The organism is Streptomyces sp. NPDC047981 (genome assembly GCF_040653315.1).
In the GTDB taxonomy this organism is placed as follows: domain Bacteria; phylum Actinomycetota; class Actinomycetes; order Streptomycetales; family Streptomycetaceae; genus Streptomyces.
This window is the reverse complement of record NZ_JBEZNQ010000020.1, coordinates 54,474-109,838: the sequence shown is the minus strand read 5'-3', so window position 1 is coordinate 109,838 and position 55,365 is coordinate 54,474. Positions and strand designations below refer to the sequence as shown.

Sequence of the window (55,365 nt, the reverse complement as noted above, 5' to 3'; positions counted from 1 at the left end):
CGGCGCAACACCGAGGCGCTACGGTGGCGCACAGGGCCTCGAGGGAGCATCCGGAGGCCCGTACCGACGGAGAACCGACGGAAGGCGCTGATCTTGGGCAAGGTCGTGCTCGTCACCGGTGCGGCCCGGCATCTCGGAGGCCGTTTCGTACGGCGCCTCCAGCGGGATCCCGACGTGGAGCGGGTGATCGCGGTCGACGCGGTCGCGCCGCCGCACGATCTCGGTGGGGCCACCTTCGTACGGGCGGACATCCGGCAGCCGGCCATCGCCAAGGTGCTCGCGGAGCACGAGGTGGACACGGTGGTCCACATGGACGTCACGGGGACGGCGCTGGGCGCCGGCGGCCGGACGTCCATCAAGGAGACCAACGTCATCGGCACCATGCAGCTGCTCGGCGCGTGCCAGAAGTCGCCGCGGATCGGGCGGCTGGTGATCAAGTCCAGTACGAGCGTCTACGGCTCCGCGCCCCGGGACCCGGCCGTGTTCACCGAGACCACCCCGGCGAAGTCGCTGCCGAGCGGTGGCTTCGCCAAGGACGCCGTCGAGGTCGAGGGGTACGTCCGGGGCTTCGCGCGGCGCCGGCCGGACGTGGCCGTGTGCGTGCTGCGGTTCGCGAACATCCTGGGGCCGCGGGTGGACTCCCCGCTCGGGGAGTACCTGTCGCTGCCGGTCATGCCGACCGTCTTCGGCTACGACCCGAGGCTGCAGTTCGTCCACGAGGACGACGTGGTCGACGTGCTGCACCTGGCGGCGGGTGAGCCGCGCCGGGCGACGCTGAACAGCGGCACCTTCAATGTGGCCGGGGACGGGGTGCTGCTGCTGTCGCAGTGCGCGCGGCGGCTGGGGCGGCCGACGGTGCCGGTGCTGCTGCCGGCGGTCACCTGGGTGGGTTCGGCGCTGCGTACGGTCGGGGTGACCGACTTCTCGCCTGAGCAGATCCGGCTCCTCACCCATGGCCGGGTGGTCTCCACGGTCCAGATGCGCGAGACGCTCGGATTCGACCCCCGGTACACGACGGCCGAGACGTTCGCGGACTTCGTCCGCAGCAGGGGGCCGGGGTTGCTGCCGCCGGAGAAGCTCGCGGGGGCCGTGGACCGGGTCGCTGCCCGGCTGGATCAGAAGGAGCCCAGGTAACGATGGCGGACGCCAAGGTCATTCCGTTCGACGACGACCGGTCCCGGACGCGCCGGGGACGGCTGGGCAGGGCAGCCACCGGGGACGCCGCCGTGCGGGCTCTGCCGGGGCAGCACGGGCCGGAGGAGAGCCCCGCTCGGGCCGTGGGCCCGGTGGAGCCCCTTCAGGCCGCCGACGAGGGTGGCAGCGGTGCCACGGCCGGCGCTGTTGGGGACTCCTCGGATTCCGTGGGGCGCCGGGACGCGTGGGAGCGGCGGCTCGCGGGCGGGCTCGCGTTTCTGCGGCGGCGGGTGACGGGTGAGTACGAGGTCGACGAGTTCGGCTACGACAAGGAGCTCACCGACCAGGTCCTGATGTCGCTCGTGCGGCCGCTCGCGGAGAAGTACTTCCGGGTGGATGTGAAGGGCGTGGAGAACATCCCCGCCGAGGGCGGCGCCCTGGTGGTGGCGAACCACTCGGGGACGTTGCCGCTGGACGGCCTGATGATGCAGGTCGCCGTGCACGACAACCATCCGGCGGGCCGTCATCTGCGGCTGCTCGCGGCGGACCTGGTCTTCATGCTGCCGGTCGTCAACGAGCTGGCCCGCAAGGCCGGGCACACGCTGGCGTGCGCGGAGGACGCGGAGCGGCTGCTGCGGGCCGGGGAGATCGTCGGCGTCATGCCGGAGGGCTTCAAGGGGATCGGGAAGCCGTTCAGCGAGCGGTACAAGCTCCAGCGCTTCGGCCGGGGCGGGTTCGTGTCGACGGCGCTGCGGGCCGGGGTGCCGATCGTGCCGTGCTCGATCGTGGGCGCGGAGGAGATCTACCCGATGCTCGGCAACGCCAAGACGCTGGCGCGTGTGCTCGGCTTCCCGTACTTCCCGATCACGCCGACGTTCCCCTGGCTGGGGCCGCTGGGTGCGCTGCCGCTGCCGACGAAGTGGACGATCCAGTTCGGCGAGCCGATCATGACGGACGGCTATCCGCCGGAGGCGGCGGAGGATCCGATGCTGATGTTCAACCTGACCGATCAGGTCCGGGAGCAGATCCAGCACACGCTGTACAAGCTGCTGGTGCAGCGGAGGTCCGTCTTCTTCTGAGACGCGACACGGCGGGTGCCCCCTTCCGGTGAAGGGGGCACCCGCCGTGTTCTAGCGGGCGTCCTCGCTGTCGATGCCGAGGCCGGGGAGCAGGCCCGGCAGCAGCGGCGGCAGGGTGACGTCCGGCATCGGGGGCGTCGACTGGCTGCCCGAGGGGGTCGGCTGTGTGCCGCCCGTCGGTGCCTGGTCGAGGAGCCCACCGGTGTTTCCGCCGAGCAGGCCGTCGTTCTCCGGCGAGCTCGTGCCCGGGCCGCTGCCCGAGGGCTGGGGCCGCGTGGACCCTTCGCCGCCTGCGGTGGGGGCGGCGGGGGAGGACGGCGGGCGCTGGGTGTGCGTCCGCGGGGTGTCCTGCGGGGTGGCGGCGCCTCCGCTGTCGACGGCGCCCTTCTCCGGGGTGCGCGGGAGCATGCCCTGGAGCGGCTCGACCTCTTCGTCTATGGCGACGAAGACGTCGTTGACCTCGTTGCCGACGTCGGTGAGCTGGACCGGCAGGCGGTCGCGCAGGCCGATCCAGGTGGAGCGATGGGCCTGGGCGAAGGAGTTGAGCCGGGCCATCGGGCCGATCTCGCCGTCCCGTTGGTACGCCTGGCGCAGCAGCCGGTGGCCCTCGGAGGCGTCGTGCTTCATGCCGCCGAGAACGCGCCGGATCTCGCTGAGCGACTCGTGGTCGAGGTCGCCGGCGCGGCCGCGCTCCATGAGCCTGCGGGCCTCGCTGAGCCGGGTCGATGCCTGGTCCAGGTAGATCCCGCCCCGGTCGGCGTCGTCGTCCGCCATCCCGAGCTTGATGTCTTCCATGCCACGCTTCAGCCCGTAGAGCGAGTCACCGGGGAGGGCGTCGGAACTCGCAGCGGCCACACCGCTGAAAGCGCCCGCGGCCACACCGACCGTGAGCCCGCCCGCGGCGATCCCCTTCGACCAGCGGGAGCGGGGGCGCAATTTCCGGAGCGGGGAGGCCCTGTGGGCACCCCGCCCGCTCGACGTCCGCTGCTCCGGCACCGTAGGGCCCGCGGCTGCGCTCCCCTCCGCGAGCATCGCTTCCATGGCGGCGACGAGCTGCGCCCGTTGCACCACCTTGACCTCGGGGTCCAGTTCCGGCTTCGGCAGCTCGCCGAGTCCGTTCGCCAGGGCCAACAGCCGCCCTTGTTCGGCCGGTTCGGCCGAGACCTCGGGCTGCTCGGCCGTCGCGTCCTCGGGCGTCCGATCGTCCAGGGCCTGGGCGAAGGCGTTCGCCCGCCGGTGCGCCGATACGTTCGCGATCACTGGCGGCACCTCCTCTCGTCATGACGGTCGACTCCCCGGGGTGTCCGGAAGGTTGCACACCTTGAACACATCCACACGAAAGAGTGAGTGGCTGTGGGCATGGCGTGACCACAGGGAGCCTGCATCCCGCACAACGAGCGGCGCGGCACTTGGGTTACGCGCGAAAGATGATCGGACCAGTGCGTCATCGAGGCGTCACCGACTGTGAGTTGGGCGGGGGTAGGGGGGACGTGGGGGGAGGGTGGAGAAAAGGGGCGTGGGAGGGTGGGGTGGGGGCGCGACGCGGTCGGTGGGGGGGCGCGTGCGGGGGCGCGGAACGGGTCTCAGCGGGCGTCGTCCGGGAGCAGGCGTGCCAGGGTGCGCACGGCCCGGTACTGGAGGGTCTTGATCGCACCCTCGTTCTTGCCCATGACCCGGGCGGTCTCGGCGACCGAGAGGCCCTGCAGGAAGCGCAGGGTCACGCACTCCTGCTGCTGGGGGTTGAGCCGGCGGACGGCGTCGAGGAGCGCGGCGTTGGAGAGGGACTCCAGGACCGAGTCCTCGGGGCTGCGCTCGACCTCGTTGGCGTCGAGCATCTCGCCGGTGGTCACTTCGAGGCGGAAGCGGCTCGACTTGAAGTGGTCGGCGACCAGGTTGCGGGCGATGGTCACCAGCCAGGCGCCGAAGTCGCGGCCCTGCCAGGTGAAGGTGGAGATCCGGCGCAGGGCGCGCAGGAACGTCTCGCTGGTGAGGTCCTCCGCCGTCGCCTTGCCGCCGACGCGGTAGTAGATGTAGCGGTAGACGGTGTCGCTGTACTGGTCGTACAGCCGGCCGAAGGCCTCGGCCTCACCGGCCTGGGCGCGCTCGACGAGGTCCATCATGCGCGCGCTGTCGCTGTCGGCGGTGGGGCGGCGGGCGGCGGTCGAGGTTCCGGTGCCGCCGCGGCTGCCCCTTCTGCCGACAGCGGCTCCGCTCTCGGCGAGGGCATAGCAGGGACCGGCGGGTGCCGGTGCGGCGAAGGCAAAGGCGGGGACAGGGACGGCGTACGCGGTGGGGACGAAGCCGCGCAACTGGTCGAGGACCGTTGCGCGCAGCGTAGCCAGGCCCGAGGCGTCAACCCCGACGTGTGGGTACACGGGACTCCCAGAGGCAGAGCTTCCATCACGTGCAGTGCGGGACCGTTCACTCGTCGTGGCGACGTGTGGGTTCCGTTGTGCGTCTGAGGAGAATAACGCTTCGTACAGGCAGCGCTACACCCAGTTGCTCAAATCATCGATTCCGTCGCATTGGTTACTGCTTGTGGGCGGGATCGATCGCGCTTCGTGACCGATTGTTGATCGTATTGCTTCCGAGTGTGACTGCGCGCACGCTCTGTTGTGCTCAAGTGCTAAGGCGGGGAGTGATCCGCGCCGCTGCGGGGTAAGGAGCCGCGAATGCGCGGGAGTCGACCTGTGCGGTCGTGTTCGACCACGCACGGGTGAGGGGTGTTGGTCCCGGGTTGTCGGAGATGATCGCAGCCGAAACGTATCGGCAGCAGCCCGTCACGCCGTGCGGGCCGCTGCCTTCCCGTGGGGTGGACCCTGCCTCAGCGGCGCCGGCGGTGCAGGGCGACCGCGGCGGCCGTGCCGCCCGCGAGCGCGCCGACTCCCGCCGCGGCGGGGATGCCGACCTTGGCGGCCTTGCGGCCGGTCCGGTAGTCCCGCAGCCGCCAGTCGCGGGCCTTGGCGTGCTTGCGCAGCTTGGTGTCCGGGTTGATGGCGTACGGGTGCCCGACCAGGGAGAGCATCGGGATGTCGTTGTGCGAGTCGCTGTACGCCGCGCAGCGGTTGAGGTCCAGGCCCTCGGCGGCGGCCAGCGCGCGCACGGCCTCCGCCTTGGCGGGTCCGTGCAGCGGTTCGCCGACGAGCTTGCCGGTGTAGACGCCGTCGACGGACTCGGCGACCGTGCCGAGCGCGCCGGTCAGGCCGAGGCGCCGGGCGATGATCGTGGCCGTCTCGACGGGCGCGGCGGTGACGAGCCAGACCTTCTGGCCGGCGTCGAGGTGGGCCTGGGCGAGCGCGCGGGTGCCGGGCCAGATGCGGTCGGCCATGTACTCGTCGTAGATCTCCTCGCCGATGGACATCAGCTCGGAGACGCGGTGGCCCTTGACGATGGACAGCGCGCTGTCGCGGGCGTCCTGCATGTGCTCGGGGTCCTCGACGCCGGCCAGCCGGAACCACGCCTGCTGCCAGGCGAACCGGGCCAGTTCGCGGCGCTGGAAGAACTTCCGCTTGTACAGGCCGCGGCCGAAGTGGAAGATCGCGGCGCCCTGCATCACGGTGTTGTCGAGGTCGAAGAAGGCGGCTGCCTCGGCGTCCCCCGCCACGGGGAACTCGGGCTCGGCGGGCTTCGGCGGCTTCTCGGCCGCGCGCGCCGTCTCCCGTTCCGCTTCGAGCTGTTGCGAGGTCTTGCGCGCCGCCTCGGCGGCGGCCTCGCCTGCCAGAACGCTGCGCGCGGTGGCGGAGCGCCTACGGGGGGTGAGCCATCCCATTGCGGCCATGTCGTGAGCATAGCCAGTCTGTTCGGTACTTCCCGACCTCCCGGGATGCCGAGGCGTGAACACTCCGCGACTCTCCTGTTAAACGGACAATGGGGGCAAGCTGGAGACAGGGGTCCCGGCCGTGGAGGCCGGGGGTCGCGCCGGGCGCGGCGCAGAATGGGCGGCATGTTTGGACGAGCGAAGAAGAACACCCCCGCCGCCGACGCCGCCGTGCGGACGGTGACGCTGATCGGGAAGCCGGGCTGCCATCTCTGCGACGACGCCCGGGCCGTGATCGAGGCCGTCTGCGCCGAGACGGGGGCGCGCTGGGAGGAGAAGGACATCACCCAGGACGAGGAGCTGTACCGGGCGTACTGGGAGCAGATTCCGGTGGTCCTGGTCGACGGCGAGCAGCACACCTTCTGGCGTGTGGACGCCGGGCGGCTCCGCCGTGAACTGGGTGGCTGACGCGAAGACGGCTACCATCGTGGACGTTTTGTTGGGCTTTGGGGGCGTGGTCGTGAGGAGAGTGTGCGGTTTTGCGCCCTTCGGGTACTCAACGGGCTGACGCGCTCCGCGGTTCCGTCCTGGCGCGATCCTGTCGCGTGACCCCGGTCACTTTGGCCGGACAAAACGGACACCATCTTTGTGCACGCGTTCACAAAGACATAGCCTGCATTCGACGGGGCGGTCTTGGGACACACGGCCGCCTGCAGCCCCGCTCATCCCGCAGGAGCACCGTGGCAACTGGCCGAACTCACCGACCGGCGACCCGTAGCCGAGGAATTCCCGAGGCCACCGTCGCCCGGCTTCCGCTGTATCTGCGTGCGCTCACCGCACTGTCGGAGCGCTCCGTACCCACGGTCTCCTCCGAGGAGCTCGCCGCCGCCGCGGGCGTCAACTCCGCGAAGCTGCGCAAGGACTTCAGCTACCTCGGCTCGTACGGGACGCGCGGCGTCGGCTACGACGTCGAGTACCTCGTGTACCAGATCTCGCGTGAGCTCGGCCTGACGCAGGACTGGCCCGTCGTCATCGTCGGTATCGGTAACCTCGGTGCCGCGCTCGCCGGCTACGGCGGCTTCGCCTCCCGCGGCTTCCGCGTCGCCGCGCTGATCGACGCCGACCCCGCGATGACCGGCAAGCCCGTCGCCGGGATCCCCGTCCAGCACAGCGACGACCTCGAGAAGATCATCGAGGAGGACGGCGTCTCCATCGGTGTCATCGCGACCCCCGCGGGCGTCGCCCAGCAGGTCTGCGACCGGCTGGTGGCCGCCGGAGTCACCTCCATCCTGAACTTCGCCCCGACCGTGCTCTCCGTGCCCGACGGCGTGGACGTGCGCAAGGTCGACCTCTCCATCGAGCTGCAGATCCTCGCCTTCCACGAGCAGCGCAAGGCCGGCGAGGAGGCGGAGGCCGAGGCCACCGCCGCACCGGCGCCGCCCGTGCCGCTGCCCACGGCGGCCGAGAGCCAGCCCCGGAACACCGGTCGCAAGGGACCCGACGGGGACGTCCCCGCGGTGATGCCCGCATGAGCCTCCTCGTCGTCGGCCTCAGCCACCGCAGCGCACCCGTCTCCGTCCTGGAGCGGGCCTCGCTCGCCGCGGACACCCAGGCCAAGCTGCTGCAGGACACCCTCGCCGCCGAACCGGCCGCCGAGGGCGCCGTCCTCGCCACCTGCAACCGCATCGAGCTCTACGCCGACGTGGACAAGTTCCACGCGGGCGTCGCCGAGCTGTCCACGCTCCTCTCCCAGCACAGCGGCGTCGGACTGGAAGAGCTCACCCCCTACCTGTACGTGCACTACGAGGACCGGGCCGTCCACCACCTCTTCTCGGTGGCCTGCGGGCTCGACTCCATGGTCGTCGGCGAGGGCCAGATCCTCGGCCAGATCAAGGACGCCCTCGCCCTCGGCCAGGACCTGCACACCGCGGGCCGGCTCCTCAACGACCTGTTCCAGCAGGCGCTGCGGGTCGGCAAGCGCGCCCACAGCGAGACCGGGATCGACCGGGCCGGGCAGTCGCTCGTCACCTTCGGCCTGGAGCAGCTGGCCGGCGGACCGGACGTCGACAGCTGGGCCAAGGGCAAGCGGGCGCTGGTCATCGGCGCCGGTTCGATGTCCTCCCTCGCCGCCGCCACCCTCGCGCGCGTCGGCGTCTCCGAGATCGTGATCGCCAACCGCACGGCCGCCCGCGCCGAACGGCTCGTCCAGATCCTCACCGAGCCCGGATCCACGGGCGTCGCCGCCCGGGCGGTCGAGATGGTTGCCGTCGGCGACGAACTGACACGTGCCGACATCGTCGTCTCCTGCACCGGAGCCACCGGGCTGGTCCTGACCGGCGACGCCGTCGAGACCGCCATGGCGGGCCGTACGGCCCCGCTCGCCCTGCTCGACCTCGCCATGCCCCGCGACATCGACGCCGCCGCCCACCGCATGCCGGGCGTCCGGCTCGTCGACATCGAATCGCTCGCCGAGGCCTCCGCCGACGCGCCGATGGCCGCCGACGTCGACCAGGTCCGCTCCATCGTCTCCGACGAGGTGGCCGCCTTCGGCGCCGCCCAGCGCGCCGCGCACATCACCCCGACCGTCGTCGCGCTGCGGACCATGGCCGCCGACGTCGTCGCCGGTGAGGTCGCCCGCCTCGAAGGGCGCCTGCCCGACCTCGACGACAAGCAGCGCGCCGAGATCACCCAGACCGTGCGCCGCGTGGTCGACAAGCTCCTGCACGCGCCGACCGTGCGGGTCAAGCAGCTGGCGAGCGAGCCCGGCGGCGCCGGGTACGCCGACGCGCTGCGGACACTCTTCGACCTCGACCCGGAGACGGTCGCCTCCGTCTCCCGGGCCGACCTGAATGACGCCGACGTCAAGAACCGAGGGCGAGTATGACCGAGAGGGCACTGAGGCTCGGGACCAGGCGCAGCAAGCTCGCCATGGCCCAGTCCGGGCAGGTGGCCGACGCCGTCCGGCGCGCGACCGGCCGGTCCGTCGAGCTCGTGGAGATCACGACGTACGGGGACGTCTCCCGTGAGCACCTCGCGCAGATCGGCGGCACCGGCGTGTTCGTCGCCGCCCTGCGCGACGCGCTCCTGGCCGGCGAGGTGGACTTCGCCGTCCACTCCCTGAAGGACCTTCCGACGGCCCAGCACCCCGACCTGGTGCTGGCCGCCATCCCCGAGCGTGAGGACCCGCGCGACGTGCTCGTCGCCTGCGCCGGCCGCACGCTCGACACGCTGCCCGAGGGCGCCCGGATCGGCACCGGTTCGCCGCGCCGGACCGCCCAGCTCAACGCGTACGCGCGCAGCCACGGGCTGACCATCGAGACCGTGCCGATCCGCGGGAACATCGACACCCGCGTCGGATACGTACGCGGTGGGGAACTGGACGCGGTGGTTCTCGCCGCGGCCGGCCTCAACCGCATCGGCGGGACGGCGGAGCTCACCGGCTCCCTGTCGCTCGACCACCTGTCGGTCGACTCCGTCCTGCCCGCCCCCGGCCAGGGGGCCCTCGCGATCGAGTGCCCGGCGTCCGACGCCGACCTCGTCGCCGCGCTCGCCGTGCTCGACGACCCGCTCACCCGGGCCGCCGTGACCGCCGAGCGTTCCCTGCTCGCCGCCCTGGAGGCCGGCTGCTCCGCACCCGTGGGTGCGCTGGCCGACCTGCTGGCCGAGGATTCCGGCCGCGGGCAGATTGTCACCGAAATGCGCCTGCGCGGCGTCGTCGGCACCACCGACGGCTCGACGCTGGTGCAGCTGTCCACCACCGGTCCCGTACCCGCGTCGCACGACGAGGCGATGGCGCTCGGACGCGAACTCGCGGACGAGATGCTCGCCAAGGGTGCGGCCGGTCTTATGGGGGAGCGAGCACTTTGAGCCCCACCAGCCCGACCACCAGCCCCGCGCCCGCGGCCGTCTTCGGACACGGGAGCGTCACCTTCCTCGGCGCCGGACCCGGCGACCCCGGACTGCTGACACTCCGGGCCGTCGAAGCCCTCGCCGGCGCGGACGTACTGATCGCCGAGCCCGAGGTGCTCGAAGTCGTCCGGTGCCATGCACGCGCGGGGGTGAGCACGCCTGAGCTGACAGTTGTTGACGAGGCGTCAACAGCCGCCGGAGTCCCCGTGTTGAGGGATGCGACCAATCTTGTCATGGAGGCCGCACGCGGCGGCAAGCGGGTCGTCCGTGCGGTGACCGGCGACCCCGGCCTCGACGGAAACGCAGGTCAGGAGATGCTCGCCTGCGCCTCCGAGGGCATCCCCTTCGAGGTCGTCCCCGGCGTCGCCACGGCCGTCGGCGTCCCCGCTTACGCCGGTGTCCCGCTGCGCGACGCGCAGGGCACCGACGTGCGCTTCGTGGACGCCCGTACCGCCGACGACCGCTGCTGGACCGAGGTCGGCGCCTCGGACGGCACCGTCGTCGTCTCCACGACGCTCGACGCGGTGGCCGCTGCGGCCGGTGAACTGGTGGCGGCTGGCCGTAAGCCGGACACCCCGCTCACCGTGACCATCGGCGGCACCACCACCCGGCAGCGGACCTGGACCGCGACGCTCGGCACCATCGCCCAGGTCTTCAAGCAGGGCAAGGTGCTCCCCTCGCCCGAGGGCCACCGGCCGGTGATAGCCGTGGTCGGCGAGCGCAGCGCCCCGGCGCAGCGGGACCAGCTGGCCTGGTTCGAGTCCAAGCCGCTCTTCGGCTGGCGGGTGCTCGTGCCGCGCACGAAGGAGCAGGCCGCGTCGCTCTCCGACCAGCTGCGCAGCTACGGCGCGGTGCCGCACGAGGTGCCGACCATCGCCGTCGAGCCGCCGCGGACCCCGCAGCAGATGGAGCGGGCCGTCAAGGGGCTCGTGACCGGTCGCTACGAGTGGATCGCGTTCACCTCCGTCAACGCCGTCAAGGCCGTACGGGAGAAGTTCGAGGAGTACGGGCTCGACGCCCGGGCCTTCGCCGGGATCAAGGTCGCGGCGGTGGGCGAGCAGACGGCCGCGGCGCTCGTCGACTTCGGTGTGAAGCCGGACCTGGTGCCCAGCGGTGAGCAGTCCGCCGCCGGGCTCCTGGAGGACTGGCCGCCGTACGACCCCGTCTTCGACCCGATCGACCGGGTGTTCCTGCCGCGGGCCGACATCGCCACCGAGACCCTGGTCGCCGGGCTCATCGAGCTCGGCTGGGAGGTCGACGACGTCACCGCCTACCGGACCGTGCGCGCCTCGCCGCCGCCGGCGGACACCCGTGAGGCGATCAAGGGCGGTGGCTTCGACGCCGTGCTCTTCACCTCGTCCTCGACCGTGCGCAACCTCGTCGGCATCGCCGGCAAGCCGCACAACGTGACCGTCATCGCCTGCATCGGGCCCGCCACCGCGAAGACCGCGGAGGAGCACGGGCTGCGGGTCGACGTCCTGTCGCCCGAGCCGTCGGTGCACAAGCTCGCCGAGGCCCTCGCCGACTTCGGTCTGCGGCGGCGCGCCGCGGCCCTGGAGGCCGGCGACCCGGTGACCCGCCCGTCGGAGCGGCGGCCGGGCGCGCGGAGGCGTCGGACGACGTAACAGCTCGTACACGCAGGGGGTGCGGGACCTTTCGGGGTCCCGCACCCCCTGCGTATGCGGGCGGATGCCCACAAGGGGTCGGCAAAAGCGGTCCATGCGCGGGCGTAGCCTCGGGCGTATGAACTCGTACGGAACCTTTCCCGGGGCGCGGCCGCGGCGGCTGCGGACGACTCCCGCCATGCGCCGGATGGTGGCCGAGACGCGACTGAGCCCGGCCGACCTGATCCTGCCCGCCTTCGTGCGCGAGGGGATCACCGAGCCGCGGCCGATCACCGCGATGCCCGGCGTCGTCCAGCACACGCGGGACACCCTGCGCAAGGCGGCCGTGGAGGCGCTGGCGGCCGGGGTCTCCGGGATCATGCTCTTCGGCGTGCCCGAGGACGAGAAGAAGGACGGCGCCGGGACGGCGGGCACCGACCCGGACGGGATTCTGCAGGTCGCCATCAGGGACGTGAAGGCCGAGGTCGGCGACGACCTGGTGATCATGTCCGACCTCTGCCTGGACGAGTACACCGACCACGGGCACTGCGGTGTCCTGGACGAGCACGGCCGCGTCGACAACGACGCCACGCTGGAACGTTACGCCGAGATGGCCCAGGTCCAGGCCGACGCCGGCGTCCACGTCGTCGGACCGTCCGGGATGATGGACGGCCAGGTCGGAGTCATCCGCGACGCGCTGGACACCATCGGCAAGGAGGACGTGTCGATCCTCGCGTACACCGCGAAGTACTCCTCCGCCTTCTACGGCCCCTTCCGCGAGGCCGTCGGGTCCTCCCTCCAGGGCGACCGCAAGACCTACCAGCAGGACCCGGCCAACCTCCGGGAGTCGCTGCGCGAACTCGCGCTCGACCTGGAGGAAGGGGCCGACATGGTGATGGTGAAGCCCGCCGGCCCCTACCTCGACGTGCTCGCCAAGGTCGCCGAGGCCGTGGACGTACCGGTCGCCGCCTACCAGATCAGCGGCGAGTACGCGATGGTCGAGGCCGCCGCCGAGAAGGGCTGGATCGACCGCGACAAGGCCATCCTGGAGACCCTCACCGGCATCCGCCGGGCCGGAGCGCAGATGATCCTCACCTACTGGGCCACCGAGGTCGCCCAGAAGCTCGGCCGCCCTTTCACCGCTTGATCAGCAGCTCCACCATGCGCGACGCGCCGTCCCCGGCGTAGCCCTCCTCGACCGCGCGGTCCAGGAGGGCCTGGAAGGGCTCGAACAGCTCGGTGCTGACCCCCTGGGCCCTGAACGTCGAGAGGAAGTTCGGGAACGCCGCCTGGCTCACGGCCAGGCTGGACACGTCCGTGAGGTGGCTTCCGGAGTCGACGGCCCTGGCGATCTCGGGAACCCCGCCGAGCATCGCCGTCATCCACGGGACGAGCAGCTCGGCGTACTCCTCGGCGCCGATGTTCTCCGTACGGACCAGGGCGAGCGCCTGCACGACACCCGTGAACATGCCGTACATGCCCGTGAGCAGACCGAGGTCGTACAGGGCGGCGAGGCCCGGGTCCGTACCCGTCCACCGGGTGCCGCCCAGCACGGCCAGGGTCGACCGATGGGTCTCGTACGCCTCCTCGTCACCGCTGTAGAGGACGTACGCCGCCGGGCTCGCGATCATCTGCGGGACCGCCATGATGCCGCCGTCGACGTACCGCGCGCCGAGCGCCGTGGCCCGGGCGGACAGCGCGCGGGCCTGCTCCGGGGTCCCGTTGGTGAGGTTGACCAGGGTCTTTCCGGCGACCGCGCCGCCGTCGAGGCCGTCGAGGACCTCGTCCACGTTGTCGTTCGTCAGCAGGCACAGGACCACGAGCGGACTCGCCGCCACCGCGTCCGCGGGCGTCGCCGCAGGCAGCGCGCCCTGGGCGACCAGCGGGCCCGTCTTCGCGGGCGAGCGGTTCCAGACGGTCACCGGATGGCCGGCCCGCAGGAAGGCCGAGGCGAGGGCCGAGCCCATCATTCCCAGGCCGAGGACGGAGACGGGGGTGGGAGCCGGAGCGGGAGCGGGGGAGGACGGCCGTGCGGGCATGGGTGTGCTCCAGGGCTGGGAAACGGAGGGGCGAGCCGTTCCTCGGCTCGCATTCGATCCTTCTCCCGGGCGATCGGCCCCACAAGTACCGACTTTTTCGTCAGCTACGCACCGGTTGGTAAGGGAGGGCCGGGCGGCGCACCCTGGAAGTACTCAGGAGGTGGTCCTCATGATGCACACGCTCGTGGGATGGCACGTCGAGATGGAGTTCAAGGAAGAAGGCGACCGGACGAGGGCGGCCGCCATGGTGCGGCTGGGCGACGGCACGGAGTTCCGCGCCCACGGCAACGCCATGCGGCACCCGTCCGACCCGGAGCAGCTGAGGGTCGGCGAGGAGATCGCGGGCGCCCGCGCGCTCATGGATCTCGCCTCGCAACTGCTCCAGAAGGCCCACATGGAGATCGACGAGGTGTCCGGACGGACGTCCCGCCCGATCCGGTGAGGGGCTGAGGGGCGACTCGTGACGGGCGGCCCGCCCCCGTGGCTGTCTTCGGGGCGGGCCGCTCGCACGGGGTTCATCCAGGGTTGTCCATCGACGGTTGTCCCTCGATGGTTCGCCATCGGTGGTGGATCGACGACGGTGGTTCGGCGGCGGTGATCATTGACGGCTGAGGAGGGCGATGACGATCGCCGTACAGGCGATCAGCACCGCCAGGGCCACGGTGTCCGTGATGCGGTCGGTCGGCATGGCTCCCACCTTGCTGACCCCGTCGGCGCGCCCGCAACGGGCACGGGACAATAGGGGAAGCCGGAACGCCTGCACCTGCTGTGACCTGGGATTACACGCTCTCCCTGGAACGCGTTCCTGGGACGGCGATACGAGGGGGATGGGGCGGGTGGCAACGGAGACCGAGGGATTCGCGGAGTTCGTACGCGGGCTGAAGGAGCGATCCGGGCTCAGTTACGGGGTGTTGGCCAAGAAGCTCCACACGAGTACGTCGACACTGCACCGGTACTGCAACGGGGACGCCGTCCCCGCGGAGTTCGCGCCGGTGGAGCGGCTCGGGCGGCTGTGCGGGGCCACGCGCCCCGAGCTGATCGAGCTCCACCGCCTCTGGATCCTGGCCGACGAGGCGAGGCGGCGGCGGGCTTCCCTGCCGGCTGCGGACGCTCCGGATGCCGCTGCGGGAGCCGCTGCGGGAGCCGCTTCGGGCGCGTCCGAGGCGGGGGAGACCGTGGCCCCGGAGGTGGGCGAGGTCGAGATGGCTGCCGAGGCCGAGGCCGAGGCGGTCGTGGTCGGGCCCCGCGAACACGGAGAATCCGGCGAGGCCGTACGGGCCCGGTCCCGCAAGCGGCTTCGCGTGGTCCTCGCCGCGGCCGCCGTCGTGGCGCTCGCCGTGCCCGTCGCCTACGGGATCGGCCGGTCGGTGACCGGTGACGACGGCGCCGGGCGGAACGCGGCCGGGCCCTCCGACGTGCCGGGAGGGAGCGTCGTGTCGAGCGGGGGACCGTCGGCGGCCACCTCGGCGCCCACCACAGCCTCGGCCTCCCCCTCCGCCACCGCCTCGCGCCTCTCCTCCGCCTCCGCCACGGCCTCGCGTGCCCCCGTGGCCCCGACCCGGGTGAGCGCCGCCGACGCGCCCCTGAGCGTCGGCATCAGCTCCTACAACTGGGCCGGACCCTGTCAGCAGCACTACCTGATCGGCCGGCCCCCCGAGCAGGTCCCGCCGCCGCCCCCGCCGCAGGACGCCCGGCGCTGGGCGACCGCGCTCGGCGGCGTCGACGGCGGCCACATGAACCTGGAACTCACGGCGACCGGCCGCACCGACGCGGCGGTCGTCATCAACGCGCTGCACGTGCGCGTGGTCGAGCGCGCCGAACCGCTCGCCGGGAACGCCTACTTCATGGGCGACGGCTGTGGCGGCGGCGTCACGCCCCAGACCTTCGACATCGACCTCGACGAATCGGCGCCGTACGCGAAGCCCGTCGCGGGCCTCGACGGCGAACGCCGGGTGCCCGCCAAGGACTTCCCGTACAAGGTGTCCACCACCGACCCCCAGGTCCTGAACCTCGACGTGCACACCGAGAGCCACGTCGCCGCCTGGTACCTGGAACTCGACTGGAGCAGCGGCGAACAGCACGGCACCATCCGCGTCGACGACGGCGGGAAGCCCTTCCGTACCACCGCCGTCGAGGGCCGGACGACCTACGACTACCGGCACGACCCGGGCCAGTGGGCCACGGGCTGAGCCACCGGCGTACCGCACACAGCCACCGGCGTACCCCACACAGAGGAAGGCCCCGGCACGGGTGACCGTGCCGGGGCCTTCCTTCGACTCCTCAGGCCGACTTCCTCAGCCGGCCCTCCCGCGCCCTCGCGATCAGAGGCGCTCGGGCGTCCGGATGCCCAGCAGAGCCATGCCCTGGTGGAGCGTGCGCGCCGTCAGGTCGCAGATGAACAGACGGTTCTCCGCGACCTCCTTCGGCGGCTCCGGCTTGATGACCGGGCACTGGTCGTAGAACGTCGTGTACAGCGACGCCAGCTGGTACAGGTACGCGGCCAGCTTGTGCGGGGCGTACTCGGCGGCGGCCTCGGCCACCGTCTCGCCGAACTGGTCCAGGTGCAGACCGAGCGCGCGCTCCGCCGGGGCCAGCTCCAGCTCGGGGTGGGCCACCGGCGTACGGTCGCCGGCCTTGCCGAAGATCGACTTGATCCGCGCGTACGCGTACTGGAGGTACACCGACGTGTCGCCGTTCAGCGACACCATCTGGTCCAGGTCGAACTTGTAGTCCCGGGCCGCCGACGTCGACAGGTCCGCGTACTTGACCGCGCCGATGCCCACCTGGGCGCCCCGCTCGGCGATCTCTTCCTCGGTCAGGTCCCGAGCCTTCTCCCGGACCACGGACGCGGCCCGGTCGATCGCCTCGTCCAGCAGGTCCACCAGCCGGACCGTCTCGCCCTCACGGGTCTTGAACGGCTTGCCGTCCTTGCCGAGCACCGTGCCGAAGGCCAGCTGGACCGCCTTCACGTCCTCGTTCAGCCAGCCGGCCCGGCGGGCCGTCTCGAAGACCATCTTGAAGTGCAGGGACTGCCGGGCGTCGACCACGTACAGCAGGGTCGTCGCTTTCAGGTTCCCCACCCGGTCACGGATCGCCGACAGGTCCGTCGCCGCGTAGCCGAAACCGCCGTCGGACTTCTGGACGATCAGCGGCGTCGGGTTGCCGTCCGGGCCCTTGACGTCGTCGAAGAACACGCACAGCGCGCCGTTGGAGCGGACGGCGACGCCCGACTCCTCCAGGATGCGGCAGGTCTCCGTCAGCATGTCGTTGTAACCCGACTCGCCGACGATGTCGGGGTCCCGGATGTCCATGTCCAGCTTCTCGAAGACGGAGAAGAAGTAGATCTTCGACTCGTCGACGAACTTCTGCCACATGGCGAGCGTCTGCGGGTCCCCGGCCTGCAGGTCGACCACCCGGCGGCGCGCCCGGGTCTTGAACTCCTCGTCGGAGTCGAAGAACTTCCGCGCGGCCTTGTAGAGGCGGTCCAGGTTCGACATCGCCTCTTCGCCGGACACCTCGGCGTCCTTGTGGTCCAGCTCGTGCGGGTGCTCCTCCAGGTACTGGATGAGCATGCCGAACTGGGTGCCCCAGTCGCCGATGTGGTGGCGCCGGACCACCTTCTCGCCCGTGAACTCCAGGATCTCCACCATCGCGGCGCCGATCACGGCCGACCGGAGGTGGCCGACGTGCATCTCCTTGGCCACGTTCGGCTGCGCGTAGTCGATCACCGTCGTGCCCGCGTCCGCCGCGAACGGCACACCGAGCCGGTCGTCGAGGGCACGCGCGGCGAGGGTCCTGACGATCGCCTCGTCGGTGACCGTGATGTTCAGGAAGCCGGGGCCCGAGACCTCGATCTCCTTCAGCACGTCGTTCGCCGGGATCCCCTCGACGACCTTCGTCGCCAGCTCACGCGGGTTGCCCTTGAGCTGCTTCGCGAGCGCCAGGATGCCGTTGGCCTGGAAGTCGGCCCGGTCGCTACGTCGCAGCAGCGGGTCGGCGGAACCGGCCTCCGGCAGGGCTGCCGAGAGACCTTCCGCGAGACGCTGCTGCACGGTCGAAGCGAGGGAAGGGACCGAGGCCATGAGCTTCCGTTCCTGTCGGTGGTTCGGGTGGGCTATTTCGCTTGTCAAGTGTCCCATGGGTGGGCAACGTGTTTTCTCCACCTGTGGACAAACCTCAGGACTGTGGACAACCTCGGAGCGCCCTCTTCCGTCTGGGAGAATGGCTGACGTAAGGCTGCAAGGCGTTCGAGGGAATCAAGGAAGAAGGACGTACCGACCGTGGCTCAGAGCAGCACCGAGACCGACTGGGTCTCCCGTTTCGCGGACGAGGTCATCGCCGAGTCGGAGCGACGTGCGCCTGGCAAACCGGTCGTCGTCGCCTCCGGACTCTCCCCCTCCGGCCCCATCCACCTCGGCAACCTCCGCGAGGTCATGACCCCGCACCTGGTCGCCGACGAGATCCGCCGCCGCGGCCACGAGGTCCGGCACCTGATCTCCTGGGACGACTACGACCGCTACCGCAAGGTGCCGAACGGCGTCGAGGGCGTCGACGCGTCCTGGGCCGAGCACATCGGCAAGCCGCTGACCTCCGTGCCCGCCCCGGCCGGCTCCGCGTACGCGAACTGGGCCGAGCACTTCAAGGCCGCCATGGTCGAGTCGCTCGCCGAACTGGGCGTCGAGTACGACCCGATCAGCCAGACGGAGCAGTACACCGCGGGCACCTACCGCGAGCAGATCCTGCACGCCATGAAGCACCGCGGCGACATCGACGCCATCCTCGACCAGTACCGGACGAAGAAGGCCCCGAAGAAGCAGTCGCAGAAGCCCGTCGACGCCGCCGAGCTGGAGGCCGAGGAAGGCTCCGGCGCGGCCGACGAGGACGACGGCTCCGGCGGCACCGGCGGGTACTACCCGTACAAGCCGTACTGCGGCCGCTGCGAGAAGGACCTGACGGCCGTCACGTCGTACGACGACGAGACCACCGAACTCGCCTACACCTGCACCGCGTGCGGCTTCGCCGAGACCGTCAAGCTCAGCGAGTTCAACCGCGGCAAGCTGGTCTGGAAGGTCGACTGGCCCATGCGCTGGGCCTTCGAGGGCGTCATCTTCGAGCCCTCCGGCGTCGACCACTCCTCCCCCGGCTCCTCGTTCGTCGTCGGCGGCCAGATCGTCCGCGACATCTTCGACGGCGTCCAGCCGATCGGCCCCATGTACGCCTTCGTCGGCATCAGCGGCATGGCCAAGATGTCCTCCTCGAAGGGCGGCGTGCCCACCCCGGCCGACGCACTGAAGATCATGGAAGCGCCGCTGCTGCGCTGGCTCTACGCCCGCCGCAAGCCCAACCAGTCCTTCAAGATCGCCTTCGACCAGGAGATCCAGCGGCTCTACGACGAGTGGGACAAGCTGGAGGCCAAGGTCGCCGACGGCACCGTGCTCCCCGCCGACGCCGCCGCGCACGCCCGGGCCGCCCGCACCGCCGCCGGCGAGCTGCGGCGCACCCCGCGCCCGCTGCCCTACCGCACGCTCGCCTCGGTCATGGACATCACCGCAGGACACGACGAGCAGACCCTCCGGATCCTCACCGAGCTGGACCCGGAGCAGCCGGTGACCTCCCTCGACGAGGTCCGCCCGCGCCTGGACCGCGCCGAGAACTGGATCACCACCCAGGTCCCCGCCGACCAGCGCACCATCGTCCGCGACGAGCCCGACACCGAGCTGCTCGGCTCCCTCGACGACGAAGGCCGCGAGTCCCTGCGCCTCCTCCTGGAGGGCCTGGACACGCACTGGTCCCTCGACGGCCTCACCACGCTCGTCTACGGCGTCCCGAAGGTCATGGCCGGCCTCGACCCCGAGGCCAAGCCGACCCCCGAGCTGAAGGTCGCCCAGCGCTCCTTCTTCGCCCTGCTCTACAAGCTCCTCGTCAGCCGCGAGACCGGACCCCGCCTGCCCACGCTCCTCCTCGCCGTCGGCGCGGGGCGCGTGCGCAAGCTCCTCGGCGCGTAGCCGTACGACCGCCGCGAAGGGCCGCCACCGGGATCGTTCCGGTGGCGGCCCTTCGCCGTACCGATGCCCGCAGCCGTCACCTGCGACTTTCGGACCAGCCCCGCATCCGACGTGCGCACGACGAAAACCGGCGGCCCGCACGAGACCGTGAAGACATGAAGAACGAAGCCATCGCCATCATCGGCTGGATCACCCTCGTCCAAGGCGGACTCGGCGCCGGCGGCCAGATCTTCGGCGACCGGGCCTGGGGCCTGCTCCCGAAGTGGTGGGACATCCCCACCGCGGGCTACATCGCCCTGGCCGTCGTCGGCCTCGCGCTCGCCCTCTGGGGCGAGACCACGAAAAAGCGGGCCAAGGCATGAACCCCGGCCCGCCAACCACCACCCGTCACGGAATGTGGTTCTCCGCCATCTCCCGCTCGATGCGCTGACGGATCTGCGGAGTCAGCTCCCGCAGGATCGACGCACTCCGCGGATGCTGCACCCCGTACATGTCACTGAGCCATATGTCGAGCTGCTCGGCGTTGGGGAAGTCCTGCCGCTCCTCGACGTAGTCCCACATCGCCTTGTACGCCGCCTCCGCGAACTCGTCCGGATGCGGCTCCGGCTCCACGTACTCCGGATACTCCTCGAACTGCTCCGCACCCTGCTCCTGGCGCGGACCAGGCACCGGAAGCTCCTCCGGACCGTACGGCACCGCCACCGGCGTCGGCTCCAGACCCTCGACGATCTGAGGCGCGTACGCCCCCTCGTACGCCTCCGGGGCCATCTGCTGCGCCTGGAACCACGGGCTGTCGTGGTTCGGCTCCGACTGCTCCTCCTGCTGCAGCAGCAGGTCCTGCGGACCCTGCAGCTCCTGCTGAGGGCCCTGCCCCTGCTTCCGCAGCCCGCCACCGGCCGCCGGACCCTGCTCGAGCTCCGGCGCCGGCGGGGCCGGCACCGCCACCGCGAGCGGCTCGGCCTGCGCCACCACCGGCTGCGGCGGCAACAACACCGGCTCCACACCCGCCGCCGCGAGACCGGCCGCAGCCGTCTCCGCCAACGGCACCCCGTACTTCGCAAGACGCAACGGCATCAACGCCTCCACCGGCGCCTTCCGCCGCCACGCCCGCCCGAACCGGGCCTGCAGCCGCGCCTGGTAGATCAGCCGGTCCTGCTCCAGCTTGATCACCTGCTCGTACGAACGCAGCTCCCACAGCTTCATCCGCCGCCACAACCGGAACGTCGGCACCGGCGACAGCAGCCAGCGCGTCAGCCGCACGCCCTCCATGTGCTTGTCGGCCGTGATGTCCGCTATTCGACCCACCGCGTGACGGGCCGCCTCCACCGCCACCACGAACAGCACCGGAATCACCGCGTGCATACCCACACCCAGCGGGTCCGGCCACGCGGCCGCGCCGTTGAACGCGATCGTCGCCGCCGTCAGCACCCACGCCGTCTGGCGCAGCAGCGGGAACGGAATCCGGATCCAGGTCAACAGCAGATCCAGTGCGAGCAGCACACAGATACCGGCGTCGATACCGATCGGGAAGAAGTACGAGAAGGTACCGAAGCCCTTCTCCACGGCGAGCTCGCGCACAGCGGCGTACGAACCCGCGAAACCGATGCCGGCGATGATCACCGCACCGGCGATCACCACACCGATCAGCACCTTGTGCGTGCGTGTCAGCTGCACCGCGGCCACCCGCGATCCCCTCCCGTCAATCCACATCTCGCGGGCACAGCGTGGCACATGCGCGAGGAGCCCGACCCTCGGGGGAGGGACAGGCTCCTCGAAAACACGTGCAAAATCGGGTGTACGCGACGTGTACGCGCGCCCCTGCGCCCTACTGGTTCGCCGCCGCGACCGCCGCGACCGCCTCCTTCGAGGCCTTCACCGCACCATCGAGGATCGCCTTGTCCGACGGCGCCTCCGCACCCGCGTAGCCCGCGCCGTTGTACGTGAGCAGCACCAGCACATTGCCCGTGCGCGCCACCACGGACACGTACTTGAAGTCCTCGTCGGTCTTCTTCAGCTCGTACGCCACCGTCTTCGACTGGTCGCCGATGCCCGCGCCGTCCGCCGTACGGATCTTCTTGGCGCCCTCGGTCGCCTCGACCTTCGCCAGCTCCTTCGCGAAGTTCGCCTGGGCACGCTCCTGGCCACTGCCCAGCGAGGCGTCCGACGTGTAGCGGTAGAACGAGACGTCGAGCCAGCGGTACTGCGAGCCCTTCACGCCCTTGTCGTCCAGACCGTTCCACGAGCAGCCACCACGGCTCTCGACATCGCTGGACGGCGCAGCCGTACCGTTCTTCGCCTTCGCCTTCGGCACCAGGCTCGCGGTCGTCTTCGCGGAGATCGACTTGCAGACGTCCGGCAGCTTCGCGAACTTCGCGGGCTCGACCGCCTTCGTCGACTGCGAGGCGCTCGGCGCCGACGACGCCGAACCCTTGCCCTTGTCCGGGGTGCCCGAAGCACCGTCGGAGTCCGAGGAGCAGCCGGCGACGACGAGCATCACCGGGACGGCTGCGCAGGCGAGTATGCGGGTGAGTCGCGGGGCTGATCGGTGCATGGTTCCTTCAGTCGCTTGTCGTACGGATCCGGGTTCCGGCGTGCGGCCAGGAGGGAGTACGCCGACACGTTACGTGGTCCGGCAGCCGTCACGGAGCGGCTCCGGGCACCCGCCCGGCGGCTACTCCTCCAGCCGCTCGGCGAGCAGCCGGGCCAGATTCCGGGCCTTTTCCTGCAGTTCCTGGCTGTCGGGGGCCTCCGCGGAACCTGTCGTCTGCTCCACGTACTCGACCGTCACGATCACGTTGGATGTGCGGAAGACCACGCTGACCGTGCGGTGCCGGCCGTTCGCGCCACCGGCGCTGAGCGCGTCGTCGAGGAACGCCACCTGACCGAGGCCCGCGAGCACGCGGGGCTCCAGACCGGTGGTGGGGGCGGTGCTCGGGGTGGTGGTCGGCGCGCTGCCGGTGGGCGAACCGGGGGTGCCGCCGGTGGGGGTGCCGGGGGCCGTCGCCGCTGCCGCCGCCGTGCCGCTCGGGGTGGTCCCCGTCGGGGCCTGTGGACTCTGTGGACTCTGCGGACTCTGTGGGTTCTGCGGGCTCTGCGGGTTCTGCGGGGGCTGGGGCGGCTGCGGGAGATCCGCCGCGAGCTGCTTGCCGGCGAACACCTCCTGTGCGCGATCGTCGTCGCTCACCGTCGGGTCGTACGACACCACCCGCTCGATGTCGAGCCGCAGCCGGTGCATCGTGTCGGGGGTGTCGGCCTTCCAGCTGCAGCCGACGCGGCGGTCCGTGTCGTACGTGACGGCGGCCGTGCCGCGGTACGTGGCGTCCCGCTCGTCGTCGGGCAGCTCGGTGGCGCCGGGGAGCAGGTCCCGGAGCGTGTTCTGCGGGACGGCCCGGCACGGCTCGAAGAGCGTGCGGTAGCGGCCGGGGGGAGCTGCGGAGGCGGCCGGACCGGCCTTGGAGTCGACTTCGCCGGTGCCCGCGCCGCTGCCGGCGGAGCATCCGGTGAGCCCGAGGACGAGCACGGCGCCGAGCGCCGTCAGACCGGGTACGTACGCCTGTCGCTGCACGCTCCAAGGCTCCCTTCTGCCGAGGACTCCCCGAAAACCCTTTGCCGCCGGAGACCGGTCGGTGGACACAATGTCTATCGCACGCGCTGCCGTTGATGCCGGTCCGTTGTCACCTGTACGGGCCTTGGAGCCGGTTTTTGCGTTATCAGGCTTTTTGGGGGAATCGAGGAAGTATGTCGTATGTAGAGGTACCGGGTGCGAAGGTGCCCATCCGGATGTGGACCGATCCTTCCATGATCGACGACGGCGCGATGCGTCAGCTCCACAACACTGCCACTCTTCCGTGGATCAAGGGCCTCGCCGTGATGCCGGACGTGCACTACGGCAAGGGCGCGACGGTCGGTTCGGTGATCGCCATGCAGGGGGCGGTCTGTCCGGCGGCGGTGGGCGTGGACATCGGCTGCGGGATGTCGGCGGTGAAGACGTCACTGACGGCGAACGATCTGCCGGGGGATCTGTCGCGGCTGCGCTCGAAGATCGAGCAGGCGATTCCGGTGGGGCGTGGCATGCACCGGGACATGGCGGATCCGACGAGGCTGTACCAGTTCCGCACGGCGGGGTGGGACGATCTGTGGTCCCGGTTCGACGGGATCGCGGATTCGGTGAAGTTCCGCCATGAGCGGGCGCAGAAGCAGATGGGAACGCTGGGCTCGGGGAATCACTACTGCGAAGTTTGCATCGATGGCCAAGGGTCGGTCTGGTTGATGCTGCACTCGGGGTCGCGGAACATCGGCAAGGAGCTTGCCGAGTACCACATCGGTGAAGCGCAGAAGCTGCCCCACAACCAGGGTCTCGTGGACCGGGACCTGGCGGTCTTCGTCGCGGACACCCCGCAGATGGCGGCGTACCGGAACGATCTCTTCTGGGCGCAGGAGTACGCGAAGTACAACCGCGCGGTGATGATGGCACTCCTCCAGGAGGTCATCCGCCGCGAGTTCCGCAAGGCGAAGGTCGCTTTCGAACCGATCATCTCCTGCCATCACAACTACGTGGCGGAGGAGCGGTACGAGGGGATGGACCTGCTCGTCACCCGAAAGGGAGCGATCAGGGCCGGTGCCGGCGACTTCGGCATCATTCCGGGGTCGATGGGGACCAGCTCGTTCATCGTGAAGGGTCTCGGCAATGAGGCCGCGTTCAACTCCGCCTCGCACGGTGCTGGGCGGAAGATGAGCCGGAGCGAGGCGAAGCGTCGCTTCACGGTGCGGGACCTGGAAGAGCAGACGCGGGGCGTGGAGTGCCGCAAGGACGCCGGCGTCGTGGACGAGATCCCTGGTGCGTACAAGTCGATCGAGAAGGTCATGGAGCAGCAGCGGGACCTTGTCGAGGTGGTCGCTCAGCTGAAGCAGGTCGTCTGCGTGAAGGGATGAAGGGCCGACGGGCTGAAGGGGCGACGGGCTGAAGGGGGCAGCGTGAAAGCGCGCCCCCTTCCGTCTGCCCTCAGTCGGGGAGGGGCGCCAATCCGTGAGTCAGCTTCCAGCGACGCACCTGGCATGCGCTCTGAGAGAGCCCCAGCGTCGCGGCGGCTTGCGCCAGGGTCGGTGCTGCCAGCAGGACGCGATCCTTCTCGGGCGACCACGTGATCCGAGCCGCCGCCTTCTTCATTCCGGCCGGACGCACCCACGTTTGGATCGCGGCCGCATTGGCCTTCTTGTGGTCGAGTGCCAGGCAGCCGGGGTAGTAGAGGTGCTCCGCGAGCCTCTGCGCCTGCTCCTTCACGTAGGTGACGACGTAGACCTGGTCGCGGGTGTTGCGGCGGGCGATGCGCTCGGCGCCGATGATCCTCTTCGCGTAGTGGCACAGATAGGCGGCCGCGGCCGTGCTGGCGGACGTGAACGAGAGGAACGGGAAGCCCTCGGCGGTCCAGCCGAGTGACCCGTCGGCATCGATCAAGCCGCGGACGTAGTCCGGCCGGGAGAACTCGACGCGGGGTGGCCGGATGGCCCGTGACTTCTTGCCGTAGGGGATCCCGAGTTCGTTGACGATGGTCCTTGCCTCCTGGTCGCACAGGGACCACGTGGCCGAGTGGTGGTTCTCGGCGAAGTTGGTGGATCGGACCCGCTCCGTGACTGAGCTGTAGTACGGGGTCAAGCGCTGGAACTCGTAGAGGATGTGGATGTCCCGCGCGTTGATCTCGGCGGTCAGCCTGCCCTTCTGCCCCGCCCCCGCCGCGAGGTGCCCGTCGGCTTGCAGGAAGCCGAACATGTAGGCGTAGCGGGGGTCTTCGAGGTTCATGAAGGGTGTCTTCGGGCCTTGGGGAGTGAGGGTGCCGAGGTCGAAGAGTGTGGGCGCGTTAGGGTCGTGCTCAGCCACGAGGAAGTCTCTTTCCTTGGTGGTCAGACGCCTGGTGGGGATTGCCGTCCCGACCAGGCGTCGTTTTGTTTGGGTTGTGGGTGACCCTAGGTCGCGTATTCGGTTGTCGTCCGGGTGATCCGGTTGGTTCACCCGGACGTGTGATCGACTGTCGGTCGGCGTCGTCAGAGTTCTCGGTGGACCTTGGTGTTGGAGGCCTGGGCTCGGGGGCGGACGACGAGGAGGTCGATGTTGACGTGCGGGGGGCGGGTGCAGGCCCAGGTGATGGTGTCGGCGACGTCGTCGGCGGTGAGGGGTTCGGCCACGCCCGCGTAGACCTTGGCGGCCTTGTCGGTGTCGCCGCGGAAGCGGGTGGTGGCGAACTCGTCGGTCTTGACCATGCCGGGGGCGATCTCGATGACGCGGACGGGGGTGCCGACGATCTCCAGGCGGAGGGTCTCGGCGAGGACGCGGGCGCCGTTCTTGGCGGCTACGTAGCCGCCGCCGCCTTCGTAGGTGGAGTGGCCGGCGGTGGAGGAGAGGACGACGACGGTGCCGTCTCCGCTCGCGGTGAGGGCCGGGAGCAGGGCCTGGGTGATGTTGAGCGTGCCGATGACGTTGACCTCGTACATCTGGCGCCAGTCGGCGGGGTCGCCGGTGGCGACGGGGTCGGCGCCGAGTGCGCCGCCCGCGTTGTTGACGAGGACGGCGAGGGTGCGGAAGGCGGTCGCGAACTCGTCGACGGCGGTGCGGTCGGTGACGTCGAGGGCGTAGGCGGTGGCCTGGTGGCCGGCCGCGACGATCTCGGCGGCGAGGGCTTCGATGCGGTCCTTGCGGCGGGCGGTCAGGACCACGCGGTATCCGGCGGCGGCGAGCTGCTTGGCCGTGGCGGCGCCGATGCCGCTGCTCGCTCCGGTGACGACGGCGATGGGGGTACCGGGGGCGGTCATGACGTGCTCCTCGCGCGTGTGGTCGATTCTGTCGATCGCGTGGTCAGGATAGGTCGGGGCGGTCGGTGGGTGCGGGGGCGGTGTCGGACACGCTGACTGATGGATAGTCAGAACATGTGCCGATTCGTCGGTATCTTCGGGCTATGGGTGCGATGCGCAAGGCTCTGCTCGGGGCGGTTCTGGCGGGCGTGATGGTGGTCGGTACGGGTGCGGGCGCCCGTGCTGTGGGGGGCGAGGCGGATCTGGCCCATCATGGCCATCTCTCCTTGTGGGAGGGGCGGATCGGGGTCTGGCTGGCCAGTGAGAACCATGGGCCGTCGGACGTGTCGGGGGCGACGGTGCGGCTGGCGTTCTCCGAGCCGATGGCGGGTGGGCAGGAGCTGCCGCCGTCCTGTCTGTGGGGGAGCGACCGGGTGGTGGTCTGCCGTACGGGTGAGCTGCGGGCCGCGGGGGCGGTGGGGGAGCTGGCGCTCGACCTGCGGACCGCGGCGTCTCCGGACGAGGTGACCGTGGACATCTCGACGGTGTGGATGGACGGGGTCGTGGATCGGAACGCCCGGAACGACCGGCATCGTGTGCTGGTGCTCGCCACGGGGGATCCGTACGTCTTCTGATGTCTGCCGGGTGTCAGTGGGTGTAGCCGTCGGGGCGGACCAGGAGTGTCGTGGTGCGGGTGGGGTCGGTCCAGGTGGCCCGGACGACGCGGGCCGGTGTCGTGGGGGCGGCCGGGAGCTCGGGTGCGGCGCCTTCGGGGGCGATGAGGACGAACTCGCCCGCGCGCAGCAGTTCGTAGAGCCTGCCCTCGCGCAGGGCGAGGTCGGGGACGCGGCGGTGGGCCCGGCCGTAGTCGATGCCGAGGCCGCTGATCATGCCCATCGCCTTGGCGGAGGCCGGGGGCACCTTGCTGAGCAGCTGTGCGGCGAGGGTGCGGGCGCTGCGCAGCAGGGGGCCGCGGGCCATGGCGAGGCGGATGATGGCGCCGCTGCTGCGGAGCACGGCCGCGCCGACCGGGTGGCGTTCGGCCTGGTAGCTGTCGAGGAGGGCCTCGGTGTCGGGGGCGTCGCCGCGGAGGGCGGCGGCGAGCTTCCAGGAGAGGTTGACGGCGTCCTGGAGGCCGGTGTTCATGCCCTGGCCGCCGGCGGGGGAGTGGACGTGGGCGGCGTCTCCGGCAAGGAAGACGCGGCCGACGCGGTAGCGGGGGGCCTGGCGCTCGTCGCTGTGGAAGCGGGAGATCCAGCGGGCGTCGTGCATGCCGTAGTCGGTGCCGAAGGCGAGGCGGGTGATCTCGCGGACCTCATCGAGGCCGACGGGCTCGCTGTCGGGGACCTGGCGGGTGCGGTTCCAGCCCATGACGCGGTACCAGCCGTCGCCGAAGGGGGCGATGAAGGCGAAGGCGTCGTCCGCGCCGGCGACGCTGAGCAGCTCGTCGGGCTTTTCGGTGAGGCGGACGTCGGCGAGGACGAGGGAGCGGATCGCGGCCGCGCCGGGGAAGGGCAGGCCGAGTGCGGTCCTGACGGCGCTGCGGTGGCCGTCGGTGCCGACGAGGTAGCGGGCGTGGAGGGTGAGCGGGGTGCCGTCGGGGTCGGTGGCCTCGGCGGTGACCCGGTCGGAGTCCTGGCTGAGTCCGCGCAGCTCCGTGCCGTACCGGATGTCCACACCTGTGGACCGTGCGCGGCGTTCGAGGACGCGCTCGACTTCGTACTGGGGGGTGACGAGGAGGTAGGGGAAGCGGGAGCGGAGCCGCGCCAGGTCGAGGGAGAGGCTGCCGAAGAGCCGCAGCTGGGTGATGGGGGTGCCGGTCGCGACGATGTCGTCGGCGAGGCCGCGGGCGTCGAGCTGCTCCAGGGTGCGGGCGTGGACGGCGAAGGCCCGGGTCATGTTGCTGATGCCCTGCGGGCGGCGTTCGAGGACGGTGACGCGGTGGCCCGCGGCGGCGAGGTCGCCGGCGAGGAGCATTCCGGTGGGGCCGGCGCCGATGACGAGGACGTCCGTGTCCAGGGTGTTCGCGTCGTGGGCGGTCGTGTCGCGGTGGTTCATGGCTGCCTCCAGCTGGGTGCGTGTGCCATCAACGGTCGTTTGCCAACGGGTGTTGGTCAACGCTTGTTGGCAACGGTAGAGCCGACCGGGCTGGTGCGTCAACACCTGTTGGCCTACAGTTGTTGGCATGACGACCGCCCGCCGCTCCGACGCCACCCGCGCCGCGATCCTCGACGCCGCCCGTGAACGCTTCGCGTCCGACGGCTACGAGCGCGCCACCATCCGGGCCATCGCCCGCGACGCAGGCATCGACCCGTCGATGGTGATGCGTTACTACGGCAGCAAGGAAGGGTTGTTCACGGCCGCGTCCGACTTCGAACTGGACCTGCCCGCACTGGGCGCGCTGCCGTCCCGGCACATCGGCGCGGTCCTCGTCACGCACTTCCTCGAACGCTGGGAGCGCGACGACGTCCTGACCGCGCTCCTGCGCGTCGGCGTCACCAACCCGGCGGGCGCCGAACGCATGCAGGCGATCTTCGCGGGCCAGCTCGGGCCGATCACCCTGGGCGTCTGCCCGGACCCCGCGCAGGCACCGCGGCGGGCCGCGCTGGTCGCCTCGCAGATCCTCGGCATGGCGCTCGCCCGCTACGTGCTGCGGCTGCCGCCCGCGGTGGAGATGACCACGGACGAGGTCGTCGCCTGGCTGGCGCCGACGGTCCAGCGCTACCTGACGGCCCCGGAGCCGTAGGCCCGCCGTCGCCGCGGCCCGGGAGGCGGCTCAGTGGGCGACTCAGGAGGCGGTTCAGTGTGCGGCTCAGTGGGCCGCCGCGCCGCCGAACTCGCGCAGGGCGTCGGTGACGATCGCCTCCAGGCGGGCGTGGTGGGCGCCCCGCCAGTACACCCGCTCGCACTCCGTGCACCGGGCGAAGACGTCGTACGTCTTCTCCGTGCCGTGCTCCAGGCGCTCGCGCACCGAGTCCTTGTCTGCGGTCGTCAGCGGCCCGTTGCAGGCCGTACAGCGGGTCCACGGCCTCAGGGGCGGCGCGAACCGCTCCAGTACGTCACGGAGTTGGTCGTCCGGCTGGTCGCTGTACACGTAGCCGCCCGCCCACAACTCCCTGCGGCGCAGCAGCCCCCGGTCCCGGGACAGCATCACGCGCCGCTCCCGTGCGGAGAGCGCCGCGAGCGCGGGGTCGCCGATGTCCTCGCTCTCGTAGGCCGCGTCGACGCCGAGGAGCCGCAACCGCCGTGCGAGCGTGCCCAGATGGACGTCGAGGAGGAACCGGAGCGGGGCGCCGGGCACCGCCTGGGGGCGCTCCACGTCCTCGACCTCGATCGTCTCGCCGGCGGCCGGGATGTGGGACACGTCGACCGGGCGTCCGTCGACCAGGATCCGGCCGGCCTCGGTCAGCGGCACGCCCAGCGACTCCACGACGTGGCCGAGCGTCGAAGCGCCGTCGGTGGCCACGGCGGTCCGCCCGGTGCGCCGCTCCGCCGAGACGAAGAGCCTCAGGCCGGGGGCGAAACTGATCTGGATCTCCGGTCCGTTCACGTGGACAGGATGTCACCGCGGCGGGTGGCGCGGCCAGGCATTTCGGCCCTGCGCGGCCTGCCTCCGCGAGTGACGTGAGCCCGTGAGCGCGGTAGGAACGTGGGTGCCGTTGGCCCGTGAGCGCCGTAGTCACGTGAGCGCTGTCGGCCCGTGCCCGCGAGGGCTGTGGACCCCCTCCCGCCACCCCCGGGCCTGGGATACCGTCCCCCGCATGAAGATCGTCGACTTCGCACCTGGTGACCCGCGCCTGGACTCCGACCTGCTCCCCGTCCTGCGCGAGCTGCGCCCCCACCTCACACCGCACCTCTTCCACGAGGTGCGGGAGCGGGGCCAGGCCCAGGGGCTGCGCTTCACCGGCGCCTACGCGGACGACGGCGCGTGCGTGGGCGCCGCCGGGTGGCGGATCATCGACAACACCAGCTCGATCCGCAAGCTCTACGTCGACGACCTGGTGACCGCCGCCGGCGCCCGCTCCACCGGGGTGGGTCAGGCGCTCCTGGCCCACCTGGAGGGACACGCGCGTGCGGAGGGCTGCCGGGAGCTGAACCTGGACTCCGGTACGCAGCGCACCGGAGCCCACCGCTTCTACCTGCGCGAGCGCCTGGACATCGTCGCCTTCCACTTCTCCAAGGAACTGGCGGACGAGGCCGAGCGAGGCTAGGCCCCGCCCTCCAGGTCCAGGCGCCAGTCGTTGCAGCGCAGCGGGTGGCCCGGCGGATACTCGAGTTCGCGCTCGCCGCGCAGTTCGAAACCGGCCTTGCGGCACACGGCGTTCGACGGCCCGTTGTCCGTCGACGGGAACGCGTGCAGGTGGCGGCGGGCGCCTGCGGCACGGGCGAGTTCCGCCACCGCGCGCGTGGCGGCCGTGGCGACGCCCCGGCCCTGGAAGCCGGGCAGCACCGTCCAGCCCGTCTCGTACACGGGCTCCCCGTCCCAGGTCTGCGCCCAGAACCCGATGCTGCCGACCGTGACCTCCTCGGGGAGCAGCACGATCCGGAACATCCGACCCGCGTCCCCGGGCCGCTCGTCCGACGACGCGCTCAGGTCCACATAACGCCTGTGCCGCTTGAGCAGCGCGTCCTCGGTCTCGGGGCCGCCGAGGTGCTCCATGAGCTCGGGAGCGTTCATGGCGTGCAGGAGCCACAGGTCGTCCTCGGACCAGGCCTCGAGGCGTAGGGGTGAGGTGTTGTCGTCCATGGCGCGCACAGTAGATCAAGGGTCCGACAACGGACCGCCCGTCGGCGGCCGGGCGTACGCGGCGGGCGTCACCCGACCGTCGCCGTGCCGCGGCGCCGGCCGGGACTCACCGCAGCCGGCCTGCCGAGCTCAGCGTGAGGCGGGAGACGACCTGGCCGAAGGCGTCCTCTTCGGCGGGGGTCAGCTGCACGGTCTCCTGGGGGTGCCAGACCCGCTCCAGGGGTGCGGCGGCCCGGGCCCTGCGGGCATGGGCGCGCAGGCTCAGCGCCACCCACACGGCGGTGGACACGGCGAGGAGCCCGAAGAGCGTGATCACGCGGGGGTCCGAGAACTGGCCGGGCAAGGACGACATGGCTGACTCCGGGGAGCGAGGGCCCTGCGGTGACGCGCCCTGGCAGACGGCGCGCGCGCACGGCGCTGACGATTCCTACTGCTTCCTCCCGACCTGTTCAGTCAACACCATTCCGGGGACTTTCGGCAGGGGGGTCCGGGACCTAGGTCCCGGCCGGTACCCGGCGGGTCGGAGGCCCTCTTGCCGCGGGCCGGTGTAGCGCCCCGAGGAGGCGGGAAGGGGGTCAGGCAGGTTTTCGGCCGGGGAGGGAGCAGCCGCATGTCGGAGACGAGGGCGTGGGGGTTCACCGACGACAGGGGTACGGCGGTGGAGGCCGTACGGGCGCCGGTGAGGGTGGCGGCCTATGTACGGGCGGGGGCGGCCCTGCTGGACCTGGGGGTGACGCCGGTCGCGGTGTACGGCTCCGGGCACGACGGCGACGTCCTCGACCCGGTCAAGGCGGGTCGGCTCGAAGCGGCCGGTGTGCCGTATCTGGGGGCGGGACGGGCCTTGGACGAGGCGCGGCTGGGGGCCTCGCGTCCGGAGCTGATCGTCGACGTCACGTACGACGGGAAGAGCGCGTACGCGGTCGACGAGGGGGTCGCGGAGCGGGTGGGCGCGCCGGTGGTGGCGCTCTCGGTGGGCAACGAGCTGACGCTCGGGGCGATCATCGGGCGGTTCGGGGAGTTGGCCGCGGCGTTGGGCGGGAGCGGGAGCGGGAGCGGGGGGAGGGGCGTGAGCGGGAGCGGAGCTCCGGCGGCCGAGGCCGCCGAGTCCCTGGTCTCCGCGGAGGCGGTCCTGCGGGACGTGGCCGCCCGGGTGGACGTCAGCGTGCTCGCGCTGTCCGGGGCCGGAGCCGGTCAGGTGCATCTCGCTCGGCCGCAGGCATGGCCCGAGCTGGCGCGCCTCGCCGAGCTGGGCGTCCGGCTGGTGGACCCGGGTCCCGGGCCGGGGGCGAACTGGCTGACCGCGGACTGGGAGCGGGTGGCCGCGCTGGCGCCGGGGCTCGTGCTGTACGACAGCCGCGCGAACGCCGTCGTGCCGACCGGTACGGCCGCGGGTGGTCGGGTGGCGCCCTGGAACCCGGAGACGCCGCCGAGCGCGGAGGCGTACGCGGCCTTCTTCCTGGAGCTCGCGGAGGCCCTGCGGGCGTAAGGCCCCGAACCGAACCGAACCGAACCGGGCCGTGCCGGGCCGTGCCGGGCCGTGCCGGGACCGCACCGTGCCGGGCCGAACCGTGCCGGCCGGGCCGAACCGTGCCGGGACCGGGCTGGGCCGAACCGTGCCGGGACCGGGCCGGGACGAACCGTGCCGGGACCGGGCTGGGCCGAACCAGACGCGACCGGGTCCCGATCGGGCGGGACCGCCCCCGTCCCCTACCCCAGCCTCGCCCGCAGGGAGCCCGCGAACTCCTCCGCTCTCGCCAGTTGGGCGCGGAGTTCCGCGACGCGTTCAGTCGCCGCCCGTTCGTAGCGGCGGATGCGGGCGAGGAGGGTGGCGCGTTCGGCTTCGGTGAGGGTGGGGTCGGTGAGGCGGTCGACCGCCGTCATGAGGTCGCGGGTCTCGTCGATCGTGAAGCCCAGGGGCTTCATGCGGCGGATCACCATCAGCCGGTCGACGTCCGCGTCCGTGTAGAGCGGGAAGCCGCCCTGGGACGAGGCGGAGGGGACCACGAGGCCGCTGTCCTCGTACTGGCGGATGGTCCGCAGGGACAGTTCCGTCCGCGCGGCGACCTCGCCGATCTGCATGGGTTCGCCGGCCATGCGCAGTCTGCTCACGGCACCCGTCCTTCCCGCGCGGCTTCCGCGCACCCAGAAGTCATTTGTCCTAACTTCAGCACTTATGAGAGCTGGAAGTGCGGCGAAACGCCTGCTCGTGGGACGGCCTTTGGACAGCGGCCGCCTCGGCGAGACCCTGCTGCCCAAGCGGCTCGCCCTGCCGATCTTCTGCAGCGACCCGCTCTCCTCCGTCGCGTACGCCACGGAGGAGATCCTGCTCATCCTCGCCCTCGGCGGGCTCGCGGTGCTCCATCTGGCCTGGTACGCGGCGGTCGCGATCGTCATCCTGCTGCTGGTCGTCGTCGCGTCGTACCGGCAGACCTGCTACGCCTACCCGGGCGGCGGCGGGGCCTACGTCGTCTCCGCGGAGAACCTCGGCCAGACCGCCGCGCTCACCGCCGCCAGCGCCCTGCTCATCGACTACGTGATGACCGTCGCCGTCTCCATCGTCTCCGGCGTCGCGGCCATCACCTCCGCCGTGCCCGCGCTCGACGGCTACGCCGTCGGCCTCTCCGTCGCCTTCGTGGCGATCCTGGCCTGGCTCAACCTCCGCGGCGTCCGTGAGTCCGGGCGCTACTTCGCCATCCCCACGTACGCCTTCATCGCCACCATCTACCTGATGTTCGCCGTCGCGGCCGTCCGGATGGCGACCGGGGCGACCATCCGCGCCGAATCCGCCGACCTGCCCATCCACGCGGAGTCCACGTACACCGGACTCGCGCTCGTGCTCCTCGCCATGCGGGCCTTCGCCTCCGGCTGTACGGCCCTGACCGGTGTCGAGGCCATCAGCAACGGCGTGCCGGCCTTCGCGAAGCCCAAGAGCCGCAACGCGGCCTCCACTCTCGCGATCATGGGCGGCGTCGCCGTGACCATGTTCTTCGGCATCACCACCCTCGCCATGATCTACGAGGTGCACGTCGCCGAGGACCCGACCGAACTCGGGCTCGCCCCCGGCACCGCCATGCCGACCGCGCTCGCCCAGATCGGCCGCGCCACCTTCGGCAGCTGGCACTTCCTCTTCTACCTGCTCCAGGCCGTCACCGCCGCCGTCCTGATCATGGCGGCCAACACCGCCTTCAACGGCTTTCCCATGCTCGCCTCCGTCCTCGGCCGCGACCGCTACGCGCCCCGCCAGCTCTTCCACCGCGGCGACCGGCTCGTCTACTCCAACGGCGTGCTGCTGCTCTCCCTCGCCGCCATCGCCCTGATCGTCGCCTTCGACGCCAACCTCACCCGGCTCATCCAGCTCTACATCATCGGCGTCTTCGTCTCCTTCACCCTGTCCCAGGCGGGCATGGTCAAGCACTGGCGGCGAGAACTCGCCACGCCGGCGGGCGCGGCGAACCGGGTCCACATCCTGCGCCGCCTCTCCATCAACGCCTTCGGCGCCTGCCTCACGGCGGTCGTCCTCGTGATCGTGCTGATCACCAAGTTCACGCACGGCGCCTGGATCGTCGTGGTCGCCATGCCCGTGCTCTTCGCCGGCATGAAGGGGGTGCGCCGGCACTACGAGGCCGTCGCCGCCGAGGTCGCCGTCCCGTCGGGCGCCCGCCCCCACTCGCTCTCCGAGAACCACGTGATGGTCCTCGTGGCCTCCATCAACGCGCCGAGCCTGCGGGCCCTGTCCTACGCCAAGACCCTGCGCCCCGCCTCGCTGACCGCGGTCACCGTCGCCGAGGACCCCGCCGAGGCCGAGGTCCTGCGCGCCTCCTGGGACGCCCACGGCATCGACGTACCCCTGCGGGTGCTCAGCTCTCCGTACCGCTCCGTCGTCCAGCCGGTCCTGCGGCACATCCGCGACGCGCCCGAGCGGACCGAGGATTCGGTGGTGTCGGTGATCATCCCCGAGTACGTCGTCGGCCACTGGTGGGAGCAGCCCCTGCACAACCAGAGCGCCCTGCGCCTCAAGGCCCGGCTGCTGTTCATGAAGAACGTCGTCGTCATCGACGTCCCCTACCGGCTCGCCTCCGCCCGCGAGCTGGCCGCCGAGCGGGCCAGGGCCGCCGCCGCGGCGCGCGACGCCGAGAACAGCGGGAACAGCTAGGGCTACGGCCAGACCAGGCAGTACGGCTGGTGGCCCGCCTCGTGGAGGCGGTGCGAGAAGTCCTGCCACTCGTGGAGCAGCTGGTAGACGTTGAAGGCGTCGCGCGGGCCGCCGCGGTCGGGGACCGTGGACCAGATGAAGGCCGCCGCGCCCACCGATTCCTCGCCGATGCCGCGCAGCGGGTCGACCACGGTCATGGGCAGCTTCACCACGGCGTAGTCGGGGTGGAGGACGACCAGTTCCAGCGGGGGCACCTTGTGCAGGGGCATGCCCTGGATGCCCGTGAGGACCATCGCGGCTATCGTCTCGGGCTTGATCTTGGTGAACATGCCACCCATGCCGAGTTCGTCGCCGCCCAGCTCCTCAGGGCGCATCGAAATCGGGACGCGGGCCGCCGTGGCACCGTCGGGCGCACCGAAGTACTTGTACGTCACCCCCAACCGGCCACTCCCGCTTCCCGTCGTGGGCTCCGTCGATCCTGTCGATCCCGCCGGTCCGCCCGTGGACCCTGTGGACTGCGTGGGTTCTTCCGTACGCCGTCGCCGGTGCCTCCCCCGCCGGGCAGGCTCAGGACCCAGATCGTCCGTCCCCTCGCCCAGTCCGCCACCGCGATGCATATCTCCACCCGACTGCTTCTTGGGCAACACGGTCCCCGCCGTGCGACCCGATCATCGTGACAGTGACCTCCCCCACGCTCTCGCGGTGAAACACCTGTCCGCAAGAACGTCCGGCCCTCTGACACCATGGATTCCGTGAGCCATCCCTATGTCGCCCCAGTTTCGCAGACGCGGAGGATCTACGCCCGGGCGTAATGCGCGGGGCATTCCACGGGTTGCTCACACCCTCCCTCCGTACTCGCAGCCGTACTCGCAGGTCAGGACCACAGTGCCGTATTCATACGAAGCCCCAGTCTCACAGACGCTTTTCGACCGCGCGTCCCTCGTGACGCCCGGCGGCGTGAACTCACCGGTGCGCGCCTTCCGGGCCGTGGGCGGAACGCCCCGGTTCATGGTGTCCGGTACCGGCCCGTACCTCACCGACGCGGACGGCCGGGAGTATGTCGACCTCGTCTGCTCGTGGGGGCCGATGATTCTCGGACACTCCCACCCCGAGGTGACCGCCGCCGTGCAGGCCGCGGTGGCCCGCGGCACCTCTTTCGGTACGCCGGGAGAGGGTGAGGTCGCTCTCGCCGAGGAGATCGTCTCCCGGATCGAGCCCGTCGAGCAGGTTCGGCTGGTTTCCTCCGGTACGGAGGCCACGATGTCCGCGATCCGGCTCGCCCGGGGCTTCACGGGCCGGGCGAAGGTCGTGAAGTTCGCCGGCTGCTACCACGGTCACGTGGACGCGCTGCTCGCCGCCGCCGGCTCCGGTGTGGCCACCTTCGGCCTGCCCGACACGCCCGGCGTGACCGGCGCGCAGGCCGGCGACACGATCGTCCTGCCGTACAACGACCTGGAGGCCGTGCACGAGGCCTTCCACAAGTACCCGGGCGAGATCGCCTGTGTCATCACCGAGGCCTCGCCGGGCAACATGGGCGTCGTCCCGCCGCAGCCGGGCTTCAACCAGGGCCTGAAGGACGCCTGCGCGAAGAACGGCGCCCTGTACATCTCCGACGAGGTCATGACCGGCTTCCGGACCTCCCGCGCCGGCTGGTACGGCGTCGACGGCGTGAAGCCCGACCTGATGACCTTCGGCAAGGTCATGGGCGGCGGCTTCCCGGCCGCGGCCTTCGGCGGCCGCGCCGACGTGATGGGGCACCTCGCCCCGGCCGGCCCGGTCTACCAGGCGGGCACCCTCTCCGGTAACCCGATCGCCACCGCCGCCGGTCTCGCGCAGCTGCGGCTGCTCGACCAGGCCGCGTACGACAAGGTCGACGCGGTCTCGGCGGAGATCCAGGGTCTCGTCACCGACGCGCTCGCCAAGGAGGGCGTCGCGCACCGGCTGCAGACCGCCTCCAACATGTTCTCCGTGTTCTTCACGGCGGGCGAGGTCCGCACCTACGAGGACGCGAAGAAGCAGGAGGCGTTCCGCTTCAACGCCTTCTTCCACTCGATGCTGGCCGACGGGGTCTACCTGCCGCCGTCCGCCTTCGAGTCCTGGTTCGTCTCCACGGCCCACGACGAGCGGGCGGTCGAGCGGATCGCCGCCGCGCTGCCCGCCGCCGCGCGCGCCGCCGCGGAGGCCACCGCATGAGCGTGAAGAGCGACGACGACATCACCGTCGTCCACCTGATCCGCCACGGTGAGGTGCACAACCCCGACGGCGTCCTCTACGGCCGCCGCGCCGGCTACCACCTCTCCGACCTCGGTCGGCAGATGGCCGACCGGGTCGCCGAGCACCTGGCCGACCGGGACATCACCTATGTCGTGGCCTCGCCGCTGGAGCGGGCGCAGGAGACGGCGCAGCCGGTCGCCAAGGGCCACGGCCTGGACCTGGCCACGGACGGGCGGCTGATCGAGGCCGGGAACGTCTTCGAGGGCAAGACCTTCGGGGTCGGCGACGGCGCGCTGCGCAAGCCGGGCAACTGGAAGCACCTCACCAACCCGTTCAGGCCGTCCTGGGGTGAGCCGTACGTCGAGCAGGTCGTGCGGATGATGGGCGCCCTCGACGCGGCGAAGGACGCGGCGCGCGGGCACGAGGCGGTCTGCGTCAGTCACCAGCTGCCGATCTGGATCGTGCGGAGCTTCGTGGAGAGGCGGCGGCTGTGGCACGACCCGCGGCGCCGTCAGTGCACGCTGGCCTCGCTGACCTCGTTCACGTACCGGGGCGACAGGATCGTCTCGGTCGGCTACAGCGAGCCGGCGCGTGACCTGGTCCCGGCGCACCTGCTGGCCGGCGCGAAGCCGGTGAAGGGGAAGTCGAAGGCCTTCGGAGCGTAGCGCTCCGCGGGGAGACCGGCAGGAACCACCACCGGCCGGTGCGAAGGGTGCGGACCGGCTGTGGCTGGTCGCGCAGTTCCCCGCGCCCCTACGGGGTCGACCCCGTCGGTTTGTTCGAGTCCCGCACAAGTGGGTACATCCTCAGGGCGATCGGATGACAGAAAGTCATCTGGTCGCCCTGAAATTTTTGTGCTAATTCCCGGAACCTTCGTGTTCCTCCCGTCATCTCACTCATTGTCGGTTTGGATGACCAATAGGTCATACGTACACGCGAATGGGGACGTCATGCGCGGGATCACTCGAAGGGGCCTCATCGGGGCGGGTGTTGGTGCGGCGGCCGCTCTCGGGATCGCCGGGTGCAGCGGCAGCGGACCGGACAAGACCGGAACTTCCGGACCTGGCAAGGGTGGGGACGCCTCGGGGTCGCCGAGCGCCCGGCCCACCGGTCCAGAGGTGAAACTCATCGGCGACGGTTCCACCGCCGACACCGGAAAGCAGCCGAACCAGCCCGACGCCCCCGTCCCGCTCGAACCCGGCCAGACCCCGCCCCAGTTCGTGATCTTCTCCTGGGACGGTGCCGGCGAGGTCGGCAACGGGCTCTTCCCGCGCTTCCTGGAACTCGCCAAGAACCACGACGCCGCGATGACCTTCTTCCTCTCCGGGATCTACCTCCTCCCGGAGTCCAAGAAGAACCTCTACCGCCCCCCGAACAACCGCGTCGGCGCCTCCGACATCGGCTACCTCACCGACGACCACATCAAGGACACCCTCAAGAACGTCCGTCAGGCCTGGCTCGACGGGCACGAGATCGGCACGCACTTCAACGGCCACTTCTGCGGCGGATCCGGCTCGGTCGGCAACTGGACCCCGGCCCAGTGGCAGAGCGAGATCGACCAGGCGATGAAGTTCGTCACCGAGTGGAAGACCAACAGCGGCTGGACCGACCTCGACCCGCTGCCCTTCGACTACAGCAAGGAACTCGTCGGCGGCCGCACCCCCTGCCTGCTCGGCCAGGACAAGCTGCTGCCCACCGCCAAGCGCCTCGGCTGGCGCTACGACGCCAGCTCGCCCGGCGGCCGCCAGATGTGGCCGGTCAAGCGCCAGGGCATCTGGGACCTCCCGCTGCAGGCCGTGCCGTTCCCCGGGCACTCCTTCGAGGTCCTCTCGATGGACTACAACATCCTCGCCAACCAGTCGAAGAACACCACCAAGGGCGTGCCCTCGCGCTACCCGGGCTGGCGCAAGCAGGCCACCGAGGCGTACCTCGCCGGGTTCGACCGGGCCTACGAGTCCAACCGGGCGCCCTTCTACATCGGCAACCACTTCGAGCAGTGGAACGGCGGCATCTACATGGACGCCGTCGAGGACGCGCTCAAGGGCATGGCCGGCAAGAAGGACGTGCGGCTCGTCTCCTTCCGGCAGTTCGTCGACTGGCTGGACGTGCAGGACCCCCAGATCCTCGCCAAGCTCCGTACGCTCGAGGTCGGCCAGTCGCCCGCCGGCGGCTGGAACGCCTTCCTCAAGCCCGCGACCTCGTCCTCGACGCCGCCCGCGGCATAAGCGGCGTACGTCCCTTAAGCCCCCTTGACAAGGGGCTTTACGGGCACCCAGGGGGGCGCCCAAGATCCCCCAAACGCCCATGCGAAACTTTTCACATGAGCCTTAGCCGTGCCCCTCGACGCACCCTGCTCGCCGTCGGAGTCCTGTCGGCCGCCCTCGCTCTGTCGGCCTGCGGTTCGGACTCCAACGGCAAGTCGGGAGGCGGCGGCGGAACCAACTTCGTGACCAACACGGGCGGTATCTCCACCGTCGCCAAGGGCGAGCGCACGGCGCCCAACAAGATCGCGGGCGAGACCCTCGAAGGCGAGAAGCTCGACATCGCCGACCTCAAGGGCAAGGTCGTCGTCCTCAACGCCTGGGGATCGTGGTGCGGACCCTGCCGCGCCGAAGCCCCGCACTTCGCCAAGGTCGCGGGCGAGCTCAAGGCCCAGGGCGTGGAATTCGTCGGCCTGAACACCCGCGACTTCAACAAGCAGCAGGCGCTCACCTTCGAAGAGGACTACGAGGTCCCCTACCCGAGCCTGTACGACCCGGCCGGGAAGCTGATCCTCAACGGATTCCCCAAGGGCACGCTCAACCTCCAGGCCATCCCGTCCACCGTCGTCATCGACAAGGACGGCAAGATCGCCGCCCGCGCCCTGATGGCTCTCGACGAGAAGAAGCTCCGCTCGATGATCGAGCCGCTTCTCGCGGAGAAGTGATCCGGTGAACGAGACGGTCTTCAGCGGGGCACTCCTGCTCGCCCTGCCCATCGCCGTCCTCGGCGGCCTGGTCTCCTTCTTCTCCCCGTGCGTCCTGCCGCTCGTCCCCGGCTACCTCAGCTACGTGACCGGCGTCACCGGCACCGACCTGGCCGAGGCCAAGCGCGGCCGGATGGCGGGCGGGGCCGCGCTGTTCGTCCTCGGCTTCACCGCCGTGTTCGTCTCCGGCGGCGCCCTCTTCGGCGGCTTCGGCAACACCCTGCAGGAACACCGCGAGATCATCTCCAAGGTCCTCGGTGCCCTCACCATCCTGCTCGGCCTGTTCTTCATGGGCGCGATGCCCTCGATCACCCGCCGCGAGTTCCGCTTCCACAAGCGGCCCGTGACCGGACTCCTCGGGGCGCCCATGCTGGGCGTGCTGTTCGGCGTCGGCTGGGTGCCCTGCATCGGCCCGACCCTCGCCGCCGTGCTCGCCCTCGCCTCCAACGAGGCCAGCGCCGGACGCGGAGCCGTCCTCACCGTGGCCTACTGCCTGGGCCTCGGCCTGCCGTTCATCCTCACCGCGATCGCCTTCCGCAGGGCCCTTGGGGCCTTCGGCTGGGTGAAGCGGCATTATGTCTGGGTCATGCGCATCGGCGGCATCATGCTGATCGCGACCGGCCTGCTGCTCGTCACCGGAGCCTGGGATCGCATCGTGTCCGAGATGCAGGTCTGGACTGCCGGCTTCACCCCGGGGATCTGACCCAATGACCCACACCAGCCCGAACGAGACCAGCCCCGACGAGACCGAAGCGCGCGAGCCCGGCCTCGACGGGACCAGCTCGAACGAGACCGAAGCGCGCGACGACCTGACCGCGGCGGGCTCCCAGCTCTCCACCGCCCCGCAGGAGGAGACCGCCGTCGCCGGCCCGACCCTCGGGGTCATCGGCTGGATCCGCTGGTTCTGGCGGCAGCTCACCTCCATGCGGGTGGCGCTGATCCTGCTCTTCCTGCTCTCCCTCGGCGCGATCCCCGGCTCGCTCATCCCGCAGACCCCCGCGGACGAGCTGAAGGTGCGGACCTTCCAGGAGGCCCACCCCACGCTCACGCCGATCTACGAGAAGCTCCAGCTCTTCGACGTCTACAGCTCGGTGTGGTTCTCCGCGATCTACATCCTGCTCTTCGTCTCCCTCATCGGCTGCATCGTCCCGCGCAGCTGGCAGTTCATCGGCCAGCTCCGCGGCCGCCCGCCCGGCGCCCCCGGCCGCCTCACCCGACTGCCCGCGTACACGACCTGGCGGACCGAGGCCGAGCCCGAGCAGGTCCGCGAGGCCGCGCTCACCCTCCTCAAGGGCCGCCGGTTCCGCGCGCACACCGTCAAGGACGCCGTCGCCGCGGAGAAGGGCTACCTCCGCGAGGCGGGCAACCTGCTCTTCCACCTCGCCCTGATCGTGATGCTGATCGCCTTCGCCTGGGGCCAGCTCTTCAAGTCCGAGGGCGGCAAGCTGGTCGTCGAGGGCGACGGCTTCGCCAACACCCTCACCCAGTACGACGACTTCAAGTCCGGCTCGCTCTACAGCGCCGACGACCTCGCCCCGTTCAGCTTCCAGCTGGACAGCTTCACCGGCACGTACGAGAAGAGCGGCCCGCAGCGCGGCACCCCGCGCACCTTCGAGGCCGCCGTCACCTACTCCGAGGCGGCCGGCCAGGACAAGAAGGCCGTCATCCGGGTCAACGAGCCGCTGCAGGTCGGCGGCTCCAAGGTCTATCTGATCGCCCACGGGTACGCGCCCGTCGTCACCGTCAAGGACGGCCGGGGCAAGGTCGTCTTCCACGGCGCCGTCCCGCTGCTGCCCTTCGACAACAACATCACCTCCACCGGCGCGATCAAGGTGATGGACGGCTACCGCGACAAGAACGGCAAGAAGGAGCAGCTGGGCTTCAAGGCCTTCTTCGTGCCCACGTTCGCCGGTGCCGGCAAGGGCGACATGTTCTCCCAGTTCCCGGCCCTCGACTTCCCCGTCATGGCGCTCACCGGCTACCACGGTGACCTGCGCGTCAACTCGGGGCTGCCGCAGAACGTGTACCAGCTCGACACCTCCAAGATGAAGCAGTTCTCGGTCGAGGGCGGGACCGGCGTCGCGCAGCGGATGCTGCCCGGCGAGACGATGAAGCTGCCCGACGGCGCCGGCTCGATCACGTTCGAGAAGGACATCAAGGAGTGGGCGAGCTTCCAGATCTCCCAGCAGCCGGGCAACGGTCTCGCCCTCTCCGGCGCGATCGCGGCCATCGCGGGCCTCACCGGCTCGCTCTTCATCCAGCGCCGCCGCGTCTGGGTGCGGGCCGTACGGGGGAAGGACGGCGTGACCGTCGTCGAGATGGCGGGCCTTGGCCGGAGCGAATCCGCCAAGCTCCCGGAGGAGCTGGCCGACCTGGCCGCCGCGCTCCACGCACAGGCGCCGACCGCGCCGGAAGCCGAACGGGCGGACGCCGAACCGGCGGACACCGCTGAACCTGCCGAAGCGGAAGCCGAAGCCGAAGCCGAAGGGGCTGAGAAGTGAATCTCGCCGCCGTGAGTCTCGCCGCCGAGACCAACGAGAGCCTGGCGCAGATGAGCAACACGCTCATCTACTCCTCGATGGCCGTCTACACCCTGGCCTTCCTCGCGCACATCGCCGAGTGGGTGTTCGGCAGCCGCAGCAAGGTCGGCCGTACCGCCGCCGCGCTCACCCCCCAGGCGAACGCGAAGGCGACCGCGGCCGCGCCCGCCGTCCAGGTGAAGACGGCGGGCGGAGGCACCACCGTCCTCGACAAGCCGCAGGTCGTCACCCGCTCCGGCGCGGGCGTCCGCGACGTGCCCGACGGCCCCGGCGCGGCCGGCGGCACGGTCAAGGGCGACCTGTACGGCCGTATCGCCGTCTCGCTCACCGCGCTCGCGTTCCTCGTCGAGGCGGCGGGCGTGGTCTCCCGCGCCCTCGCGGTGCAGCGCGCCCCCTGGGGCAACATGTACGAGTTCTCCACCACGTTCTCCACCGTGGCGGTCGGCGCGTACCTCGGCTTCCTCGTCGCGAAGAAGAACGTCCGCTGGATCGGTCTGCCGCTGGTGACGACCGTCCTGCTCGACCTCGGCCTCGCCACCACCTGGCTCTACACCGACAGCGACCAGCTGGTCCCCGCGCTCGACTCGTACTGGCTGTGGATCCACGTCTCCACCGCGATCTTCTGCGGCGCCGTCTTCTACCTGGGCGCGGTCGCCACCCTGCTGTACCTCTTCCGTGACTCCTACGAGAGCAAGCTCGCGGGCGGCGGCAACCCGGGCTCCTTCGCCCGCTCGGTCCTGGAGCGGCTGCCCTCGGCGGCCTCCCTGGACAAGTTCTCGTACCGGGTCAACGCGGCGGTCTTCCCGCTGTGGACCTTCACGATCATCGCGGGCGCGATCTGGGCCGGCGACGCGTGGGGCCGCTACTGGGGCTGGGACGCCAAGGAGGTCTGGTCCTTCATCACCTGGGTCGGCTACGCGGCGTACCTGCACGCCCGCGCCACGGCCGGCTGGAAGGGCCGCAAGGCCGCGTACATCGCGCTCATCGCCTTCGGTTGCTTCCTCTTCAACTACTACGGCGTGAACATCTTCGTGAGCAGCAAGCACTCGTACGCGGGCGTCTGACCCGCTCTGAGCTGGCACGGCCCGTGCCCCGGCGCGACGCTTGAGGTATGAGCGACGAGATTCCCCGGGGCAGGTGCGAGACCCACGACGGCGACCTGCGTCACCTGCGGTACGTGATCGATCTGCCCCATCCGCTCGCGCGGGTCTGGGCGGCGGTCGCCAGCCCGGAAGGGCTGCCGCAGTGGCTCTGCGCGGCCGATCCGCTGGAGCCGAGGCTCGGCGGAGCGGTCACGCTGCGCTGGCTGAACGGAGACACGGTGGTCTCGGGCACGGTGACGGCCTGGGACCCGGAGTACGTGGCCGAGTACACGGTCGAGCCGACGCACGGCCGGATCAGGTTCCATCTGGAACCCTCCGAAGGCGGCGGCTCGACCGTGCTGCGTTTCACCAACGAGTTCCGGGCGGCACGGGACGAGAAGCTGGACGTCATGGCCGGCTGGCACGACCACTTCGAGCGGCTCGTGCGCGCCCTCGACGGCCACCCGACGGACTGGCGGGACTGGACGGCCGAGCGGTGGCAGCACCTGCGTGACCTGTACGAACGGGACGAGGCCCCCTGGCCCAAGTGGGAGCCGTGACGGACCGGGCAGGAGCGGCCAGGACAGGACAGGCCCGGTCGTGCCGGCCTCTGTGGCCCTTCTGACCCTGCTGGGCTTCTGGCCCTGCTTGCCCCCGCGAGCCCCGCTAGCCCCGTCCCGGCGGCAGGCACTCCTGCTTCGGCGCGGTGCGCTCCGGCCACGCGATCTGGACGAACCGCTGGCTGCCGTCCTCGGCCAGCTCCACGATCGGGACCGCCTTGTTGAACGGGTTGCCGTAGTTGTCCAGGCAGATCCAGCCGCTCGCGCCGTCCACCCGCAGTGAGCCCTTCACCTGGGGCCACTGCGTGACCACGTCCGCGAGCTCCGGGTACTGGGCGCCCCGCGGGGTCGCCTGGCGGATCGCGTGGACGGCCGTCGCCATCGCGTCGTACGCCACGATCGCCTGGCCGTCCGTGAGCGGCACCGGCTTCTTCGACGCGCGGGCGATGTCCGCGAGGAACGTCTCGTACGCGGCCGTCGAACCGCCCGTCGCCGGGACCGGGCGGCCCGTCGTCGGCTTCCAGGCGTCGGGGTGGGCCAGCGCGGCGTAGCGGACGGTCAGCTTCGCCCGCAGCGCGGACCGGTTGAGCCTGGTGTCCGCGCCCAGGTACGAGCCCTCGTCGCCGGTCAGGATCGTGAACGGCCGCTCGGCGCAGCCCCGCGCGCCGAGCGCGTTGATGAACTGGCGCAGCTGGGTGTGGCGGCCCGCGAAGAACACCGTCTCCGCCTGCGTGTCGCAGATGAGGTGCGTGATCTGGCGGAAGGTGTTCGCGGTCGTGCCCTCCTCGGTGGGGTCCGGCGGGGAGGTGAAGAGCTGCGGCTCGTACGGCGCGCCCTTGAGGGAGGCGGAGAACGCCGCCTTGAGGGTGTCCGTGTAGTGGTCGCCGGTCCGGGTGTCCTGGACGAGCAGCGCCTTGGCCCCCTCGACCTTCCCGAAGTGGGCGAGCGCCTTCGCCTCGTCGCCGTTGGTGGGGGAGACCCTGGCGAGGCCGGGGTAGCGGTTCTTCCCGGCGCCGGGGCCGTTGGCGATGTCGTCGGCGGTGATGGTGGTGCCGACGACGGCGATGCCCGCGCCGGTCAGGGCCGCCACCGCTTGCCGTATCTCGGTGGAGGAGGTGGCGACGCCGGAGACCGCGCGCAGCCGGTCCTCGCCGCCCGTCATCCCCTTCAGCTGCTCGACCGTCGTCCGCCAATGGGCGTTGCCCTTGCCGGTGTTGGCGAGGACCAGGCGGATCTTCGGGGTCTCGCTGTTCGACTCGTGATTGGCCCGGTACTGGCGGGCGTACGCGCCCACGACCTCGTACAGCATCTTCTCCCGCATGCCGCTGTCGGTGGAGGTCAGCGGCAGCAGCAGGGCGACCGTCGCGTACTCGCCCGGCTTCAGGGAGCCGTTCTCGGCCCGGATCAGCCCGGTGACCTCGGTCAGCGCCGGGACCCCGAAGTCGTAGCCGTCGCCGTTGACGCCGACGCACTCGGCGCTGCCCGCCGGCCGTGCCACGCCCGCGGCGCAGGAACGGTCCTCCGGGGTCGTCGCGCGGTCCACGGCGAACCAGGTCACGGCGGCGAGGACGGCCACGGCGACGGCGCTGGTGAGGATCTTCTGCCGGGCGGTGTACCAGAAGCGGGCGCGCAGGGGGCTGACCATGGCCTCAGACTCCGTTCTCCGCCCCGGGCGGGAGCGAGAGCGCCCGCCAGGCGCGGATGTCCCTCGGCCAGTGGGTGGCCGCGTCCCAGAGCGGACTGTTCCCCGTCCGGTGGCGGCCGGAGAGCTGGCGCAGCTCGTGCGCCAGCTTGTCGGTCACCGCCTCGTCGGGCAGCGCGAGCGGATCGGTGAGCAGCCAGACGGCGTGCAGCAACCGCCGCAGAGAGAGGTGGAGTTCGACGGTGTCGTCGTCGAGGGTGGCGGGCAGCGGATCCCCGGGGGTCTGGCCGAGCGCGATGGCGCGGCGCGGGTCGTGGTGTGGATCGTGCCGCGGGTCGTGGCGTGGATCGTGCCGCCCGGGGTGGTGTCTCTCGCGCGGGTACGGCGCCGAGGCGATGAAGCGGAGCCGGTCGAGCCAGCCGAGGACGTCCGGCTCGGGGAACGTGAGGCGCAGGTGGGTCACCGCGTCGTCGGTGCGGCCGAGCGCCAGCTCCTGGTGCAGCCGGTACGGGACGGGCCCGGGGGCGTAGTGCCGGTGCAGGGTCTCGTGGACGGCCCGCCAGGTCGCGTACTCCTCGCCGTCCTCGAACCGCAGCCGGTGCAGGAGCAGGGCGCGCAGCAGCGGGTCGGCGACGAAGCGCTCGCGGCCCTCGGGCCAGTCCTCGGCGCGCAACTGGTCCCGTACGCGCAGGGCCATGTCGCCGTCGAGGGACTCGCCGCGCAGCCGGGTCCTGGCGAGCAGCCGGGCCGAGTCCTCGTCGTGGGCGGCGGCGAGAACGGAGTGGGGGCCGAGGCGCAGACCCGGCAGGAGTTGTGCGAGGAGGGTGGGCGCGACGGGTACGGGGGCGCTGTCCTCGCGCAGTTCGACCGTGAGGTCGAGGAGCGCGCCGGGGGTGAGCGTGGGTTTCCGGTCGGCCGGTGCCTCGCCGGCCGCGCGGCCGAGGAGGACCACGCCGAGCGGCCGGCCGCCGGTCAGCCGGTGGACGGCGCGGGCCAGTTCGGCGGGGGTGCGGCCGGCCGGGTCGAAGCGGTCGAAGGCGCTGCGGGTCTGGGCGGGCGACAGCGGGGACAGTTCGACGGCGAGGATGCTGGAGGTGACGTCCGGGCCGCGTGGGCAGGGCGCGCGGTGCGCGGTCTCCGGCAGCCGCAGCCGGGTCGCGTGCCGGAGGGAGTCGTGGTCGCGGACGCGGGAGGTGGCGATGACGACGACCCGGTCGCGGCGGCCGTCGGCGCGGGCCCGCAGGATCGGTTCGACCAGGCGCCGGCCGAGCGGCTCGTGGGCGTTGTCGAGGAGGACGACGGGTCTTCCCCGGCGGGCGCCCCGGTTGGCGAGGCCGGTGAACGCGCGGGTCAGGTCCTCGACGAGGGCGCCGACGAGGAAGTCCTCGGCCTCGCGGCGGCGGCCGCCGCCCTGCGCGAAGTCCATGGCGAGCTGCTGGAGCCCGGCCTTCCCCCGGCCACCGGCGTTGCGGTAACTCCCGTACCACCCCTCGGCCTTCTGCTGGAAGCGCCCGAACACCTCCTCCAGGACCGTCTCGACGGTGGCCTCGGCGAGCAGGCCGGCCATGGGGGCGGTGGCCTCGGCGAACTTGGCGGCGAACTTGGTGAGGACCTTGGTGACCCAGTTCGCGGCGGCGCCCTTGGTCGCGTCGACGGTCGACAGGACCGGTCCGAGCCGCTGCAGGTCGCGCCGGGCCCGGTCGTCGTCCTCCTGGGACCAGCCGATGGAGGCGACGGCGACGAGCCCGAGCGAGAGCCGGGGGAACTGCACCGGCTTGGCGGCGAGCACGCGCGGCGACAATTGCACGGCGAGCTCGGCGAGAGCGCCGGTGAGCGGGTTCCAGCCGGGTCCGTGGTCGGCCGGAGCTTCGATGTGCGCGCAGTCCAGCAGGGCGAGCGGAGTGGCGGCCTTGTAGGCGTTGCGGAGCTGCTTCAGGAGGGCGGTCTTGCCCATGCCGCGGCCGCCGGTGAAGACGGTGACGGGCGGGTCGTCGTCGTGCTCGTACGGGGTGCGGGCGTAGCGGTACGGCGTCATGCCGATCAGTCGTGAGGCGAGCCCGGCCTCCTGGAAGACCGCCTCCCGCCCGTACAGCTCCCTGTCCACGTGCCGCCACCCCCGTCACGCCACCAGTCACCCTCAACTCAAGGATATGTAGGAGGTGTTGGAATGACGGCTGTCCGTTCGACTCTGTTGTGGGTCTGTTGTGCGCCTGTTGCGTGGAAGGGGTCACTCCGTGGCGATCGCGTCGAGTTGGCCCCTGAGGTAGGCGTGGGACTCGATGCCGTGGATGGTGGTGCCGGGATCGCACTCGTAGAAGTAGACGAGCGAGATCAGCTCCTCGGCGGGCGCGTCGGCGGGCGGCGGCAGCACCCGGTGGCGGCCGGAGCGCCAGCGGGTCCCGGTCCAACCCGCCATCAGGTCACCGATGTTGATGGTGAAGGCGTCGGGGTCGTACGGCGCGTCCTGCCAGCCGCCCTTGTCGGTGTGCACCTGGAGCCCGCCCTTTCCGGCCTGCCGGTCCAGGATCGTGACCGTGCCGAAGTCGGTGTGCGGACCGATCCGGAACTGCCCCGGCTCGGGCTCCCCGGTCCGCTCGCGCCCCGGGTACCAGTCGATGTTGAAGCCGAAGGTCGGGTGCCCGGTGTGCCGGGTGAAGAAGTCCCGCTCCTCGCCGAGGGCCTCGCCGAGGAGGTCGAGGACGTGGTCGGAGAGAGCCTGCATCTGGGTGAGGTAGGACTGGACGAGCGGCTTCAGCTCGGGCACCTCGGCGGGCCAGGTGTTCGGCAGGAACCACTCGGCGTCCACGGCGGGGTCGCCGGTCGGCTCGTCGGCCGCGAAGGAGAGCGACTCCTTGAGGTCGGGCGGGGTCGCGGTCCCCTCCGCGTACCCGTTCGCCTCGGCGCCGGGCCCGAGCCACCCGCGCCCGCCGACGCGCACGGCGTACGGCTCCTTGACGGCGGCCGGGAGGTGGAAGAACCGCCGGGCGACGTCGCGGATCTCGGCCCGCAGTCCCGGGTCGACCCCATGCCCGCCGACGAGCAGGAACCCGGCCTCGCGCAGGGCACGGTCGACGGCGGGGAGCTGGGGGGCGGGGTCGCGGGAGAGGTCGATGGTGGGGAGGGCGGCGGTGGGGGGTTGGTCGGTGGTGGGTCGCTCGGGGGGCCGTTCACTCATGACCGATGTCCTCGTTCCAGAGAGCGGGGTGGTGGGCGATGAACTCCCGCATGAGCGCGATGCATTCGGGGTCGTGGAGGTGGATGATCTCCACCCCGTGCTCGGCGAGCCAGTCGTGGCCGCCGTGGAAGGTCTCCGCCTCCCCGACCACGACCCGCGAGATCCCGAACTGCCGGACGAGCCCGGAGCAGTACCAGCAGGGCGAGAGGGTCGTCACCATCGTGGTCCCCCGGTACGACCGCTGCCGCCCGGCGGCCCGGAAGGCGGCGGTCTCCGCGTGCAGCGACGGGTCCCCGTCCTGCACCCGCCGGTTCCGCCCCCGCCCGAGCAGCGTCCCGTCGGCACCGTAGAGGGCGGCGCCGATGGGGATCCCCCCTTCGGCCCGTCCGGCCCGGGCTTCGGCGAGGGCGGTCCCGAGCCACTGGTATGCCTGTTCCTGGTCCACGGGGGAACCCTTCCCCGGGCGGCCTCTCGCCTCACGCGCGGATCGGGTGAGGGCTTCCTTGCCTGCCGTGGCCCGGGTCCTTCGCGAGCCTCTGGCGCCGGCCGCCCTCGTTCTGAGTGTGGCGACCTCCGGCGGTGCGTCAAGGGCGCTCCCTGCGGTCGCGTCGCTTCGCGATGGCCTACGGCCACCCTTGACCCACCACCTCCGGTCGCCGGTTTCTACTCGGGGGGCGGCCGGGGGGCGTGGCCACCGGGGAGGGCGGGGAGCGCCTGGGGTGGCGGGGCCGGGCTGCGGGCCGGTGGGTGGGGGGCCGGGTATCGCTCCGGTCGGAGGTGCGGATTGCGGCCGGTGGGTGGGGGCTCGGTTCGTGGCCGAGGTGGGGGAGTCCCTGCGGGTTGGGTGGGGTGCGCGGCAGTGGGATGGGGCGGTGACGACACCGGTTCAGCGTCCGACGCCGAGTGGGCCGCCGGGCTTCATGCCCCGCCGGTCGCTCTGGTGGGGCAGGAGGGGAGCGTGCGGGCGGTCGCCGTGCCCTAAGTGCAGCGAACTCCGCGTAGACCCATGCGAGTAATGGCTGGTACCGGGTAAACCGGGCACTCGGAGGCGAGTTCGGGGGCAAACGTGCAGACAGACGGCGATTCGGGAGGTGGGCCCGGCCTCCTGTGGCCGTGCGGCCGGGTGCGAAACTCCGGCCGTGTCCGAGGAACTGTCGCGCTGGTATCGAGGCCGGTTGGTCGTGGGGCCGTTCAGGCCGTACGAAGCCGGCGAGGTTGAAGCCCTCGAACGGGAGATCGGCCTGCCGCTGCCGTCTTCGTACCGCTCCTTCCTGGAAGCGGCGGGTGGGGAGATTCTCCCGTACTCGGTGCGGTTGTCGGCCTGTGAACCGGAGCCGTTCCAGAGCTTCGACGATCTCTACCGGCTTGGCCGTGACGCCGAGGGTGAATACGGCTGGGGCACCCTGCTGGGCGAGTACCGCCGAAGCCGCGAGGGGTGGCTTGCTCGTGGGGTCTCGACGACCGGCCTTCTCCCGATCGCCCGCAACGGCGGCAACGACACGCTGTTCCTGGACCTGAACCCGCTCACCCACGGTCGGCTTCATGCCTCCGTCCACGGCATCCCTCACCCCGGGTACCTCTCGGAGGGGGTCTTCACGAGCGTCGCAGACGACTTCGACGCGTACCTCGACAGCCTGGTGGTCGAGCCGGACCTCGCGGAGGACACCTGGGCAGATGCCGTCGACAGCGACCCCACCGACCCATGGCGGCGGACCGTCGAGGAGTGGCTGGGCAAGGAATTGCCGGGCTGGCGTGCCGAGCCGTGGGCAGCGGCCTGAGCTTCCGGATCGCTGTCTGTCTGCACGTTGGCCCCCGAAGTCGGCATCGGGTGCCCGGCTGGCCCGGTAGTAGCCACTACTCGCATGGGCCTGCGCGGAGTTCGCTGCACTTAGGGCACGGCGACCTCTCGCACACTCCCCTCCTGCCCCACCAGAGCGACCGGCGGGGCATGAAGCCCAACTGCCCACTTGGCGTCGGACGCTGAGCCGGTGCCGCCACCGCCCCACGCCACTGCCGCGCACCACACCCAAGCCGCACCGACTCCCCCACCCCGGCCGCGAACCGAGCCCCCACCCACCGGGGCGAGGGGGCCGTCTCACCGGAGCGATGCCCGGCCCCCCACCCGCCGGGCCGCAGGCCGGTCGCGCCACGGCAGCGATGCCCGGCCTGCCCCCGTGGCCACGCCCCCGGGCCGCCCTCCGAGAGTGTTCTCGCGCCTGGAGGCGCCGGGTCAAGGGTGGCCGTAGGCCATCGCGGAGCGACGCGACCGTAGGGAGCGCCCTTGATGCGGCGGTGGAAGGTGCGACTCTCGGAGAGAGGGCGGCCGAGCCAGAAGCTCGCGGCGGCGTTCGGCCCGAGAGCCTCTCAGACCTCCGTCCCAGGGCCTGCGCTTACGCCTGTTCCTGACCCTCGTCCGTCGGGAGAGGCTCGGCGACGAAAGTGCCCTTGCCGTGGACGGTCAGGATCAGGCCCCGCTCGCGCAGGACCCGGGCTGCGCGACGGATCGTGAGGTAGGCGACGCCGTACTCCTCCGCGAGGGCTCGCTCGGCCGGCAGCCGGGCGCCTGGACTCAACTCACCGGCCGCCATACGGGCGGCGATGTGGTCGGCCACCGCGACGTACACCAGCTGGGGGCCCTGCGGGTCGAACTCGGGGATCTCGTTGCGGTCGGTCACCCGACCAACGTAAGCATCGAAGACCTGTGCGAACCACTGGTGAGCTATACAGAGCTATACATGCCTCGTAGGCTCGTGTGACACGAAGACCCCGGCGAGGTGGCTAGACCTCCCGGGGCATGGCCACCAACTGCAACAGGAGTTGATGACGTGCGGAACCCTATCGCGCGCCTACTGATCTGGCTGCTGATCCTGACCCTGCCGCCCACCGGCAGGCACCGCCCGCGCCCGGTCCCTCGCCCCCGCCCCCGACCCCGCCCGGCGCCGCCCGTCACCGCGCCGCGTCACCGCGCCCCCGCCCGCCGCTCTCCCTACGCCCAGGAGCAGGTCCTGGTCCTCGACGGCGCCTGCTCGCCCCTGGAGCGGCCCTACGTACAGCGCAGGCGCCGCCAGGTGTTGTGGCCGGCCACGGTCGGGGTGGACGTCGACCGGCGGAACATCCACGCCGGGGGCATCCGGTGAGCCGCTGCGGGGCGCGGCGGCCCGTGGTCGCCGTCGTGGAGGTCATGCGCGCGGTGTGCGCGGGATCGGTCTGCGTGCTCGGCGTGGGGCACGACGGTCCGCACCGCGACCGCGCCGGGGATGCCTGGTGGGTGACCCCGGAGATCGCCGACGCGGTGAGCGTGTCCCTGCTGACCCGCGCCCTCGCGGTCGAGCCCGAGCCGGAGTTCCGGTCACCGCGCTGCATCGTCGGCCGCCACGACCGCTGCCGGGACGGGGTGCTCCGTGACAGCGGCGCGCATGGGGTTCGCCATCTCGTCTGCGGGTGTTTCTGTCATCCGGATCGGAATGACGATTGATCAGCTCGGCTGTTCGATGACGCAGAAGCCGGAAGCCTTCAGCGCCTCGTTGATGGTCTTGCCCTGGGCTTCGGTGGTCTTCACGTCCTGGTACGTGAAGTGCTGCGCCGCGAACCAGTCGGGCTTGTAGGCCCCGTGGTTGAGGGATTGGCACTGGTCACGTGCGGCTTCGATGGCCTCGTCCTCGTAGCGGACGGTGTCGGGGGCGGCCTTGCGCAGTGCGGCGAGGAGTTCGGTGCGTGCTGTCCCCGTGGGTGCTTCCGGGCGCCGGGCGGTGTCCTGGAGTACGTCCTGTCGGGCGGCTTCGGCCGCGGAGGCGGAGGCCTTGATCTCTTCGATTCCGACGCGCCTCTCCGGCCCGCCGACGCAGGCGGTGACGGTGAGCAGTGCGGTGGCGCCGAGGCCGGCTCCTGCTGCGACGGTGCGGATGCGCAAGGTGTCCCCCCAGGGCGTTGCGGTGGCAGGGACGCATCATGGGGCTCGTGGGTGAACAGGGAGGGCCTGTTGTCGTGAACAACCTCCTCGCCCGCCGCGTGCGACAGAGCCCATCGGTTCGGCCGATGGGCTCATCGGCAGGACGCCTCACTGGCTCGTGGACCCGTCGGGGGCACCCTTCGTAGCGTCACTGGCATGAGAAACGAGAGTGGGACGCAGGCCCGGGGGACCGTCGAGTTGACCCTTGCCATGGTGCTCTCCGGCACCCTCGGCATCTTCGTCGTCGAGTCCGGGGCCTCGCCCTTCAGCGTGGTGTTCTACCGGTGCCTCTTCGGCGCCCTGGCGCTGGGGGTGTACAGCCTCGTGCGGGGGTACTTCGGCGGGCATGGGTTCACGGCGAAGAAGCTGGGGCTCGCCGCGCTCGGCGGGGTGTTCATCGTCTTCAACTGGGTGTTCCTCTTCGAGGCGTACGAGGCGACCTCGATCTCCTTCGCCACCGTCGTCTACCACACCCAGCCGTTCTTCCTCGTCGTCCTCGGCGCCGTGCTCTTCCGGGAGCGGATCACCGCGGCGAAGTTCGGCTGGCTCGCGGTCGCGTTCGTCGGGCTCGTGCTCGTGTCCGGCATACGACCCGGGGACACCGCCTCCCTCAAGGGGCTCGGGTTCGCCCTGGCCGCGGCCGTGCTGTACGGGCTCTCCACCATCGTCACCAAGCGCATCAGCGGCGTACGGCCGCATCTGATCGCGCTCGTGCAGGTGCTTGTCGGGCTGCCGCTGCTGCTGCCCTTCGTCGAGTTCGAGGAGAGCGGTCGGATCGGGAGTGGGTGGGGGTGGCTCGTCGGGCTCGGGTTCATCCACACCGGGCTCATGTACGTGCTGATGTACGCCGCCTACCAGAAGCTGCCCACCGCGAAGATCGCCGTGCTCGCCTTCACCTACCCCGCCGTCGCGATGGTCGCCGACTGGGCCGTGTACGGGCACCACATCGGGCTCGTCCAGGCCCTCGGGGTTCCGCTGATCGTGCTCGCCAGTCTGCGGGTCACGCTCGCGGGCTCTGCTCCGACACGAGCTTCCGCGCCTGCTCCACGAACAGCCGCACATGCGCCGGAAGCCGCTTCCCCCGCCGCCACGCGATCTGCGTGAAGAGGGTGAACGGTGCCTTCCAGTCCAGTTCGACGAGGACTCCGGACGACAGTTCCTCGGCCACCGTGATCCGGGGCACCAGGGCGATGCCCAGGCCGCCCGCCACGCCCCGCTTCGTCGCCTCGATCGTGCCGAACTCCATGAAGGGCGGCGCCCACTCGCTGAGCGCCGCCTCGAACAGGTCGCGGTACGGGCAGCCCGGCTCGGTGCCCACCAGCTGCGCCGCCGCCAGGTCCGCCGGAGTCAGGGCCGTACGGCCGGCGAGCGGGTGACGGGGCGAGGCGACCAGGGCCAGCGGTTCCGGCGCGAGGACCTCGCTCTCCAGGCCCTCGTGCTCGGTGTCCGGTTCCATCAGGAAGCCGATGTCGTACGTCCCCTGGCGCAGCGCCTGCCTCGTCTCGTCGCCGAGTGTCGTGCGCAGGGAGAGCTGGACCTTGGGGTAGCGGTGGTGGAAGAGCTCCAGGAGCGGTGGCAGGCGATAGGAGGTGAGGGACTCCATCGTGCCTACCGCGATCGTTCCCGACGGTACGTCCGTCTCCACGACCGCCGTCCGCGCCTCCTCCGTCAGTTCGATGATCCGGCGGGCGTACGGGACGAGGCGCTCACCCGCCTCGGTGAGCCGGATGCGGCTGCCGAGCCGCTCGAAGAGTTCCACGCCGAGCGAGGACTCCAGGGCGCGGATCTGGCTGGTGACGGAGGACTGCGCGTAGCGGAGTTCCGCCGCTGCCCGGGTGAAGGAGAGGACGGTGGCCACCTTCTCGAAGGTGACGAGGAGCCGCAGCTCCATCAGCCGTTGTCCTTGCCCTTGTCCTCGTCCTGCTCGCGATTCTTCAGCTCCTCCTCGCGGCGGCGCAGGTCCGCCTCCCAGTCCTTGAGGAGGGACTCGTCCTTCTTGTTCTCGTCGCGGATGGACTTGAGGAAGTC

The 55,365-nt window shown here is 71.1% G+C and carries 54 protein-coding genes (1 of these 54 cut by a window edge); 30 read left to right on the top strand and 24 right to left on the bottom strand.

Translation table 11 applies throughout. From position 1 onward, the window contains the following. The first annotated feature begins 93 nt into the window (after positions 1-93). Positions 94-1,134, top strand: coding sequence for an NAD-dependent epimerase/dehydratase family protein (locus tag AB0E14_RS14990; protein WP_362416575.1), 1,041 nt, complete (start codon positions 94-96; stop codon positions 1,132-1,134). A gap of 2 nt (positions 1,135-1,136) precedes the next feature. Further along, positions 1,137-2,213 carry a lysophospholipid acyltransferase family protein gene (locus AB0E14_RS14985; RefSeq protein ID WP_362416572.1) on the top strand — a complete coding sequence of 359 codons (1,077 nt, stop codon included), beginning with the start codon at positions 1,137-1,139 and terminating at the stop codon, positions 2,211-2,213. A gap of 51 nt (positions 2,214-2,264) precedes the next feature. Here the strand turns inward: AB0E14_RS14985 and AB0E14_RS14980 are convergent, their stop codons facing one another. The 3 genes from AB0E14_RS14980 to AB0E14_RS14970 all read right to left on the bottom strand — a co-directional run bounded on the left by AB0E14_RS14980 (position 2,265) and on the right by AB0E14_RS14970 (position 5,991). After that, positions 2,265-3,473: a DUF5667 domain-containing protein gene (locus AB0E14_RS14980; protein ID WP_362416569.1), complete on the bottom strand. Its 1,209-nt coding sequence runs from the start codon at positions 3,471-3,473 to the stop codon at positions 2,265-2,267. Between the two features lie 323 nt (positions 3,474-3,796). Beyond that, on the bottom strand, positions 3,797-4,588 hold the full coding sequence (locus AB0E14_RS14975; protein WP_362416566.1) for an ECF subfamily RNA polymerase sigma factor, BldN family: 792 nt from the start codon (positions 4,586-4,588) through the stop codon (positions 3,797-3,799). 449 nt (positions 4,589-5,037) lie between these two features. Continuing rightward, positions 5,038-5,991, bottom strand: coding sequence for an HAD-IB family hydrolase (locus tag AB0E14_RS14970; protein WP_362416563.1), 954 nt, complete (start codon positions 5,989-5,991; stop codon positions 5,038-5,040). A gap of 165 nt (positions 5,992-6,156) precedes the next feature. Between AB0E14_RS14970 and AB0E14_RS14965 the strand changes: the two genes are divergently transcribed. The 6 genes from AB0E14_RS14965 to hemB all read left to right on the top strand — a co-directional run bounded on the left by AB0E14_RS14965 (position 6,157) and on the right by hemB (position 12,630). Continuing rightward, positions 6,157-6,438 (top strand): glutaredoxin family protein, encoded by a 282-nt coding sequence (locus AB0E14_RS14965; RefSeq protein ID WP_362416560.1) that lies wholly within the window; start codon positions 6,157-6,159, stop codon positions 6,436-6,438. Positions 6,439-6,710: 272 nt separating this feature from the next. Continuing rightward, entirely contained in the window at positions 6,711-7,502 is a 792-nt protein-coding gene (locus AB0E14_RS14960) for a redox-sensing transcriptional repressor Rex (protein ID WP_362416557.1), read from the top strand. Continuing rightward, on the top strand, positions 7,499-8,854 hold the full coding sequence (locus AB0E14_RS14955) for a glutamyl-tRNA reductase (RefSeq protein ID WP_362416554.1): 1,356 nt from the start codon (positions 7,499-7,501) through the stop codon (positions 8,852-8,854). The genes AB0E14_RS14960 and AB0E14_RS14955 overlap by 4 nt, the downstream gene beginning before the upstream one ends. Then, positions 8,851-9,837: a hydroxymethylbilane synthase gene (hemC, locus tag AB0E14_RS14950; protein ID WP_362416551.1), complete on the top strand. Its 987-nt coding sequence runs from the start codon at positions 8,851-8,853 to the stop codon at positions 9,835-9,837. The genes AB0E14_RS14955 and hemC overlap by 4 nt, the downstream gene beginning before the upstream one ends. Continuing rightward, the gene (locus AB0E14_RS14945) at positions 9,834-11,504 is read left to right on the top strand and encodes a uroporphyrinogen-III synthase (protein ID WP_362416548.1); all 1,671 of its coding nucleotides are present in this window, start codon (positions 9,834-9,836) and stop codon (positions 11,502-11,504) included. Before hemC ends, AB0E14_RS14945 begins: the two co-directional genes overlap by 4 nt. A 118-nt stretch (positions 11,505-11,622) precedes the next feature. Beyond that, entirely contained in the window at positions 11,623-12,630 is a 1,008-nt protein-coding gene (gene hemB, locus AB0E14_RS14940; RefSeq protein ID WP_362416545.1) for a porphobilinogen synthase, read from the top strand. Here hemB and AB0E14_RS14935 read toward each other — a convergent pair. Further along, positions 12,620-13,522, bottom strand: a complete 903-nt coding sequence (locus AB0E14_RS14935; RefSeq protein WP_362416542.1) for an NAD(P)-binding domain-containing protein — start codon at positions 13,520-13,522, stop codon at positions 12,620-12,622. The genes hemB and AB0E14_RS14935 overlap by 11 nt on opposite strands. Before the next feature lie 172 nt (positions 13,523-13,694). Between AB0E14_RS14935 and AB0E14_RS14930 the strand changes: the two genes are divergently transcribed. Together AB0E14_RS14930 and AB0E14_RS14925 are read left to right on the top strand one after the other, a co-directional pair. Continuing rightward, positions 13,695-13,964, top strand: coding sequence for a DUF1876 domain-containing protein (locus AB0E14_RS14930; RefSeq protein WP_362416603.1), 270 nt, complete (start codon positions 13,695-13,697; stop codon positions 13,962-13,964). A 385-nt stretch (positions 13,965-14,349) separates the two neighbouring features. Further along, positions 14,350-15,711, top strand: coding sequence for a helix-turn-helix transcriptional regulator (locus tag AB0E14_RS14925; RefSeq protein WP_362416539.1), 1,362 nt, complete (start codon positions 14,350-14,352; stop codon positions 15,709-15,711). 132 nt (positions 15,712-15,843) lie between these two features. On the opposite strand, the gene argS is transcribed toward AB0E14_RS14925, so the two are convergent. Continuing rightward, on the bottom strand, positions 15,844-17,604 hold the full coding sequence (gene argS, locus AB0E14_RS14920) for an arginine--tRNA ligase (RefSeq protein WP_362416536.1): 1,761 nt from the start codon (positions 17,602-17,604) through the stop codon (positions 15,844-15,846). 198 nt (positions 17,605-17,802) lie between these two features. Here argS and lysS point away from each other — a divergent pair, with 198 nt between their 5' ends. Both lysS and AB0E14_RS14910 read left to right on the top strand, forming a co-directional pair. After that, positions 17,803-19,527: a lysine--tRNA ligase gene (gene lysS, locus AB0E14_RS14915; RefSeq protein ID WP_362416533.1), complete on the top strand. Its 1,725-nt coding sequence runs from the start codon at positions 17,803-17,805 to the stop codon at positions 19,525-19,527. A gap of 155 nt (positions 19,528-19,682) precedes the next feature. After that, complete coding sequence (locus AB0E14_RS14910; protein WP_362416530.1) at positions 19,683-19,889, top strand: hypothetical protein; 207 nt, start codon at positions 19,683-19,685, stop codon at positions 19,887-19,889. Between the two features lie 25 nt (positions 19,890-19,914). On the opposite strand, the gene AB0E14_RS14905 is transcribed toward AB0E14_RS14910, so the two are convergent. The 3 genes from AB0E14_RS14905 to AB0E14_RS14895 all read right to left on the bottom strand — a co-directional run bounded on the left by AB0E14_RS14905 (position 19,915) and on the right by AB0E14_RS14895 (position 23,092). After that, the gene (locus tag AB0E14_RS14905; protein ID WP_362416527.1) at positions 19,915-21,210 is read right to left on the bottom strand and encodes a DUF2637 domain-containing protein; all 1,296 of its coding nucleotides are present in this window, start codon (positions 21,208-21,210) and stop codon (positions 19,915-19,917) included. Positions 21,211-21,352: 142 nt separating this feature from the next. Beyond that, complete coding sequence (locus AB0E14_RS14900; protein ID WP_362416524.1) at positions 21,353-22,078, bottom strand: DUF3558 domain-containing protein; 726 nt, start codon at positions 22,076-22,078, stop codon at positions 21,353-21,355. Between the two features lie 120 nt (positions 22,079-22,198). Further along, on the bottom strand, positions 22,199-23,092 hold the full coding sequence (locus tag AB0E14_RS14895) for a DUF3558 domain-containing protein (RefSeq protein WP_362416521.1): 894 nt from the start codon (positions 23,090-23,092) through the stop codon (positions 22,199-22,201). A gap of 173 nt (positions 23,093-23,265) precedes the next feature. Between AB0E14_RS14895 and AB0E14_RS14890 the strand changes: the two genes are divergently transcribed. Then, complete coding sequence (locus AB0E14_RS14890; RefSeq protein WP_362416518.1) at positions 23,266-24,459, top strand: RtcB family protein; 1,194 nt, start codon at positions 23,266-23,268, stop codon at positions 24,457-24,459. Between the two features lie 70 nt (positions 24,460-24,529). Here the strand turns inward: AB0E14_RS14890 and AB0E14_RS14885 are convergent, their stop codons facing one another. Next, positions 24,530-25,402 carry an LAGLIDADG family homing endonuclease gene (locus AB0E14_RS14885; RefSeq protein WP_362416515.1) on the bottom strand — a complete coding sequence of 291 codons (873 nt, stop codon included), beginning with the start codon at positions 25,400-25,402 and terminating at the stop codon, positions 24,530-24,532. Between the two features lie 164 nt (positions 25,403-25,566). Further along, the gene (locus AB0E14_RS14880; protein WP_362416512.1) at positions 25,567-26,331 is read right to left on the bottom strand and encodes an SDR family NAD(P)-dependent oxidoreductase; all 765 of its coding nucleotides are present in this window, start codon (positions 26,329-26,331) and stop codon (positions 25,567-25,569) included. Between the two features lie 143 nt (positions 26,332-26,474). Between AB0E14_RS14880 and AB0E14_RS14875 the strand changes: the two genes are divergently transcribed. After that, positions 26,475-26,945 (top strand): hypothetical protein, encoded by a 471-nt coding sequence (locus AB0E14_RS14875; RefSeq protein ID WP_362416509.1) that lies wholly within the window; start codon positions 26,475-26,477, stop codon positions 26,943-26,945. Positions 26,946-26,958: 13 nt separating this feature from the next. Here the strand turns inward: AB0E14_RS14875 and AB0E14_RS14870 are convergent, their stop codons facing one another. Further along, entirely contained in the window at positions 26,959-28,368 is a 1,410-nt protein-coding gene (locus AB0E14_RS14870) for an FAD-dependent oxidoreductase (protein ID WP_362416507.1), read from the bottom strand. Between the two features lie 127 nt (positions 28,369-28,495). Here AB0E14_RS14870 and AB0E14_RS14865 point away from each other — a divergent pair, with 127 nt between their 5' ends. Beyond that, complete coding sequence (locus AB0E14_RS14865; protein WP_362416504.1) at positions 28,496-29,056, top strand: TetR family transcriptional regulator; 561 nt, start codon at positions 28,496-28,498, stop codon at positions 29,054-29,056. A gap of 66 nt (positions 29,057-29,122) precedes the next feature. Here the strand turns inward: AB0E14_RS14865 and AB0E14_RS14860 are convergent, their stop codons facing one another. Beyond that, positions 29,123-29,860 (bottom strand): Mut7-C RNAse domain-containing protein, encoded by a 738-nt coding sequence (locus tag AB0E14_RS14860; protein WP_362416501.1) that lies wholly within the window; start codon positions 29,858-29,860, stop codon positions 29,123-29,125. A gap of 211 nt (positions 29,861-30,071) precedes the next feature. On the opposite strand from AB0E14_RS14860, the gene AB0E14_RS14855 reads away from it, so the two are divergent. Continuing rightward, positions 30,072-30,521 (top strand): GNAT family N-acetyltransferase, encoded by a 450-nt coding sequence (locus AB0E14_RS14855; RefSeq protein ID WP_362416498.1) that lies wholly within the window; start codon positions 30,072-30,074, stop codon positions 30,519-30,521. Here AB0E14_RS14855 and AB0E14_RS14850 read toward each other — a convergent pair. Both AB0E14_RS14850 and AB0E14_RS14845 read right to left on the bottom strand, forming a co-directional pair. Next, complete coding sequence (locus AB0E14_RS14850; RefSeq protein ID WP_362416495.1) at positions 30,518-31,057, bottom strand: GNAT family protein; 540 nt, start codon at positions 31,055-31,057, stop codon at positions 30,518-30,520. The two genes, AB0E14_RS14855 and AB0E14_RS14850, sit on opposite strands and share 4 nt — an antisense overlap. Before the next feature lie 106 nt (positions 31,058-31,163). Next, positions 31,164-31,409, bottom strand: coding sequence for a hypothetical protein (locus AB0E14_RS14845; protein WP_362416492.1), 246 nt, complete (start codon positions 31,407-31,409; stop codon positions 31,164-31,166). Positions 31,410-31,667: 258 nt separating this feature from the next. On the opposite strand from AB0E14_RS14845, the gene AB0E14_RS14840 reads away from it, so the two are divergent. Then, the gene (locus tag AB0E14_RS14840; RefSeq protein ID WP_362416489.1) at positions 31,668-32,543 is read left to right on the top strand and encodes an ABC transporter substrate-binding protein; all 876 of its coding nucleotides are present in this window, start codon (positions 31,668-31,670) and stop codon (positions 32,541-32,543) included. Between the two features lie 221 nt (positions 32,544-32,764). Here the strand turns inward: AB0E14_RS14840 and AB0E14_RS14835 are convergent, their stop codons facing one another. Beyond that, positions 32,765-33,151: a MerR family transcriptional regulator gene (locus AB0E14_RS14835; RefSeq protein ID WP_362416600.1), complete on the bottom strand. Its 387-nt coding sequence runs from the start codon at positions 33,149-33,151 to the stop codon at positions 32,765-32,767. Positions 33,152-33,230: 79 nt separating this feature from the next. Between AB0E14_RS14835 and AB0E14_RS14830 the strand changes: the two genes are divergently transcribed. Further along, positions 33,231-35,210, top strand: coding sequence for an APC family permease (locus tag AB0E14_RS14830; RefSeq protein ID WP_362416486.1), 1,980 nt, complete (start codon positions 33,231-33,233; stop codon positions 35,208-35,210). Positions 35,211-35,212: 2 nt separating this feature from the next. Here the strand turns inward: AB0E14_RS14830 and AB0E14_RS14825 are convergent, their stop codons facing one another. Then, positions 35,213-35,827 carry a hypothetical protein gene (locus AB0E14_RS14825; RefSeq protein ID WP_362416483.1) on the bottom strand — a complete coding sequence of 205 codons (615 nt, stop codon included), beginning with the start codon at positions 35,825-35,827 and terminating at the stop codon, positions 35,213-35,215. Between the two features lie 268 nt (positions 35,828-36,095). Between AB0E14_RS14825 and hemL the strand changes: the two genes are divergently transcribed. The 8 genes from hemL (at position 36,096) to AB0E14_RS14785 (ending at position 44,571) form a co-directional block, all read left to right on the top strand. Beyond that, positions 36,096-37,403, top strand: a complete 1,308-nt coding sequence (hemL, locus tag AB0E14_RS14820; RefSeq protein WP_362416480.1) for a glutamate-1-semialdehyde 2,1-aminomutase — start codon at positions 36,096-36,098, stop codon at positions 37,401-37,403. After that, on the top strand, positions 37,400-38,089 hold the full coding sequence (locus AB0E14_RS14815) for a histidine phosphatase family protein (protein WP_362416477.1): 690 nt from the start codon (positions 37,400-37,402) through the stop codon (positions 38,087-38,089). The genes hemL and AB0E14_RS14815 overlap by 4 nt, the downstream gene beginning before the upstream one ends. 285 nt (positions 38,090-38,374) lie before the next feature. Continuing rightward, positions 38,375-39,649: a hypothetical protein gene (locus AB0E14_RS14810; RefSeq protein WP_362416474.1), complete on the top strand. Its 1,275-nt coding sequence runs from the start codon at positions 38,375-38,377 to the stop codon at positions 39,647-39,649. A 95-nt stretch (positions 39,650-39,744) separates the two neighbouring features. Beyond that, positions 39,745-40,350 carry a TlpA disulfide reductase family protein gene (locus tag AB0E14_RS14805; RefSeq protein ID WP_362416471.1) on the top strand — a complete coding sequence of 202 codons (606 nt, stop codon included), beginning with the start codon at positions 39,745-39,747 and terminating at the stop codon, positions 40,348-40,350. Positions 40,351-40,354: 4 nt separating this feature from the next. Further along, positions 40,355-41,092 carry a cytochrome c biogenesis protein CcdA gene (locus AB0E14_RS14800; protein WP_362416468.1) on the top strand — a complete coding sequence of 246 codons (738 nt, stop codon included), beginning with the start codon at positions 40,355-40,357 and terminating at the stop codon, positions 41,090-41,092. A 4-nt stretch (positions 41,093-41,096) separates the two neighbouring features. Beyond that, a complete protein-coding gene (locus AB0E14_RS14795) occupies positions 41,097-42,890 on the top strand; it encodes a cytochrome c biogenesis protein ResB (protein ID WP_362416465.1) in 1,794 nt (597 codons plus the stop codon). An 11-nt stretch (positions 42,891-42,901) separates the two neighbouring features. Continuing rightward, the gene (ccsB, locus tag AB0E14_RS14790) at positions 42,902-43,993 is read left to right on the top strand and encodes a c-type cytochrome biogenesis protein CcsB (protein ID WP_362416597.1); all 1,092 of its coding nucleotides are present in this window, start codon (positions 42,902-42,904) and stop codon (positions 43,991-43,993) included. 47 nt (positions 43,994-44,040) lie between these two features. Beyond that, entirely contained in the window at positions 44,041-44,571 is a 531-nt protein-coding gene (locus tag AB0E14_RS14785) for an SRPBCC domain-containing protein (protein ID WP_362416462.1), read from the top strand. Positions 44,572-44,677: 106 nt separating this feature from the next. On the opposite strand, the gene AB0E14_RS14780 is transcribed toward AB0E14_RS14785, so the two are convergent. The 4 genes from AB0E14_RS14780 to AB0E14_RS14765 all read right to left on the bottom strand — a co-directional run bounded on the left by AB0E14_RS14780 (position 44,678) and on the right by AB0E14_RS14765 (position 49,833). Then, entirely contained in the window at positions 44,678-46,216 is a 1,539-nt protein-coding gene (locus AB0E14_RS14780) for a hypothetical protein (protein ID WP_362416459.1), read from the bottom strand. A 4-nt stretch (positions 46,217-46,220) separates the two neighbouring features. Then, positions 46,221-48,317 (bottom strand): hypothetical protein, encoded by a 2,097-nt coding sequence (locus AB0E14_RS14775; protein ID WP_362416456.1) that lies wholly within the window; start codon positions 48,315-48,317, stop codon positions 46,221-46,223. 123 nt (positions 48,318-48,440) lie between these two features. Next, on the bottom strand, positions 48,441-49,388 hold the full coding sequence (locus AB0E14_RS14770) for a 2-oxoglutarate and iron-dependent oxygenase domain-containing protein (protein ID WP_362416453.1): 948 nt from the start codon (positions 49,386-49,388) through the stop codon (positions 48,441-48,443). After that, positions 49,381-49,833, bottom strand: a complete 453-nt coding sequence (locus AB0E14_RS14765) for a nucleoside deaminase (RefSeq protein ID WP_362416450.1) — start codon at positions 49,831-49,833, stop codon at positions 49,381-49,383. The genes AB0E14_RS14770 and AB0E14_RS14765 overlap by 8 nt, the downstream gene beginning before the upstream one ends. A gap of 694 nt (positions 49,834-50,527) precedes the next feature. On the opposite strand from AB0E14_RS14765, the gene AB0E14_RS14760 reads away from it, so the two are divergent. After that, complete coding sequence (locus AB0E14_RS14760) at positions 50,528-51,166, top strand: SMI1/KNR4 family protein (RefSeq protein WP_362416447.1); 639 nt, start codon at positions 50,528-50,530, stop codon at positions 51,164-51,166. Between the two features lie 612 nt (positions 51,167-51,778). Here the strand turns inward: AB0E14_RS14760 and AB0E14_RS14755 are convergent. Continuing rightward, on the bottom strand, positions 51,779-52,063 hold the full coding sequence (locus AB0E14_RS14755) for a winged helix-turn-helix domain-containing protein (RefSeq protein ID WP_362416444.1): 285 nt from the start codon (positions 52,061-52,063) through the stop codon (positions 51,779-51,781). 150 nt (positions 52,064-52,213) lie between these two features. Here AB0E14_RS14755 and AB0E14_RS14750 point away from each other — a divergent pair, with 150 nt between their 5' ends. Then, a complete protein-coding gene (locus tag AB0E14_RS14750) occupies positions 52,214-52,525 on the top strand; it encodes a hypothetical protein (protein ID WP_362416441.1) in 312 nt (103 codons plus the stop codon). Positions 52,526-52,548: 23 nt separating this feature from the next. After that, positions 52,549-52,863, top strand: coding sequence for a hypothetical protein (locus AB0E14_RS14745; protein ID WP_362416438.1), 315 nt, complete (start codon positions 52,549-52,551; stop codon positions 52,861-52,863). On the opposite strand, the gene AB0E14_RS14740 is transcribed toward AB0E14_RS14745, so the two are convergent. Then, positions 52,864-53,298, bottom strand: coding sequence for a hypothetical protein (locus tag AB0E14_RS14740; RefSeq protein WP_362416435.1), 435 nt, complete (start codon positions 53,296-53,298; stop codon positions 52,864-52,866). 195 nt (positions 53,299-53,493) lie between these two features. Here AB0E14_RS14740 and AB0E14_RS14735 point away from each other — a divergent pair, with 195 nt between their 5' ends. Further along, positions 53,494-54,441 (top strand): DMT family transporter, encoded by a 948-nt coding sequence (locus AB0E14_RS14735; protein WP_362416432.1) that lies wholly within the window; start codon positions 53,494-53,496, stop codon positions 54,439-54,441. Here the strand turns inward: AB0E14_RS14735 and AB0E14_RS14730 are convergent. Next, positions 54,338-55,228, bottom strand: a complete 891-nt coding sequence (locus AB0E14_RS14730) for a LysR family transcriptional regulator (RefSeq protein ID WP_362416429.1) — start codon at positions 55,226-55,228, stop codon at positions 54,338-54,340. The genes AB0E14_RS14735 and AB0E14_RS14730 overlap by 104 nt on opposite strands. Beyond that, positions 55,228-55,365, bottom strand: the end of a protein-coding gene (locus AB0E14_RS14725) for a PLD nuclease N-terminal domain-containing protein (RefSeq protein ID WP_362416426.1). It continues 258 nt past the right edge of the window; the window shows 138 of its 396 coding nt (coding positions 259-396); its start codon lies off the right edge, out of view; the stop codon is at positions 55,228-55,230. Before AB0E14_RS14725 ends, AB0E14_RS14730 begins: the two co-directional genes overlap by 1 nt.

Excerpts from the sequence above, each read along its gene's own strand:
- AB0E14_RS14835 (WP_362416600.1), bottom strand. The coding sequence starts at position 33,151 with ATGGCCGGCGAACCCATGCAGATCGGCGAGGTCGCCGCGCGGACGGAA.
- AB0E14_RS14840 (WP_362416489.1), top strand. The coding sequence starts at position 31,668 with ATGTCGGAGACGAGGGCGTGGGGGTTCACCGACGACAGGGGTACGGCG.
- AB0E14_RS14815 (WP_362416477.1), top strand. The coding sequence starts at position 37,400 with ATGAGCGTGAAGAGCGACGACGACATCACCGTCGTCCACCTGATCCGC.
- AB0E14_RS14730 (WP_362416429.1), bottom strand. The coding sequence starts at position 55,228 with ATGGAGCTGCGGCTCCTCGTCACCTTCGAGAAGGTGGCCACCGTCCTC.
- AB0E14_RS14875 (WP_362416509.1), top strand. The coding sequence starts at position 26,475 with ATGGGTGCGATGCGCAAGGCTCTGCTCGGGGCGGTTCTGGCGGGCGTG.
- AB0E14_RS14845 (WP_362416492.1), bottom strand. The coding sequence starts at position 31,409 with ATGTCGTCCTTGCCCGGCCAGTTCTCGGACCCCCGCGTGATCACGCTC.
- AB0E14_RS14810 (WP_362416474.1), top strand. The coding sequence starts at position 38,375 with ATGCGCGGGATCACTCGAAGGGGCCTCATCGGGGCGGGTGTTGGTGCG.
- AB0E14_RS14865 (WP_362416504.1), top strand. The coding sequence starts at position 28,496 with ATGACGACCGCCCGCCGCTCCGACGCCACCCGCGCCGCGATCCTCGAC.
- AB0E14_RS14930 (WP_362416603.1), top strand. The coding sequence starts at position 13,695 with ATGCACACGCTCGTGGGATGGCACGTCGAGATGGAGTTCAAGGAAGAA.
- AB0E14_RS14890 (WP_362416518.1), top strand. The coding sequence starts at position 23,266 with ATGTCGTATGTAGAGGTACCGGGTGCGAAGGTGCCCATCCGGATGTGG.
- AB0E14_RS14925 (WP_362416539.1), top strand. The coding sequence starts at position 14,350 with ATGGGGCGGGTGGCAACGGAGACCGAGGGATTCGCGGAGTTCGTACGC.
- AB0E14_RS14825 (WP_362416483.1), bottom strand. The coding sequence starts at position 35,827 with ATGCATCGCGGTGGCGGACTGGGCGAGGGGACGGACGATCTGGGTCCT.
- AB0E14_RS14805 (WP_362416471.1), top strand. The coding sequence starts at position 39,745 with ATGAGCCTTAGCCGTGCCCCTCGACGCACCCTGCTCGCCGTCGGAGTC.
- AB0E14_RS14910 (WP_362416530.1), top strand. The coding sequence starts at position 19,683 with ATGAAGAACGAAGCCATCGCCATCATCGGCTGGATCACCCTCGTCCAA.
- AB0E14_RS14830 (WP_362416486.1), top strand. The coding sequence starts at position 33,231 with ATGAGAGCTGGAAGTGCGGCGAAACGCCTGCTCGTGGGACGGCCTTTG.
- AB0E14_RS14780 (WP_362416459.1), bottom strand. The coding sequence starts at position 46,216 with ATGGTCAGCCCCCTGCGCGCCCGCTTCTGGTACACCGCCCGGCAGAAG.
- AB0E14_RS14970 (WP_362416563.1), bottom strand. The coding sequence starts at position 5,991 with ATGGCCGCAATGGGATGGCTCACCCCCCGTAGGCGCTCCGCCACCGCG.
- AB0E14_RS14855 (WP_362416498.1), top strand. The coding sequence starts at position 30,072 with ATGAAGATCGTCGACTTCGCACCTGGTGACCCGCGCCTGGACTCCGAC.
- hemC (WP_362416551.1), top strand. The coding sequence starts at position 8,851 with ATGACCGAGAGGGCACTGAGGCTCGGGACCAGGCGCAGCAAGCTCGCC.
- AB0E14_RS14955 (WP_362416554.1), top strand. The coding sequence starts at position 7,499 with ATGAGCCTCCTCGTCGTCGGCCTCAGCCACCGCAGCGCACCCGTCTCC.
- hemB (WP_362416545.1), top strand. The coding sequence starts at position 11,623 with ATGAACTCGTACGGAACCTTTCCCGGGGCGCGGCCGCGGCGGCTGCGG.
- AB0E14_RS14785 (WP_362416462.1), top strand. The coding sequence starts at position 44,041 with ATGAGCGACGAGATTCCCCGGGGCAGGTGCGAGACCCACGACGGCGAC.
- AB0E14_RS14900 (WP_362416524.1), bottom strand. The coding sequence starts at position 22,078 with ATGCACCGATCAGCCCCGCGACTCACCCGCATACTCGCCTGCGCAGCC.
- AB0E14_RS14880 (WP_362416512.1), bottom strand. The coding sequence starts at position 26,331 with ATGACCGCCCCCGGTACCCCCATCGCCGTCGTCACCGGAGCGAGCAGC.
- argS (WP_362416536.1), bottom strand. The coding sequence starts at position 17,604 with ATGGCCTCGGTCCCTTCCCTCGCTTCGACCGTGCAGCAGCGTCTCGCG.
- AB0E14_RS14935 (WP_362416542.1), bottom strand. The coding sequence starts at position 13,522 with ATGCCCGCACGGCCGTCCTCCCCCGCTCCCGCTCCGGCTCCCACCCCC.
- AB0E14_RS14985 (WP_362416572.1), top strand. The coding sequence starts at position 1,137 with ATGGCGGACGCCAAGGTCATTCCGTTCGACGACGACCGGTCCCGGACG.
- AB0E14_RS14735 (WP_362416432.1), top strand. The coding sequence starts at position 53,494 with ATGAGAAACGAGAGTGGGACGCAGGCCCGGGGGACCGTCGAGTTGACC.
- AB0E14_RS14870 (WP_362416507.1), bottom strand. The coding sequence starts at position 28,368 with ATGAACCACCGCGACACGACCGCCCACGACGCGAACACCCTGGACACG.
- AB0E14_RS14850 (WP_362416495.1), bottom strand. The coding sequence starts at position 31,057 with ATGGACGACAACACCTCACCCCTACGCCTCGAGGCCTGGTCCGAGGAC.
- AB0E14_RS14770 (WP_362416453.1), bottom strand. The coding sequence starts at position 49,388 with ATGAGTGAACGGCCCCCCGAGCGACCCACCACCGACCAACCCCCCACC.
- AB0E14_RS14795 (WP_362416465.1), top strand. The coding sequence starts at position 41,097 with ATGACCCACACCAGCCCGAACGAGACCAGCCCCGACGAGACCGAAGCG.
- AB0E14_RS14965 (WP_362416560.1), top strand. The coding sequence starts at position 6,157 with ATGTTTGGACGAGCGAAGAAGAACACCCCCGCCGCCGACGCCGCCGTG.